Annotated in this window: 66 protein-coding genes and 4 pseudogenes (1 of these 70 only partly in view); 39 read left to right on the top strand and 31 right to left on the bottom strand. The window is 68.8% G+C overall.

The window, feature by feature from the left end:
- Positions 1–287, top strand: partial view of a glycosyltransferase family 2 protein gene (locus tag IE262_RS26055; protein WP_189877029.1) — the final stretch only. The gene continues 487 nt to the left of window position 1, outside the view; the window shows 287 of its 774 coding nt (coding positions 488–774); its start codon lies off the left edge, out of view; it ends in the stop codon at positions 285–287.
- A 701-nt stretch (positions 288–988) separates the two neighbouring features.
- Here IE262_RS26055 and IE262_RS26060 read toward each other — a convergent pair.
- The gene (locus tag IE262_RS26060; protein WP_189877031.1) at positions 989–1,960 is read right to left on the bottom strand and encodes a DUF6602 domain-containing protein; all 972 of its coding nucleotides are present in this window, start codon (positions 1,958–1,960) and stop codon (positions 989–991) included.
- A 497-nt stretch (positions 1,961–2,457) separates the two neighbouring features.
- Here IE262_RS26060 and IE262_RS26065 point away from each other — a divergent pair, with 497 nt between their 5' ends.
- Complete coding sequence (locus tag IE262_RS26065; RefSeq protein ID WP_189877032.1) at positions 2,458–2,775, top strand: hypothetical protein; 318 nt, start codon at positions 2,458–2,460, stop codon at positions 2,773–2,775.
- A 9-nt stretch (positions 2,776–2,784) separates the two neighbouring features.
- Here IE262_RS26065 and IE262_RS26070 read toward each other — a convergent pair whose 3' ends face one another.
- The 5 genes from IE262_RS26070 to IE262_RS39670 are packed head-to-tail and all read right to left on the bottom strand — an operon-like array spanning position 2,785 to position 6,103.
- Positions 2,785–3,330 (bottom strand): hypothetical protein, encoded by a 546-nt coding sequence (locus tag IE262_RS26070; RefSeq protein ID WP_189877034.1) that lies wholly within the window; start codon positions 3,328–3,330, stop codon positions 2,785–2,787.
- Entirely contained in the window at positions 3,327–4,037 is a 711-nt protein-coding gene (locus IE262_RS26075; RefSeq protein WP_189877036.1) for a hypothetical protein, read from the bottom strand. The genes IE262_RS26070 and IE262_RS26075 overlap by 4 nt, the downstream gene beginning before the upstream one ends.
- A 41-nt stretch (positions 4,038–4,078) precedes the next feature.
- Entirely contained in the window at positions 4,079–5,137 is a 1,059-nt protein-coding gene (locus IE262_RS26080) for a DUF8094 domain-containing protein (protein WP_189877167.1), read from the bottom strand.
- 15 nt (positions 5,138–5,152) lie between these two features.
- The gene (locus IE262_RS26085; protein ID WP_189877038.1) at positions 5,153–5,662 is read right to left on the bottom strand and encodes a hypothetical protein; all 510 of its coding nucleotides are present in this window, start codon (positions 5,660–5,662) and stop codon (positions 5,153–5,155) included.
- Positions 5,663–5,710: 48 nt separating this feature from the next.
- On the bottom strand, positions 5,711–6,103 hold the full coding sequence (locus tag IE262_RS39670; RefSeq protein WP_229877478.1) for a hypothetical protein: 393 nt from the start codon (positions 6,101–6,103) through the stop codon (positions 5,711–5,713).
- Positions 6,104–6,566: 463 nt separating this feature from the next.
- Between IE262_RS39670 and IE262_RS26095 the strand changes: the two genes are divergently transcribed.
- Positions 6,567–6,950, top strand: coding sequence for a hypothetical protein (locus IE262_RS26095; RefSeq protein ID WP_189877040.1), 384 nt, complete (start codon positions 6,567–6,569; stop codon positions 6,948–6,950).
- A gap of 40 nt (positions 6,951–6,990) precedes the next feature.
- Here the strand turns inward: IE262_RS26095 and IE262_RS26100 are convergent, their stop codons facing one another.
- From IE262_RS26100 to IE262_RS26140, 9 genes are all read right to left on the bottom strand, one after another.
- Positions 6,991–7,374, bottom strand: a complete 384-nt coding sequence (locus IE262_RS26100) for a hypothetical protein (RefSeq protein ID WP_189877042.1) — start codon at positions 7,372–7,374, stop codon at positions 6,991–6,993.
- Between the two features lie 213 nt (positions 7,375–7,587).
- A complete protein-coding gene (locus IE262_RS26105; protein ID WP_189877044.1) occupies positions 7,588–9,102 on the bottom strand; it encodes a putative type IV secretion/conjugal transfer ATPase in 1,515 nt (504 codons plus the stop codon).
- Between the two features lie 47 nt (positions 9,103–9,149).
- Positions 9,150–9,692 (bottom strand): hypothetical protein, encoded by a 543-nt coding sequence (locus IE262_RS26110; RefSeq protein WP_189877046.1) that lies wholly within the window; start codon positions 9,690–9,692, stop codon positions 9,150–9,152.
- Between the two features lie 25 nt (positions 9,693–9,717).
- Entirely contained in the window at positions 9,718–10,176 is a 459-nt protein-coding gene (locus IE262_RS26115) for a DUF6238 family protein (RefSeq protein WP_189877048.1), read from the bottom strand.
- A gap of 92 nt (positions 10,177–10,268) precedes the next feature.
- Positions 10,269–11,741 carry an SCO6880 family protein gene (locus tag IE262_RS26120; RefSeq protein ID WP_189877050.1) on the bottom strand — a complete coding sequence of 491 codons (1,473 nt, stop codon included), beginning with the start codon at positions 11,739–11,741 and terminating at the stop codon, positions 10,269–10,271.
- A gap of 87 nt (positions 11,742–11,828) precedes the next feature.
- Positions 11,829–13,196: an SCO6881 family protein gene (locus tag IE262_RS26125; RefSeq protein ID WP_189877052.1), complete on the bottom strand. Its 1,368-nt coding sequence runs from the start codon at positions 13,194–13,196 to the stop codon at positions 11,829–11,831.
- A 41-nt stretch (positions 13,197–13,237) separates the two neighbouring features.
- Complete coding sequence (locus tag IE262_RS26130) at positions 13,238–13,921, bottom strand: hypothetical protein (RefSeq protein WP_189877054.1); 684 nt, start codon at positions 13,919–13,921, stop codon at positions 13,238–13,240.
- A complete protein-coding gene (locus tag IE262_RS26135; protein ID WP_067033593.1) occupies positions 13,921–14,229 on the bottom strand; it encodes a DUF6112 family protein in 309 nt (102 codons plus the stop codon). Before IE262_RS26135 ends, IE262_RS26130 begins: the two co-directional genes overlap by 1 nt.
- 208 nt (positions 14,230–14,437) lie before the next feature.
- Positions 14,438–15,547 (bottom strand): C40 family peptidase, encoded by a 1,110-nt coding sequence (locus IE262_RS26140; protein WP_189877056.1) that lies wholly within the window; start codon positions 15,545–15,547, stop codon positions 14,438–14,440.
- A 520-nt stretch (positions 15,548–16,067) separates the two neighbouring features.
- Between IE262_RS26140 and IE262_RS26145 the strand changes: the two genes are divergently transcribed.
- The 23 genes and pseudogenes from IE262_RS26145 (at position 16,068) to IE262_RS26250 (ending at position 31,522) form a co-directional block, all read left to right on the top strand.
- Positions 16,068–16,823, top strand: coding sequence for a DNA-methyltransferase (locus IE262_RS26145; protein ID WP_189877058.1), 756 nt, complete (start codon positions 16,068–16,070; stop codon positions 16,821–16,823).
- Between the two features lie 207 nt (positions 16,824–17,030).
- Entirely contained in the window at positions 17,031–17,624 is a 594-nt protein-coding gene (locus IE262_RS26150; RefSeq protein ID WP_189877169.1) for a DUF4913 domain-containing protein, read from the top strand.
- Positions 17,621–18,112: a hypothetical protein gene (locus tag IE262_RS26155; RefSeq protein WP_189877060.1), complete on the top strand. Its 492-nt coding sequence runs from the start codon at positions 17,621–17,623 to the stop codon at positions 18,110–18,112. Before IE262_RS26150 ends, IE262_RS26155 begins: the two co-directional genes overlap by 4 nt.
- Entirely contained in the window at positions 18,109–18,744 is a 636-nt protein-coding gene (locus IE262_RS26160) for a DUF3631 domain-containing protein (protein WP_189877062.1), read from the top strand. Before IE262_RS26155 ends, IE262_RS26160 begins: the two co-directional genes overlap by 4 nt.
- A gap of 77 nt (positions 18,745–18,821) precedes the next feature.
- Entirely contained in the window at positions 18,822–19,247 is a 426-nt protein-coding gene (locus tag IE262_RS26165; RefSeq protein ID WP_229877479.1) for a GNAT family N-acetyltransferase, read from the top strand.
- On the top strand, positions 19,244–19,942 hold the full coding sequence (locus IE262_RS26170) for a hypothetical protein (RefSeq protein WP_189877066.1): 699 nt from the start codon (positions 19,244–19,246) through the stop codon (positions 19,940–19,942). The genes IE262_RS26165 and IE262_RS26170 overlap by 4 nt, the downstream gene beginning before the upstream one ends.
- 55 nt (positions 19,943–19,997) lie before the next feature.
- Positions 19,998–20,711 carry a hypothetical protein gene (locus IE262_RS26175; RefSeq protein WP_229877480.1) on the top strand — a complete coding sequence of 238 codons (714 nt, stop codon included), beginning with the start codon at positions 19,998–20,000 and terminating at the stop codon, positions 20,709–20,711.
- Positions 20,712–20,912: 201 nt separating this feature from the next.
- Positions 20,913–21,257 (top strand): SH3 domain-containing protein, encoded by a 345-nt coding sequence (locus IE262_RS26180; RefSeq protein ID WP_189877068.1) that lies wholly within the window; start codon positions 20,913–20,915, stop codon positions 21,255–21,257.
- Between the two features lie 110 nt (positions 21,258–21,367).
- Positions 21,368–21,835 (top strand): hypothetical protein, encoded by a 468-nt coding sequence (locus IE262_RS26185; protein ID WP_189877070.1) that lies wholly within the window; start codon positions 21,368–21,370, stop codon positions 21,833–21,835.
- Entirely contained in the window at positions 21,832–22,275 is a 444-nt protein-coding gene (locus tag IE262_RS26190) for a hypothetical protein (RefSeq protein WP_189877072.1), read from the top strand. The genes IE262_RS26185 and IE262_RS26190 overlap by 4 nt, the downstream gene beginning before the upstream one ends.
- A gap of 14 nt (positions 22,276–22,289) precedes the next feature.
- The gene (locus IE262_RS26195) at positions 22,290–22,730 is read left to right on the top strand and encodes a hypothetical protein (protein ID WP_189877074.1); all 441 of its coding nucleotides are present in this window, start codon (positions 22,290–22,292) and stop codon (positions 22,728–22,730) included.
- A gap of 30 nt (positions 22,731–22,760) precedes the next feature.
- Positions 22,761–23,639 carry a winged helix-turn-helix transcriptional regulator gene (locus IE262_RS26200; RefSeq protein WP_229877481.1) on the top strand — a complete coding sequence of 293 codons (879 nt, stop codon included), beginning with the start codon at positions 22,761–22,763 and terminating at the stop codon, positions 23,637–23,639.
- Positions 23,636–24,196 carry a hypothetical protein gene (locus IE262_RS39675; protein WP_229877482.1) on the top strand — a complete coding sequence of 187 codons (561 nt, stop codon included), beginning with the start codon at positions 23,636–23,638 and terminating at the stop codon, positions 24,194–24,196. Before IE262_RS26200 ends, IE262_RS39675 begins: the two co-directional genes overlap by 4 nt.
- Positions 24,193–25,434 carry an MFS transporter gene (locus IE262_RS26210; protein ID WP_229877483.1) on the top strand — a complete coding sequence of 414 codons (1,242 nt, stop codon included), beginning with the start codon at positions 24,193–24,195 and terminating at the stop codon, positions 25,432–25,434. Before IE262_RS39675 ends, IE262_RS26210 begins: the two co-directional genes overlap by 4 nt.
- 49 nt (positions 25,435–25,483) lie before the next feature.
- A pseudogene (locus IE262_RS26215) lies at positions 25,484–25,792 on the top strand (hypothetical protein); the annotation flags it as partial.
- A 122-nt stretch (positions 25,793–25,914) separates the two neighbouring features.
- Positions 25,915–27,147, top strand: coding sequence for an ATP-grasp domain-containing protein (locus IE262_RS26220; protein ID WP_189877177.1), 1,233 nt, complete (start codon positions 25,915–25,917; stop codon positions 27,145–27,147).
- A complete protein-coding gene (locus IE262_RS26225; RefSeq protein WP_189877077.1) occupies positions 27,144–27,776 on the top strand; it encodes an MFS transporter in 633 nt (210 codons plus the stop codon). The genes IE262_RS26220 and IE262_RS26225 overlap by 4 nt, the downstream gene beginning before the upstream one ends.
- Positions 27,773–28,399: pseudogene (locus IE262_RS26230) on the top strand (HAD family hydrolase); the annotation flags it as partial. The gene IE262_RS26225 and the pseudogene IE262_RS26230, both read left to right, overlap by 4 nt.
- A 98-nt stretch (positions 28,400–28,497) precedes the next feature.
- Positions 28,498–28,758, top strand: a pseudogene (locus IE262_RS40595) (DUF317 domain-containing protein); the annotation flags it as partial.
- A 9-nt stretch (positions 28,759–28,767) separates the two neighbouring features.
- Positions 28,768–29,370, top strand: coding sequence for an SPDY domain-containing protein (locus tag IE262_RS26235; RefSeq protein ID WP_373305145.1), 603 nt, complete (start codon positions 28,768–28,770; stop codon positions 29,368–29,370).
- Positions 29,371–29,411: 41 nt separating this feature from the next.
- Positions 29,412–29,906, top strand: a complete 495-nt coding sequence (locus IE262_RS26240; protein WP_189877080.1) for a hypothetical protein — start codon at positions 29,412–29,414, stop codon at positions 29,904–29,906.
- A 24-nt stretch (positions 29,907–29,930) separates the two neighbouring features.
- Positions 29,931–30,440 (top strand): hypothetical protein, encoded by a 510-nt coding sequence (locus tag IE262_RS26245; protein WP_189877082.1) that lies wholly within the window; start codon positions 29,931–29,933, stop codon positions 30,438–30,440.
- A 116-nt stretch (positions 30,441–30,556) separates the two neighbouring features.
- Entirely contained in the window at positions 30,557–31,522 is a 966-nt protein-coding gene (locus IE262_RS26250) for a SpaA isopeptide-forming pilin-related protein (RefSeq protein WP_229877484.1), read from the top strand.
- A 240-nt stretch (positions 31,523–31,762) separates the two neighbouring features.
- Here IE262_RS26250 and IE262_RS40230 read toward each other — a convergent pair whose 3' ends face one another.
- The 3 genes from IE262_RS40230 to IE262_RS40240 form a co-directional block, all read right to left on the bottom strand.
- The gene (locus tag IE262_RS40230) at positions 31,763–32,251 is read right to left on the bottom strand and encodes a sugar nucleotide-binding protein (RefSeq protein ID WP_268249582.1); all 489 of its coding nucleotides are present in this window, start codon (positions 32,249–32,251) and stop codon (positions 31,763–31,765) included.
- Entirely contained in the window at positions 32,164–32,616 is a 453-nt protein-coding gene (locus IE262_RS40235) for an NAD-dependent epimerase/dehydratase family protein (RefSeq protein WP_268249580.1), read from the bottom strand. Before IE262_RS40235 ends, IE262_RS40230 begins: the two co-directional genes overlap by 88 nt.
- A 62-nt stretch (positions 32,617–32,678) precedes the next feature.
- The gene (locus IE262_RS40240) at positions 32,679–33,236 is read right to left on the bottom strand and encodes a DUF6233 domain-containing protein (protein ID WP_268249583.1); all 558 of its coding nucleotides are present in this window, start codon (positions 33,234–33,236) and stop codon (positions 32,679–32,681) included.
- A 571-nt stretch (positions 33,237–33,807) separates the two neighbouring features.
- Between IE262_RS40240 and IE262_RS26270 the strand changes: the two genes are divergently transcribed.
- Complete coding sequence (locus IE262_RS26270; RefSeq protein WP_189877088.1) at positions 33,808–33,996, top strand: hypothetical protein; 189 nt, start codon at positions 33,808–33,810, stop codon at positions 33,994–33,996.
- Here the strand turns inward: IE262_RS26270 and IE262_RS26275 are convergent.
- The 3 genes from IE262_RS26275 to IE262_RS40600 form a co-directional block, all read right to left on the bottom strand.
- Entirely contained in the window at positions 33,979–34,932 is a 954-nt protein-coding gene (locus IE262_RS26275) for an IS481 family transposase (RefSeq protein ID WP_189877090.1), read from the bottom strand. The genes IE262_RS26270 and IE262_RS26275 overlap by 18 nt on opposite strands.
- A gap of 117 nt (positions 34,933–35,049) precedes the next feature.
- A complete protein-coding gene (locus IE262_RS26280; RefSeq protein ID WP_189877092.1) occupies positions 35,050–35,652 on the bottom strand; it encodes a transposase family protein in 603 nt (200 codons plus the stop codon).
- 198 nt (positions 35,653–35,850) lie between these two features.
- Complete coding sequence (locus IE262_RS40600) at positions 35,851–36,747, bottom strand: helix-turn-helix domain-containing protein (RefSeq protein ID WP_189877094.1); 897 nt, start codon at positions 36,745–36,747, stop codon at positions 35,851–35,853.
- 220 nt (positions 36,748–36,967) lie between these two features.
- Here IE262_RS40600 and IE262_RS26290 point away from each other — a divergent pair, with 220 nt between their 5' ends.
- From IE262_RS26290 to IE262_RS40610, 4 genes and pseudogenes are all read left to right on the top strand, one after another.
- Positions 36,968–37,399: a hypothetical protein gene (locus IE262_RS26290; protein WP_189877096.1), complete on the top strand. Its 432-nt coding sequence runs from the start codon at positions 36,968–36,970 to the stop codon at positions 37,397–37,399.
- Positions 37,400–37,445: 46 nt separating this feature from the next.
- Positions 37,446–38,003: a DUF2690 domain-containing protein gene (locus IE262_RS26295; protein ID WP_189877098.1), complete on the top strand. Its 558-nt coding sequence runs from the start codon at positions 37,446–37,448 to the stop codon at positions 38,001–38,003.
- A gap of 91 nt (positions 38,004–38,094) precedes the next feature.
- Positions 38,095–38,640 (top strand): transposase, encoded by a 546-nt coding sequence (locus IE262_RS40605; protein ID WP_373305139.1) that lies wholly within the window; start codon positions 38,095–38,097, stop codon positions 38,638–38,640.
- 108 nt (positions 38,641–38,748) lie between these two features.
- Positions 38,749–39,144 (top strand): annotated as a pseudogene (locus tag IE262_RS40610) (transposase); the annotation flags it as partial.
- 19 nt (positions 39,145–39,163) lie between these two features.
- Here IE262_RS40610 and IE262_RS26305 read toward each other — a convergent pair.
- The 4 genes from IE262_RS26305 to IE262_RS40760 all read right to left on the bottom strand — a co-directional run bounded on the left by IE262_RS26305 (position 39,164) and on the right by IE262_RS40760 (position 44,310).
- Entirely contained in the window at positions 39,164–39,484 is a 321-nt protein-coding gene (locus tag IE262_RS26305) for a hypothetical protein (RefSeq protein ID WP_189877100.1), read from the bottom strand.
- Positions 39,485–39,556: 72 nt separating this feature from the next.
- Positions 39,557–43,105 carry a tetratricopeptide repeat protein gene (locus tag IE262_RS26310; RefSeq protein WP_189877102.1) on the bottom strand — a complete coding sequence of 1,183 codons (3,549 nt, stop codon included), beginning with the start codon at positions 43,103–43,105 and terminating at the stop codon, positions 39,557–39,559.
- Positions 43,102–43,584 carry a hypothetical protein gene (locus IE262_RS26315; RefSeq protein ID WP_189877105.1) on the bottom strand — a complete coding sequence of 161 codons (483 nt, stop codon included), beginning with the start codon at positions 43,582–43,584 and terminating at the stop codon, positions 43,102–43,104. Before IE262_RS26315 ends, IE262_RS26310 begins: the two co-directional genes overlap by 4 nt.
- 489 nt (positions 43,585–44,073) lie before the next feature.
- Positions 44,074–44,310 carry a DUF8825 domain-containing protein gene (locus IE262_RS40760; protein WP_229877485.1) on the bottom strand — a complete coding sequence of 79 codons (237 nt, stop codon included), beginning with the start codon at positions 44,308–44,310 and terminating at the stop codon, positions 44,074–44,076.
- Positions 44,311–44,429: 119 nt separating this feature from the next.
- On the opposite strand from IE262_RS40760, the gene IE262_RS39685 reads away from it, so the two are divergent.
- Entirely contained in the window at positions 44,430–44,807 is a 378-nt protein-coding gene (locus IE262_RS39685; RefSeq protein ID WP_229877486.1) for an isochorismatase family protein, read from the top strand.
- Between the two features lie 113 nt (positions 44,808–44,920).
- Here the strand turns inward: IE262_RS39685 and IE262_RS39690 are convergent, their stop codons facing one another.
- Entirely contained in the window at positions 44,921–45,187 is a 267-nt protein-coding gene (locus IE262_RS39690) for a cysteine hydrolase family protein (RefSeq protein WP_229877487.1), read from the bottom strand.
- Positions 45,188–45,344: 157 nt separating this feature from the next.
- On the opposite strand from IE262_RS39690, the gene IE262_RS40245 reads away from it, so the two are divergent.
- A complete protein-coding gene (locus tag IE262_RS40245) occupies positions 45,345–45,470 on the top strand; it encodes a hypothetical protein (protein WP_268249581.1) in 126 nt (41 codons plus the stop codon).
- A gap of 394 nt (positions 45,471–45,864) precedes the next feature.
- On the top strand, positions 45,865–46,494 hold the full coding sequence (locus tag IE262_RS26335) for a transposase (RefSeq protein WP_229877488.1): 630 nt from the start codon (positions 45,865–45,867) through the stop codon (positions 46,492–46,494).
- Between the two features lie 176 nt (positions 46,495–46,670).
- On the opposite strand, the gene IE262_RS26340 is transcribed toward IE262_RS26335, so the two are convergent.
- The 5 genes from IE262_RS26340 to IE262_RS26360 all read right to left on the bottom strand — a co-directional run bounded on the left by IE262_RS26340 (position 46,671) and on the right by IE262_RS26360 (position 51,620).
- Entirely contained in the window at positions 46,671–47,918 is a 1,248-nt protein-coding gene (locus tag IE262_RS26340) for a pentapeptide repeat-containing protein (protein ID WP_189877107.1), read from the bottom strand.
- Positions 47,919–48,487: 569 nt separating this feature from the next.
- The gene (locus IE262_RS26345; protein WP_189877109.1) at positions 48,488–49,528 is read right to left on the bottom strand and encodes a hypothetical protein; all 1,041 of its coding nucleotides are present in this window, start codon (positions 49,526–49,528) and stop codon (positions 48,488–48,490) included.
- 274 nt (positions 49,529–49,802) lie between these two features.
- Positions 49,803–50,645: a hypothetical protein gene (locus IE262_RS26350; protein ID WP_189877111.1), complete on the bottom strand. Its 843-nt coding sequence runs from the start codon at positions 50,643–50,645 to the stop codon at positions 49,803–49,805.
- Positions 50,642–51,001 carry a PadR family transcriptional regulator gene (locus IE262_RS26355; RefSeq protein WP_189877113.1) on the bottom strand — a complete coding sequence of 120 codons (360 nt, stop codon included), beginning with the start codon at positions 50,999–51,001 and terminating at the stop codon, positions 50,642–50,644. Before IE262_RS26355 ends, IE262_RS26350 begins: the two co-directional genes overlap by 4 nt.
- A 181-nt stretch (positions 51,002–51,182) precedes the next feature.
- Positions 51,183–51,620 (bottom strand): GFA family protein, encoded by a 438-nt coding sequence (locus IE262_RS26360; RefSeq protein WP_189877115.1) that lies wholly within the window; start codon positions 51,618–51,620, stop codon positions 51,183–51,185.
- Positions 51,621–52,026: 406 nt separating this feature from the next.
- Here IE262_RS26360 and IE262_RS26365 point away from each other — a divergent pair, with 406 nt between their 5' ends.
- The 5 genes from IE262_RS26365 to IE262_RS26385 all read left to right on the top strand — a co-directional run bounded on the left by IE262_RS26365 (position 52,027) and on the right by IE262_RS26385 (position 54,962).
- Positions 52,027–52,380, top strand: coding sequence for an SPDY domain-containing protein (locus tag IE262_RS26365; RefSeq protein ID WP_373305140.1), 354 nt, complete (start codon positions 52,027–52,029; stop codon positions 52,378–52,380).
- Between the two features lie 123 nt (positions 52,381–52,503).
- Positions 52,504–52,788 (top strand): hypothetical protein, encoded by a 285-nt coding sequence (locus tag IE262_RS26370; RefSeq protein ID WP_189877117.1) that lies wholly within the window; start codon positions 52,504–52,506, stop codon positions 52,786–52,788.
- A gap of 78 nt (positions 52,789–52,866) precedes the next feature.
- Positions 52,867–53,553 (top strand): SPDY domain-containing protein, encoded by a 687-nt coding sequence (locus IE262_RS26375; protein WP_189877119.1) that lies wholly within the window; start codon positions 52,867–52,869, stop codon positions 53,551–53,553.
- A gap of 101 nt (positions 53,554–53,654) precedes the next feature.
- Entirely contained in the window at positions 53,655–54,080 is a 426-nt protein-coding gene (locus IE262_RS26380; RefSeq protein WP_189877121.1) for a hypothetical protein, read from the top strand.
- A 45-nt stretch (positions 54,081–54,125) separates the two neighbouring features.
- Positions 54,126–54,962 carry a hypothetical protein gene (locus IE262_RS26385; RefSeq protein ID WP_189877123.1) on the top strand — a complete coding sequence of 279 codons (837 nt, stop codon included), beginning with the start codon at positions 54,126–54,128 and terminating at the stop codon, positions 54,960–54,962.
- Positions 54,963–55,390 lie beyond the last annotated feature (428 nt).

The raw sequence follows: 55,390 nt of genomic DNA on the forward strand, positions 1-55,390 counted from the left end.
TGTACGACCGCAGGGTGGTCGGTACGAGGCTGATGCCGGACATGCCGAAGCGGCAGGACTACGCGCTCTGGCTGTCGATCATGCGGGATGGGACTCTCGCGCGGGCGCTGCTGGAGCCGTTGGCGGTGTACCGGGCGCAGCGGGCCGGGTCGCTCTCATCGAACAAGCTGTCGCTGGTCCAGTACAACTGGGCCCTGTACCGCCGGCACGAACAACTCGCGATGTTCCGGTCGGCTCGCGCGCTGGCCGGGTCGGCATGGCACTCGGTGCGGAAGTCACGCATCTAGCCCCCCGATCACGAGCTTGGGGCGACCGGCGTGTCCGCTCGGGGCGGGGCCCGGTCGGGCCCCGCCCCGAGGCCGCGTAATCGGCGGCTGGACCCGGGGGTCGGGACTCGGTGGGTCACCGGTGCCGTCTGTGACGGCGCCGCGTCGGCCAAACCGGAAGATCGCTAAAGGGCGACAACTGACAGTAGCCGAGTGTTGCCGTTGCTCATGATTACGCGGAAGTGCTCGTGAAACCGCGGAGCCTATAGCTCGGATTGTAGGGACCGCGACTTCGTGAGCACGGTCTCCTGCGGAAACGGCGAATTCCGCGCGGGATGAGCTCTGCTTGTGGCCGCCGATCATGAGCAGAACGTCCCGCTGGGATTCCCCCGGCGGTCGCTCTGAGTAGCGCCTGCCGTCTGCGGTCTTCCGGGCGTGAGGCAACAGCATGTCGTGGATGGTGCGTTATGGATGAGCTCTCCGTGGGTCTCGTGGGGCGGGGTGGTGCATTAATGGTCGCGACGGATCCCCGGTTTCGGTAACCGGGGATCCACGGTTATAGATGGCGATGCGTGCGCCAGGGGCGGGCCCAGGGATCGGACCATCCATCCGCCTTCGAGCCAGGTGCCGGCGCTGTGGGTGCCGCGGCCGTCGACCACGCGGGGTTGCTGCCTAGGCGGCGAGGCCCGATGTGGGATCCGGAGCAGTACATCGGAGTTCACTCAGCCGGGTCCGCGACGCCTTCCGCACGGGCCGAGGACCGGACACTCCTGACACCCGTGCGTGCAGGTGCCGGGATTGCCCACGACAGAGGGCGGAAAGATCTCCTCTCCCTCGCACAGGTCGTGGTGGCCCGTGCAGGACTCCAGGTGGAAGAACGTGCCGGGCACCCACCACAGGCGCATGAGAAAGGCGAGGTGGTTGTGCAGGGCGACCAGCGGGTGATGTGCTCGGGTGGCCTTGTTGCACATGAGGACCTCATTGCCTTCATGCGGCCAGGGAACGGGCCGTCCCGTGATCGGGTCACACCAGGAGAAATGTCCGAAGTTGTGAATGGTGACGAACTTGGGCCACTCCTCGGGCGGTCGTCCCGGAATCCCGAGAGTCTCGTTTCCCTTGCACCAATCGGTGATCCACTTACCTACGGTCTCCACGGTCTTCGAGGTTGTCCTGTAGGCAAAGATGCCGCCGGAGATGGGGACGTAGTGGGTCTGTCCGGTACCGGTCAGGAATCGAAGATGACGGTCGCCGAAGGTCTTACGCCGGGGAGCCGTCTGGACGAGGGCGATCTGCTTCATGGCCGAGACGGCCTCTTCACCGTTCAGCGTGCTCTTGACCTCGATGACAGTGAGGACTCCGGACGGGTCAACGTACGCCTGGTTGCTGCCCTTCACCACGTCGTGCGGGGTAACCCGCTTGTCAACGATCGCCACGTCCTGTTCGTGGAACCATCCTTCGCGTGTGCCGGTGCTGGCCATATCCTGGACTCCCGCGCGCTGGTGGATCTCCACGTTGTCCCGGACGTACTTTGAGATGAGTTGCTTCAGCGCGTACTCGCGCTCGACACCCTTATGGTCTTCCTTCGGGCGGTTCGCGCTGTTGTTGAAGGCGTCGTCCAGGTCGGCGGCGTCCTGCATGAACTGCTTGATGAAGACCGCCGCGTCCTTGGCGGAGTTGCCCTTCCCCGTGCTCATCTGACCCACCCTACCGACGGTGACTGACAGGAAGTCAGCGTCCGTTCACTCGGTGATCTTTGCCGAGAGCGTCCTGGAGCGCATTGCCAGCGGGAAGTCCGGTACGCGGCTGCGGCCACGTCCTCCGTCGGTGATCTTGGTGGGGGATGGCGCGGGCAGAGAATTCTCCGGAACAGGTAAACGGGGTGAGGGGAGTTGCGTCAGCGGCGGGGAGCGGTCCGGGCGGTGGGCGCCGCAGGGGCGGGGGTGATGGGCGAGTGCGTCGTGCGGGGCGGCAGGGTCGCTGGGACCGGGTGGCCGGGGCGCCACCGGTAGGTGCTGTTGCTGAACCGGGCTCTGGGGTCGGTGTCCCAGGCCACGACGGGACCGCGGTCCTCCGCGTCGAGCGGGATGACTTCGATGCCATGCGGGTGCAGGACGTACCCCCAGTCCAGGCCCCGGTGGGACTTCTCGGTGACGGTCCACGGCTCGGGCTCGGCGGCGCCGACGGTGATGACGTGGACGTTGTCGAGCTTCCTGCTGGGGTGTTCGTCGCGGCCGACGAGTTCGGCGCGCAGGGGTTCGGGGGCGCCGTCGAGGAGGTCGGTGCCCAGCTGGGACCAGCCGTCGGGCGCCTCGTCGATCAGGTGCCGGCACAGGGCGTCGAGGTCACCGCCGAAGTGGTACTGGTGGGCGCCGAGCAGCAGGGGGAGGTGGTGGCTGGGGTAGCCGTCCCAGTGGACGTAGACGCCGGCGTACCCGGTGTCGGTGGGCCGGGCGATGAAGGAACGGGTGGCCAGGAGTGCTCCAAGGACGTTCGGACGGTGGGTGGTTGACCCCGAATTTCAGGGGTGGCGGCGTACGGGCTGGGTGCCGGTGCTGTCGGCAGCCCGACGGTGCTGCTCGGCGACAGCAGGCGCTGACGCGGGCCCTGTGCCGGGCTGAGAGTCGGAGAGTGGGTTGGTGACGGCTGCCAGTGCCCGGTGCAGGCTGCGCAGCGCGGCGGCGTGGCCGAGTGTGATGCCCAGCTGGCTCTCGACGGGGACGGCGGTGCCGGGGAGCGGGGTAAGCCGGTGGGCGTCGGCGAGGCCGATCACAGCCGTGCTCAGGTGGGTTGCGGCACGGTTGCTGTGCGCGAGCGCTGTGGCCAGCTGGGCCAGGTAATCGCGTCCCGCGTCGCTCGTCGCGAGGGAGCCGTCGGCAGACTGGCGCAGGTCGGCGACGAGGCCGCCCGCCAGGTTGTACACGGCGACAAGCTGGTCCAGCACGGGCCCGAGGGCAGCGCGTGCCGGACCGGTCTGCGGCGGCACCAGGCTCGCGGCCGTCCTTGTGATGTGGCGCTGCCAGTAGGCCAGGCGAGCGTCGATGGCGGCATCGTCGGCAAGATTCATCGGCGCCTGCCCGGGTGCCGCTCGGCCCGTGGCGGCACGGACCGGTCTGCGGTTCGTGCCGGGCTGTGCGGGGGACGGACGGCCACGGTGAAGTCGAGGCTCTCCAGGCGTGCGACGCTGCGGTGGAGCTGGCGTGCGGCCTGCTCGGGCGGGAGGTCCTGCGGCAGGTGGCATTCGCCCGTGGCGGGGTCGAGCAGGAAGCCGCCGTACGCGAGGAGGTGGATGAGGGCGCGGCCGTAGGTGCAGGTGATGCGCGGGCGGGCCTCTGCGTCGAACCGGATCTCCACCAGCAGGCGGCCGGGACTCGCGCGGCGCCACGCCGGCATGGCCGCGAGACGGTAGTCGATCAGGAAGCGGCGTTGTACGGCGGCTGCGGCGCGGGCGGGATACGCGGGAACGGCGATGCCGCGCGGGGCATCGGCAAGGCCCTGGACGTGTTCGTGGCTGGTGCCGGCGGGCAGCATCGGCAGCACCAGGTACTGGACCGGGCGGTGGGGGCGGGGCATGACGTACAGCTGGAGTCCGTGCGGGGAAGTGAGCACGCATCGCTGCACGTAGGCGGCTTCGAAGGCGGTGTACGCCAGGGGGCCGCTGTCCCAGATGCGGTTGCTGGCGGCGTCCTGGGCGATGAGCGTGGTCGCCGGACCGGGCTGCCACCGGCCGGGCAGGCGGTCGGCGAGCGCGGTGGCGAACTCGGTTACATGCAAGGGTAGTTCCTCGTCCACAGGTCTTCTCGGGGCTGCGGTGGTCACATGGAGGTGGACAGGCCCTCTGCGGCGGTTCGGCGGCAGGTGTATCCGATCAGCTGCGACTTCCCCGGCGTGGTGGGGACGGTGGCCACATCGGAGCAGGTGAACGTGTAGGTGAAGGACGGGCTCGGGGTGGTGCCGAGCCAGGCGCGGTCTTCCTTGTCCGGCACGATCTGCAGCCCGGAGTGGGCGACGGCGTCGCGCTGGGTGTGGGTGTGCGCGAGGACCACGAGTGCACTGCCGTCGGCTGTCTTGAGCGCGTAGCTGTCGGGGAACTCGGTGACGGCGGAGGAGAACTCGGTGGTGCCGCGGCTGCCGAACTTGTGGATCGTCTCGTCGTGGACCTTGATCTGCCGCTTCGATGTCTTCGTCGTGGCGAAGACCTTTCTTCCGGTCAGGTCGCCGCCGGTTGAGAAGTTGTCGATCACGGCGGCACGCAGTACGTCGGCCGGGGCGGCGACGGCCTTGGTGGAGGTCGCGTCGATGGCGGTGGCGTAGCCGTCCGCGTCGAGAGCGATCTTCGGGACCTGCTTCTTATCGTCGAGGTCGGCGGCGGCGACCATCTCCCACCGCTGCGTCTCGGGCTGCTCGGCCATGATCAGGACGCGGGCGCACTTGTTGTTCTTGCCGCTGTAGGTGACGGCGGCGAACCATTTGGGCTGGCCAGCGGTGAAACGGGGGATGTAGACGTTGGTGGAGGCAAGGTTGTACGACCACGGCTTGTACTTCTCGCGGCCGGTCTTGGGCAGGCCCTCGTCCTGCTTGTAGTCCGCGACCGACATCGCGTACAGCGGGCCGTCCTCGATGGTGTCGAGGAGCTTGCGGTTGTTGTCGGCGTTGGCCTCGTTGTTGATCTTGGAGTAGTGGGCGAGCTGGGCGAGGGCCTCCTTCTTCGTCAGCGCCGGCTCGGCGGTCGGCGTGGCGGAGGCGGTGCGGGTGGCCGTGGCGGGGGTGCCGACGTCGGGGTTTCCGGAGATGGCGCAGGCGGATGCGGTCAGCGCGATGGATACGGCGGTGAGCAGGAGGGCTGTGCGGCGCGCGGAGGTGTGCAGGGGAATGAGAGCTCCGGGGGATTAGCGGGTGCGGGATGCGGTGGCGGATGCCGTCGGCGAGGGCGGCGCGGTCATGGCCGGTGTCGCGCGGGTGTCGGCGGCGGCACGCAGGTGCTTGGCGGCGCGGGCGAGGCAGGTGCGGCTCTCGCCGAGCCGGTCCACGAGACCCTGGTGCGCGGAGGCGATCGCCCGGGTGCGGGCGGGACCAGGGGCTTGGTGGGTGAGGTCGGCGATCAGGCCGAGGTGGTGGACGGCGGCGCCGAGGGCGGCGAGCGCGGCGCCGGTGGGCTCGGCAGCTTGGGCGAGCGCCAGCGTGGTGCGGCGCACGGTAGCCGTGACCCGGGTGGGGTAGCGGGCGGTGGCTCGGTGGCGGAAGGCGCTCTCCCCGGCCAGGTAGCCCAGTAGGCGGGCCAGGTGGCGGACTTCGTCGTCCAGGATTTCGCTCAGCCCCGGATCGGGTTGGATCTGGTCGGGGAGCGGGAGGTGGTCGGCCACGGTGTTGAGCCGGTCGGCTACGTCGTGCAGCAGCATCCGCTGGTCAGGATCGGACAGCGGTAACTCCAGGATGGGTGGGGGCGTCTACCGTCGTGCTGAGGGCGGAGTGCCTGCCGTCGGCTGAGTGCCGAGCGCTGCTGAGGGCGGGCGGGCCGGTGGGCCTGCGGAGGCGGGGGTGGCGTGGCGGAAGTTGACGCCGATGCCTTGGGCGGTGAGCAGCCGGACGGCGCTCTGGATGAGCAGGGCGCGGTCGCTGGTGTTGTAGGTGGCGGGCAGGACGAACGCCGCCTCGTGCGGGCTGTACTGGAAACGGCCGCCGTACAGCACCATGCGGGCGTCTTCGGGCACCGACCTATACGGCGCTCCCACCACGCCGTCCGGGTACCACACCAGCGTGAGGTCCTCGCCAACCTCTGGTGCGGCGGGCCGGTGCGGAGGCTCGGGCTGGACGCGGGCGTTGTGGTGGACCGCGTCCATGGCCCGGTGGTAGCGGGGCAGCACGCGGCGTGCGACCGCGGCGGCGGCACGGACTGGGTCGTTAGGTACGGCGATGCCGTTCGCTCGTCCACGTAGCGGAAGTGGTGCGGCTTGAACCCCTCAGGCTCGAGTGGGGCGACCAGGTATTGGTGGGGGTAACGGGGGCGTTCGGTGACGCAGATCTGTTCGCCGTCTGGCCCGTGGAGGAGTGCGACGGGGGCATCGGGGAAGTCCAGGAGGGCCGAGTGGGCGGTACCGCAGTCCCAGACCCGGTCGGCGACCGGCCGGTGGTCTTGGGGAGCGGGGAAGCCTTCGTACTTGCGGTATCACTGCCCAGGCAAGTGCTGGGCGAGGGCGGTGGCGAAGGCGGACAGGTCGGTGCGGGATGCGGTCATGGGTTCCTGAGGCGCTGTCAGCGGGTGCGGCCGGAGGACGGACCGGCGGGCGGGGGCGCCGATGCCGAATGGCTGGGCGTGCTGTGGGCGGTGGCGTAGTAGTCGGCTACGGCCTCCTGCCAGCTCCGGCGCCGGGGGACGGCGAGGGCCTGCATGCGTTCGACGGCGACGTGCAGGTCTTCTCCGAGCCGGCGCAGCGTGAGCGCGGCCGATTGGAGGTCGTGGTACAGCTCGAAGCCGTCCTGGCGTTCGGATGCCTTGGCCGTCTTGGCTGCCGCTTCGAGGAAGCCTTCGAGTCCTTGGAGGAGTCCCTCGGTCGGCTCCAGGACCTGGTCGAGGAGCTGGGCGGCTTCGTCGTACGAGCGCGCTGCGTTCAGCCGGTCGGTGAGATCACGTACGGCCTGGGCCGCGGAGTCAGGGCGGCAGGGGTGTCGGGTTGGGGTGGCCGGTGAGTTTCTCCGGTTTCAGCGGCGGTCGGCGATGATGCTTCCGTCAGCGCCGTGGCCCACCCGGACCGGGCTGCTGCCCGGGCGGTGGCGGAGCCGGTGGCGTGTCGTGGACTGCGCGGGCCTGCTGGGTGAGCGCGTCGAGGTCCGGGGGCGGGTCGTAGTGGGCGCGCAGGATCTGCAGGTCGGCGTCGGCGGCCATGGCCAGGGCGGTCTTGATCCGGCTGGCGGCATCCCTCAGCAGCTTGGGCGGGGAGCCGGGGGCGGCGCCGCGGTTCTGCCGACGCCATTGCGCGGCTGCGGCCAGGTAGTCGACGACCGTGTTGAGGAGGGGTTCAGCGGCATCCAGCAGGGCATTGGTGACCGCGCTGAACTCGGCAGGAGTCTCGGCTGCTGCCAGCGCCGTCAGGTACGGGTCCAGGTCCGGCACGGGCAACGGCTCGTCGGGCAACGCGTGTTCGGCGCGAAAGCCTTCGGCGTCTCGCTTCGCCCAGAGGTACAGGTCATCCGTGGTGGCGGACCGTGTGTGGTAGGCGTGGATCTGTTCGGCGGTCCGACCGACGTTGTCGTACAGCTCGAAGTCGGGGTGCTGCAGTGCGGCCTTCTTTCGTTCAGTGTGGGCTTGGTGGCGCCTTGTGGCGGCTTACTGCATACGGGCGTCTGTATCGAACAACGCCAGTTCGTGCGGGTGGAGTTGATGTTGAACGATGAAGCTCCGGCCCGCGACGCGCCACAGTCCGCGCCCGCGGTTGAGGTGGGCGATGGCCTCGGTCTCCACGCTGGTCAGGCCCAGCAGGGCGGCTGCGGCGTGGAGTTGGTCGGTTTCCTGGCGGTAGATGATGCGGGTGGAGCAGTCGGCCAGGAGACCCTCGGCGAGCGCACGACCCTGGGAGCCGGCGTCGCCGGCGGTGAGCAGGTCGGACAGCCGGTGGATCACCATCAGGTTGGCGATGCCCAGGCCGCGGCTCAGCTTCCACTGGGACTGCATGCGCTGGAGGAGCCCGGGGTGGCGCATCAGGCGCCAGGCTTCGTCGTAGACGATCCAGCGCCTGCCGCCGTGCGGGTCGGTGAGGGCGGATTCCATCCAGGCGCTCGCGCAGGTCATGGCGAGGACGAGGGCGGTGTCGTCGCCGGAGCCGCCGAGCCGGGACAGGTCGATGGTCAGCATCGGCGAGCTGGGGTCGAAGGCGACGGTGGAGGGGGCGTCGAACATGCCGGCCAGGTCGCCGTGGACGAGTCGGCGCATGGCGTGGGCGAGGTCGCGGGCGGCCTCACCGAGCCGTCCGGACATAGTCCCGGCGGCGGCGTCGAGCTGGTCGGGGTTGTTTAGGGTGGCGGCGATATCACCCAGCAGGGGTGTGCGGTGGATGGTGGCGGCCTGGGCGACGACCGCGTCGAGGGCGACGTCGAGCGCGGTGTGCTCCATCGGCAGCAGGTCGCGGCCCAGGACGGTGCGGGCGAGGGAGCCGAGCAGGAGCAGTCGGCGTTTGCGGATCTCGCTCGCCCAGTCGGCCTCCGGCACGCCGGCTGGTCGCGGGGCGGCGTCCAGAGGGTTGAGTTTGCCGGGCAGTCCGGGGCCGAGGGCGATGGAGGTGCCGCCGAGCGCGGAGGCGACGGGGGTCCATTCGCCCTTGGGGTCGCAGGGCACGTAGACGCGGTAGCCGTGGGCGATGGAGCGCAGGGCGAAGGACTTGGCCAGCGCGCTCTTGCCCTGGCCGATCACTCCGGCGAGCAGGACGTTGGGGTTGGTGAATCCTTCGAGGCGCCCGTACAACGAGAACGGGTCGAAGGTGAACGATGCCTCGGCGTGGACGTCACGGCCGATGTAGATGCCCTCGGCGCCCAGGCCGCCTTCGGCGAGGAAGGGATACGCCCCGCTGGCGGTGGCGGTGGTCATGCGGTGCTGCGCCAGCCTCAGCCGTCCGCCGCGGGCGGAGGCGGGTCCGGGACGGCCGCGGGGCGGGTACAGCGGCGGCGGCATCTGGGGCTCGACAGCCTCGTGGCCGTCCGGGTGGGCGGTAGCTTCGGCGCGGGCCTTGGCGGCGGCTTCGGCGAGTTGACGGCGTGCGGCTTTGCGGCTGGCCCGGTCGGTGCCGTGCGGGGTGAACAGGGGGGAGGCCGAGGCGCGACGGGCTCGGCGCGCGGGCCGGTGGGTCATGGCGGAGCGGCTTTCACGTGACGGCGTCTGGGTGCGGGGGGTGTGGCTCAGACGGCCGGTGAGGCGCTGAACAGGTGCTTCCAGTAGCCCCTGCCGTCGTTGTTCCAGTCGAGGTGCAGTTCGCCGTCGGCCAGTCCGCGGCTGGAGCCGATCGTGTAGCTGAGGACCGGCGTGGTGTAGCTGTTGTTGTAGTTGGCGTTGGAGTCGCTGTTTTCCAGCCGCGACTCGATGCCGTGGTAGTTCGCCGACTTCTTCACCGGGTCGGTGCCCGCCTGCGACTTCTTGATCTGGAGCTTGAAGTACGCGCCGTCGAATATGGAGCTGTCATCGACGTAGCCGTACGCCGGACCGTCCCAGCTGATCTTGGCGTAGGTGTAGACGGTGGAGCCTGAGCGCTTCGCGCACAGGCGGACCGTGACGTCCCAGTTGTCGGCCCACGGGCCCGAGTACGCCGGGTCGTCGATCGACTTGGTGCTGGTGGTGCACCGGTAGTCGGCTGCGGCGGCGGGGGAGGCGGTCGCGAGCGCGGCGCTGCCGGCGAGGGCGGCGATGATGGCGGCGGTGGAGGTGGTGCGCTTCAGCTTGTGCATGCAGTGCCCTTTCGTGGAGCGGGGGTTACTGGCTGCAGGTGGTGGCGTGGCCGTGCAGCGGGGTGGTGAGGTCGGTGGGGGTGGTCTTGCGGCGGATCGCGTGGGATGCCGCCAGGTGCCGCTGGCAGATCGTCAGCACCAGTGGGCCCTGCGGCAGATGCTCGGGCCGGCACTCCTCGGCCGCGGAGCCTTCTCCGTCGTCGGCGGGCACGGTGTGGAAGGCGTCGTGGACGGCGGCGGTGGCCTGCCACAACCGCAGGTGAGCGGCGGCCAGATGACGTCCGGCGGCCGGGTGAGGGGGCCGGGTGCTGTCGGTGAGCTGGTCGAGCAGCTGGTGGGCGGCGGTGAGGTGGGCGTGCAGCGTGTCCAGATGCAGCCGGTCGGCAGGGGCGCCGTGCGAGGTGTGGGCGCGCGTGTGGTGGCGCAGGCCGACGGTAGCGGCACGGAGGTAGGGGTGTGCGTCAGTGGTGCGGGGTGCGTTCAAAGGGGTCCTTGGTGCCGCAGAACGGCACGTTCATCGCGGGCGGGAGCGGGGCCCGGGAGCGAGGTGATCGTCATCAGCAACGGGGTGGGGTGTCACAGCGCCGTGCGGGCGAGCGGTAGGGCGGCAAGGGTGAATGCGTCGGGCTGCTGGTAGTACAGCCGTCGCAGGTCGACCTGGGCGGTGACGGCGGCGGTCTCGATCTGCGCGCACGCGGCGTCGAGGGCGGCGTCGGTGTCGGCGCTGACGGTGAGCAGCCCGGTTAGAGCGACGTCGGCATGGCCGGCGATCAACTGCCGCTCACGGACCTTGACGTCCGCATACTCGACGGAGTCGGCCTCGGAATCCACTTGTCCGCGGCGGGCGCGTTCGTTGGCGTCGGCGATGATGGCAGCCTTCTTGCGCTGGACGTCGCGCAGCGCGGACTCGAGTCCCTGGGGCACGTATATAAGGGACAGGCTGCGGCGCACCCCGGCGGTGAACATCAGCCCGTGCAGGAAGCCGGGGGTGGTCTCGGTGCGGGGCCAGTTCTCGATCCAGTAGGTGGCGTGGCGGGCGCTGCCGGTGCCGAGGCGGTCGTACTCCTCGACCTGGACGACGGGCCCGGCCGCAGCAGGCTCGGCCTCGGCCCGCCCGGTCGGCGACCACTGCTGGAGGGCGGAGAGGGCGTGGGGGTCGTAGGCGGTGCGGATGACCGCGGCGATCTCCCGTGCGTCGAGCCAGCCGGTCACCATCAGTCCCGCGCTGCGTGCGGCGAGCGCGATGGCCGAGGTGGTCTGCTCCATGACCGTGAATGCGCCCGGTAGTCCGCCGCCGGCTTGGCTGATGAGGCGCTTGGCGGCTTTGAGGTCCAGGGAGATGGCGAGGTATGCCTCGTGTGGGGCGGCGGCCGGGCCGGCGGAGGCGACCAGTTCGGAGTAGATCTGTCCGGCGACGGGGGTGTCGGAGTGGCCGTGCTGGGCCCAGTGGCGGGCGAGGGTGTCGCCGGAGTCAGGGACGGTGCGTTCCAGGACCTGCACGGTGGCGACGTGTGAGGTGCGGGCGATGCCGGCCAGAGCCCTGCCCCAGCCCGTCACGTTCGAGTTCTGCGCGGCGGGGTCGAGCAGGGCGAACGCGCGGGAGGAGACCCGGGCGATGGCGGTGAGGGTCTGGTGGTGTGGGTCGTGGATAGCGGCAGCCTGGTTGACGGAGTCGCCCGGGGTGACGACCTTCAACGAGGCAGCGGTGCCCGGCAGGTGCAGCACGCCGTCCTGGCGGGGCCGGGAGACCGGGCGGGCCAGCCACAGCGTCTGGCCGGTGCGGCGGCGGTGGGCGTAGCGGGCGACGATCGGAGCCCAGTTGATCAGGGATTGGCCGTTGCGGCGGATGGCGACCAGGGCGGCGACGATCGCCCACAGAGGGGTCAGCGTGATCGCGCCGAGCAGCCCGGTGGTCACCACCGTGATGAGCAGCAGGGCCAACGCGGCAGAGACGAGTAGGAGTTGGGGGAGGGAGAGGCCGAGGAGGATGCCGCGCCTGGAGCGGTGCGGGAATTTGACCGTGAGCGGGGAGACGGAGAGTTCAGACAAGAGCCGGTTTCCGGTGAGGCGCGGGGCGGGGCCGGGACGGCATGCCAACACGCGGAGTGCGGGGCGCCGTCCCGGCGGGGGGATGGGTCACAGGCCGGTGGGCGGAGGCGGCGGTGTGCCGGTTGTGGCCGTACTCGTGGAGTTCGGGGCCGGCGGAGAGCCCTGCGGCGGCGGGGCGGAGGCGTTGGTGGGGGGTGCGGACATGAACCCGCTGCCCTGACCGGTGGATCCGCCACCGGACCCGCCGGGCCCGGGCGTGCCGCCGAGGTGGCCGCTGGTGTCGTCGCGCGGGCTGGTCGGCGCGGGCTGCACCGCCTTCTCCAGGCCGCTCTTGATTCCCTGGCCTCCGGACGACGGCGTTGTGGAGCTGCTGCCGCCTTCTTTGCCGGTGTCTGGCGTGGGGGTGGTGGCGATGTCGCCGGGGAAGCCGCCCGGCACGGCATCCGGGCCCTGAGGAGCGGCACCCGCTCCGGCCGCCGCACCACCTGTTCCGGCGGTGGCGATCGCGGCGGCGGCCTTGCGTCCGGCGCGTTCGGCGTGCTGGCGGGCGATCTGCGCGCCCGCGCCGCCGGAGCGGTGCAGCGTCTCGGCGTCCGAGCCTTCGGAGGCGGCCCAGTGCACGAACTTGAACGTCGCGTACGGGCACAACAGCACCAGGGCCATGATGACGATGCCGGCCATGACGTCGGCGAGGGCGGCTATGCCGTCCTTGGCCTCGGTCTTGCCCATCGCCGCGATACCGAGCACGAAGATCACGGTCATCAGGAGCTTGGAGACGACCAGGGTGGCGGTGGCCTCGATCCAGCCCTTGCGCCAGCGTCGCGCGACCTCCCAGCCGCCGCCGGCTCCGGCGAAGACGGCGAGGGTGACCATGACGAGGATGCCGACCTTGCGGACCATCATGACGCACCAGTAGAGGAAGGCGCCGATGGCGGCGCCGACGCCGACGAAGACCGTGACCAGCCAGCCCAGGCCGGACAGGGAGGCGATCTGGCCCACCTTGACGATGCGCCGCACCGCCGTGGCGATGTCCAGGTTGGCGGCTTTGAACAGGCCGTCTGAGAGGGCGTCGACGACTTCGATGGCGACGGTGGTGAAAGCGATCGCCGTGAAGGCGAACAGGACGCCGGTGGCGGTGCCGGTGAACGCCTGGGTGAGGGCCTGCCCGTCGCGGCGGATCGCGGCACGCACGAGCTGGGCGCAGAAGGTGGCGACGAGGACGATCAGGCCGATCGGCAGGATCATCTCGTAGTTGTCGCGGAACCAGCCGGCGTTCAGGTCGACCTTGGTGGTGGTGTTGACCGCCTCGGCGGCCAGGTCGGCAGCGGCTGCCGCGAGTTCGCCGGCGCTCTTGGCCATCCAGTTGCCGATGGCCTCGCCGGGGTTGGAAGCGAAGTCGACCGCATCGCCGACGGCGCAGAGTTTGTCCGCGAGGGGGAGGTCACAGAAGCCCAAAGGGAAGTCACCCCTCCTTTCTCAGGTGGGCTCGGGGCACGTCAGGGCACGACGCGGGGAGCGATGGAGACCAGGGAGCAGTTCGCGTTGGGGCGGCACTGCACAGCGAGGGTGATCGAGCGGTCCTCGGCGCCGGCACCGCCCTGCTTCCAGGCGATCTGTTGATTGCCGGTGACGGTGACGGCGTAGATATACGCTTCGGTAATCGCGTCAGGGTCGTCGGCCAGGGCCTGCTTGAACGCCGAGGGGTAGTGGGCCTCGGACACGGTGACGGTGGCGTACTGGTCCTGGTCGGCCATCCGCGACCACAGCACCGGATCCGGCACCTGCGCGGCGATCGACGCCCAGTCGGCGTACTTGGTCTCCGCCGTCAGCCACGCCTTCATCCCGGCGAGCTGCTCACTGCGGCTGGTGGACCGGGTGTCGTATGACCACACCATCGCGGCGGCTGACTTGGCGAACGCGACCGGGTCCGCGAGCGGCGGAGGCTTGGCCACCGAACCGGCCCCGGCCGACGCCGTCGGACCGGCGGACGCCGAGGCTGTGCTGCTTGCTCCGGTCGGAGTGCGGGTGTGGCTGGCGCTGTTGCTGGTGCGCCCGGTGAGCAGGGCCACGGTGACGGCGAGGGCGAGCAGCACGGTGAGGCCGAGCGCGATGACCGTGATGCGCTGTCGGGTGGACCAGCCGAGGCCGTAGCCGGACAGGGAGGGAAATCGTTTCGGCATCAGTGGACTTGCGACCCCAGGGCGGAGAAGAACGCGACGATGCCGTTGGCAGCGCCGAGGCCGAGGGCGGCGCCGGCCGAGACGACGGCGCCCTTCTTGCCGTTGGCCTCGGCCTGGTGGCCGCCGGTGTGGTGGCCCCAGGCCCACACGCCGAGCGAGACGGCGAGCGCGCCGACCACGGCGACGATTGCGAACAGATTGATCGAGTTAACGACGTTCTTCAGCACGGCCAGGCCAGGCAGGCCACCGCCCGAGGGCGTGATGCCGGGGTCGTAGGCCAGGTACTGCACGGTGTCGAGCAGATGCAAAGGTGCTCCTAGCGCGCGCCGAAGCGACGCGCGAATGACAAGAGAAGGGGGGAGGGAAGCGGACAAGCGGCTCGGTCCTGCCGATGGGCCGTCTCCAGGGGAGTGAGGGAGAGGCTCAGGGGCGGCACCCCGCCCATGCGCCGGGGCCAGTCGTGCCGGTGCTGCGCTGGTGAGGCGAGCATGCGGGGCTGCGCGCCCCAGCCTGCAGTCAGATGACGCGGCGGGCGGCGAGGATGTCCCAGTCCGCCAGCGGCGTGATTCGAACAGGCTTGCCGGTGCGGGGTGCCTCGATTGCGAGACCTGAGCCGATATACATGCCGACGTGCTCGGGGCGGTCGCCCGTGCCGCGGGAGAAGATCAGGTCGCCGGGCTTCAGCGCTTTGGGGGAGACGGCCTTGCCCTCGTTGACCTGCGTGTACGTGGTGCGGGTGAGCGTGATGCCGGCGTGTACGTACGCCTGCTGGGTCAGAGAGCTGCAGTCGCAGCGGCCCATCGGGTCCGGGCCGTGCGGCGCGGTGCAGGTGCCGCCCCACTGGTACATCGTGCCGAGCTGCGCCGTCGCCCACTCGATCGCCTTGCGCGCCTTCGGATCGGCGTCCTTGGGGATCGAGTAGCCCTTGGGCACGGAGCCTTCGGGGATGGTGCCGTACCCGGAGCCGTCCTCGATCGCCGTGCAGGACGCGGTGCTGGAGGTGGTGTCCGTGTCCGTGCTGGAGGCGTCCGGGAAGGTGGGGGCGATCGCCTTTTGCAGGGCGGTCGCCAGGGGTTCCCACTGCGCGTAGGCGTCCGGGTAGGCGGAGTGCTGCACGGCTTGGGCGGCCTGGGTGACGGTCATTTGCTGCCAGCCGTCCACCGCGAGCAGGTGCTTGTAGAACTGTGTGGAGGCATAGACGGGGTCGTGAATCTCTTCGGCGGTGCCCCAGCCCTGGCTCGGGCGCTGCTGGAACAGGCCGAGCGAGTCGCGGTCGCCGGAGCTGAGGTTGCGAAGCCGTGATTCCTGCATCGCGGTGGCGAGCGCGATGATCTGGCCCTTCTTCGGCACGTTCAGGCTGATCCCGGTGGCCACGATGGTGCGGGCGTTGGGGATCTGCTCCTCGGGCAGGGACAGGCCCTCGACGTGGACGTCCTTGGCGGACGCGCCGTTGAGGATCTTGGTGACCTGCTCGACGACGGCGTCGGTGTCGACGTCGCCCATGCAAGCGAAGGACGAGTAGGTGGTCTGCGCGGCCTCGCTGGAGCTGGCCATCAGCATGGCCGTGCCGGCGAGGAGGAAGGGGGAGAGGACGAAGACGCCGATGCCGGCGGCTATGCCCTTCAATCCGGCTGGCCTTCCGGCGGACGGCTATGGTCCGGCGGCGGGCCGCCTGTGGGCAGGGGAAGGTAGAGCGATGTCAACGGGGTCCTTGGAAGCGAAGCCCTGGCCGCGCCTACGCAGGAGTGGGGCGGGCGGCCGGACTGGGCGAATCGGGATGCCTGCGCAACAGGGCGAGTTGCACCTCACGCCGTTGCGGGGTGTTGGATCAGGTGTGCCGGGACAGGGGGAACCTCCACGAGGGCTGGGGAGGGGAGTGGGCCAACGGCGGTCTCCGCCGGGCAGTCCCTAAACAGTAAGGGCGGATCCCCGGTTGTCGAAATCGTTCGTGATCAAGGCTTGATTCCGGGGATTTTGGCGGCGATAGCGCTCAACCGGGGATCGTGCCCTACAGTTTTGCTCCCTCCCCCTCGTACCCCCCTTCCGTCGGCGGGCCTTGTCATGCCCGAATGCCGACGACGGGATCACGGCTGCGTGGGCCGGAGGCATTCCCTTCCTCCTCACCGACCCGAACTGGGGTACCTCTTTGCCGTTTTCCCTGCACCAGGGCGACGCGCTCAGCGTTCTCGCCGAACTGCCGGACAACTGCGTCGACTCCGTCATTACCGACCCGCCCTACAACTCCGGCGGCCGAACCGCGAAGGAGCGCACAAGCCGCAGCGCCAAGCAGAAGTACACATCCGTCGATGCCGGCCACGACCTTCCCGACTTCACGGGTGAGAACATGGATCAGCGCAGCTACGGGTTCTGGCTGACGCAGATCATGACCGAGGCCCACCGGCTGACCAAGACCGGCGGCACGGCGCTGCTGTTCACCGACTGGCGTCAGCTGCCGATCACCACGGACGCGATCCAGGCGGCCGGCTGGCTGTGGCGTGGCGTGCTGGCCTGGCACAAGCCGCAGGCCCGGCCGCAAAAGGGCCGCTTCACCCAGAACTGCGAGTTCATCGTCTGGGCGTCCAAGGGTGCCATCGACGGCTCCCGCAACCCGGTCTACCTGCCGGGCCTCTACAGCGCCTCGCAGCCGTCCGGCAAGGCCCGCCAGCACATCACACAGAAGCCCGTCTCGGTCATGCGTGAGCTGGTGCAAATCGCTCCGCCGGGCGGCACCGTGCTCGACTTCACCTGCGGCTCCGGCTCGACCGGCGTGGCCGCACTGCTGGAGGGCCGCGATTTCATCGGCGTCGAGAAGACCCGCCATTACGCGGAAATCGCCGCCGACCGGCTCACCGAGACCCTCCAGCAGACCCTGACCCAGGACGACCTCACCCTGACGTCCTGACCGCCGCTTCTGATGCCCGCGGCAGCCCGCCGAATGCTGCCCAGGTGTCTTTATCCCTCACCCGCGGAGGCGTTGTAGCACGCAAGTCCCGGTTACCGAAACCCGGGATCGTCCGGATGGTTGGAGCCGAAATCCCACCCATCGGCTGCGCCCTCAAGGAGACCCCCTTTCGTGCCTGAATCCATAAACACGCCCGACGACGGGGAAATGGAACCGGTCCGGCTGCCGGAATCCGATCTGGAGAGCATCGAGGCGAAGGTCCGCAAGCTGCTCGATCAGTCGGAACAGCAGGCCCGGCAGCTCGACAGCCTGTCCTCCGCACCCGCCCCTTCACCCTTCGCTGCCTATGGCATGCCGGGATTCGCGGGCATGCCCCTGCCGCCCGCTCCGCCGGAGCCGCGACCGATCCTGGAACTGGACGGCGAGGAGTACGAGGACGAACTCGACGCCCTCACGGACTGGGTGAATGGCTACTTCGTCCGGTATGGCTCGGAGGTCACCACCGCGGCGCCCTGGTGCGAGCAGTGGCAGGAGCACGAGGACGTCGTGGCCTGGCTGCACTCCCTGTGGCTGGCCTACCAGCACCACAGGGAACCCGAGGCCAGCCTGTCGGGCATGTTCGTGTGGCACCGCGATTTCCTCACGCACGCCATCGCCACCGTACGGGCGCCAGGCGGGCCGCTGTCGGCGTGCATGACGGACCCGGACCGGCCCGCCCACCGCCTGCTGCCCGGCCCGAAGCCCTCCTCCCGCTCCTCCAGGGAGCCGGAGGAGGACGTCCCTCCAGGCCAGGCCGCATGACCGGCGGCCCCGAGACACGGCCGGCCTTCGGCCTGTCCTTCGACCCCCGTGCCCTGACCGACCTGCTCCAGGCCCCGGAAGACATCCGCGATCTGGCACTCGCCCAGCTCCAGGATGTCGTCAACGCCCGGCTGTTCGGAAGCAAGCTCGAACGCGACCTCGTCGGCTGCCGAAAGCTGTACGTCGATCACCGCAACGAGTGGCGCATCGTCTACGCCCAGCGACCGGCGCCCGCGAACTCCACGCACCGGACCGAGATCCACGTGGTGGCCGTCCGCCCGCGCGCCAAGCACGACGTGTACGACACCGCCCGCGACCGCCTCGGCGTCGCCCGGCGTCCAACGGGCGCGCGGACGCATGCCGCCCGCACCCGCTCCCCCCAGCTGGACGCGCCCCAGCCGATTCCCAAGCCGGGCCCGCCGCCGTACGCGGTGCCCGGCCTTCCCAGCCCAGCACCCACAACCCCACTGAAGGGCCCCATTCGTTGACGCAGTTCCCCACTCTGATCGACCAGGTCGCCACCGCCATTCTGGCGCCCGAAGCAGCGACCGAGAACCCGCACCACCGCGCCATCCTCGACGTGTTCACCGAGGTCCAGGACCTTGACCGGCAGCTCGTTGCCCTGTCCCGCGACAAGCTGCCCGACGGCGTCAGCGCCGCCGAGCAGTTGGAGAAGCTCACCGACCTCCTCGTCGAACGCATGGCTGCGGGCGCCGAGCTCAACGCGCTGCTCTCCACCTCGTGTTGCTGCGCCGTCGAACCCGAGGACGACGACGAAGACGACGCGCAGGATGTGCAGGACGAGGCGGAGGATGAGGACGCCGACTTCCTGTCCTGCCCGAGCCGGCCGAAGACGATCGTCCACGCCTGCCTCGACGTCTTCGTCGTCGTCGGTGACCCGGACACCGTGGCCTCCGCCGATCTCGTCCTGTGCCTGCGCGACCTGCCGGGCGACGCCGAGGGCCGCTGGCCGTACGCCGACCTCACCCAGGGCCGTCTCGCCGAGCTCCTGGCTCCCTACGGGGTCCGCACCCGCGACACCACCGGCCACGACGGCCGCCGCTACAAGGCTTACCGGCGTACCGATCTGCTGGACGCACGGGCGGGCTGCTCCTGCTGACGCACCCTGCTCTCGCGCGCACGCAACGGGTGACGGCCCGGGACTGGCACCTGGTCGATGCCTTCCATCAACGCTGCTTGAAGGAAAGCCTGCTGCTCAGGTGGGGCCGCACACGCTTCCTTCACCGCGACCTTTCGCGGCTGCTCACCCATACGGAGTGCTGGATCGGGCTCGACGCAGATGAGGAACCAGTCGGCCTCGTCTGCATAGGCCCCGTAAGCCGCCAGGAGGGCGTCGTCGACCTCGGACTGCAGGTCGCCGACGCCCGCCAGCGCCAGGGCATCGGCACGGCACTGGCCCGGCATGCGGCCGACACGGCACGCGGCCGAGGTGCTCACACCCTGACCGCGTACACCCAGGCGTCCCACACGGCCGTGATCCGGATCCTCGACCGCCTGGGCCCCACCCGGCACGTCCGCGACGGCCCGTACGTCGAAGTCCATGTAGCCCTCGATCGAAACTCCCCGGGCCGTCCCGGCTCGCACCAGGTGGCTACCGGATGACCTTTGCACCCCCTTCCGCGTCGACGACGCGGGTGGTGACGTCCCTCGATCACCGCATCGAGGCAGCAGTGGGCCGCAGCATCGAGCAACTGTGGCAGCACCGCGAGCGTGACCTGCTGGACGATGCCCAGACCCGGCTGGCCGATGCCCACCGCGAGCTGGTCACAGCCGAGCGAGCGGTGGCCTTCCACCGCCTCCTGCTCGCCCGGCTGGCCTCGGGCGAGTTCCCGGTCGATCAGGCCCTGTGCGCGCGCCTTGACCGTACGGTCGGCCAACTGGCGCAAGCCGTCGGCGAACGTGACGCCCAGCAGGCGAAGGCCCAGGCCGCGCTGGAACCAGTCGAGACGGCCGCTCGTACCCAGCATCCAGGGCCGGTGGAGGACTTGTCTGCGCCGGATCACGCAGCCCTGCTCGCCATCGCCCAGGGCGCCAAACTGCGCGAACACCTGCTGACCCAGCGCCTGTCAGTCGTGGCCGCCTCCGGCATCAGGATCGCCTACCACCAGTTCCAGCGGTTCGAGACGGCCGGGCTCGTCGTACGCGACGACTCCCACCCGCTGCACGCCGGGCAGCCCGTCACCCTCACTGAGGCCGGCCGCGCACTCCTCGCCGCGCCGCGACCGCATGGGCCCCAGCCCTTGCCGCCTGTGCGGCGGGCTGGAGCCTGGCCGGCTGCGTCCGCCCCTCGGCGCTGAACGCCTCAACGGCCCAGTCGCGCAGTTCCTGCCTGCCTTCGATCCGAAAGCATCGATGCCCACGTCCACCCCCGACTTCCGCCTCGACGGCTACGAGGCCGTCAACGACCGCGTTGACGAGCAGTTCTGGCAGCACATCGCCAGCGAGCACGACATGCTCACCGTCCTGGCCGAGCACCACACCAGCGACGACCAGCACAGCTTCTACGTCCTGCACAACGGGGCCGTCACCTGGGGGATCCCCGGCGAGCCCCAGATCGTCGCCCTGCACCTCAAGCGCCACACCGTCGCGCGCACCTTCCGCTTCGCCCACGCCGAGCTGCCCCTGCCGGCCATGGCCCAGTCCTGGCTGATCGCCCGCGGCTGCCCCGAGGAGAAGATCCTCCTGCCACAGGGCATGGGTACCCTGCCCGCTGACGACGCCACCAGGGCACTGGAGGAGCGGCTGCGCGGCGACGGCAACCGCTTCGCCCTCCTGACCAGCTACACCCACGACAGCGAGCCCGTCCAGACCACCGTGCTCCTGCGCGCCCTCGCCGAGCGGGCGCCCGTGCCGTTCCGAGTGCTGCTGGAAGAGGCCGACACCAACACCTTCACGCACACGCTGCGCGAGGGCGGCTTCGCCACCTTAGAGGCCGCCACCGCCTGGTGGGAGGCGCACTGGGGCGGCCAGGACATCCCGCTGCCCGCCCCCGCACCATCCGCCCGCCGTACCACGCTGCTCGCGGCTCCGGCACGCCCCACGCCGCCGCGCGGCCCGAGCCGCTGAGCCCGGTACGAGAACTTCCCCCGGTGTCACGCCATTTCGCGCCGGAACGGATGCCCTTCTGCGCAGGCGAGTGCGGAATATAGCAACACATCCCCGGTTACCGAAACCGGGGATTCTTCGGACTCTTGAACTCGGCCCGCACCGCCTCGGCTCGGGCCTGTTCCCGCATTTCTCACTCCCCGCTATGGAGTCCAATTCCCCATGCGCTCAACCCGAATAGCCGTCTCCGCCGCCCTTCTCGGCGCCCTCGCTCTGCCCTTGGTCTCCGCGACTGCTGCGAGCGCCGTACCCGCCCAGGTGCCTGCCTCGATGGGCAACCCGTCCTGCACCGGCCCGGGACCGTGGGTGATCGGCACCAAGGCAGTCACCATCCGCTCCAGGGCGTCCGCCAAGTCCACCGCCGTCGGGATTTTGTACCGGGGCCACAAGTTCACCGTGCACAAGACCAGCGGAAAGTGGCGCTACATCACCGATAGGACGACCGGCGTCAAGGGCTGGGTCTCCGCCACCTACGTCTACCGCTCCGTCGGCATGTGCCTGGACTAGCCAGAAAGCTGCCCCGGCCAAGTCCCTTCTGAATCGCCGTCATTTGTAAGGCGGTTGGGTCGTGATTTTTCGGCCCTGTTTTCTCGAATGCCCATGGAAAGGAGCTTGCTGTGCCCGATGCCGACGACCTGCTGGGCGTTCTCACCGAGCAGATAGAGACCCGCTTCCAGATGCCGATCGCCGAACTGCGCCAAGCCGTAGCCGCCGCTCCCGAGACCAGCCCGGAAGCCACCACGATCGTGCGCTGGCACGGCCTGCTCACCGAGGCCCAGCAGGTACTGGACCAGGCCGAAGACGTCCTTGCCGAAGCCCTCGCCCAGCACATGGACGCCGTGCCCGACGATGAATTCGTCGAGTTGCCCGAGCACATCATGCAATTGGCGCGCACGGTGAACGTCGCGCACACCGTGCGCGAGGGACGTGCCATGACGGTGCGCCACCTCCTCAACCCTCAGGCGATCGGGAATCGCACCGCCGTGTGGCGCTCCCCGGCGGCGCGCCGGGGCCCGGCCCTGCCGACCGCCGAACCGTCGCTACCCGCCGCCGGCCAGGCTCGCGAACGCGGGGCGGTCCGATGAGCGTGATCGAGAAGACCTCGACTCAGGACCACCTGCTGGAGGAAGCGTTCGGAGCCCCGGTCCGGGAGCTATATGCGCAGGCGACAGGGCCCGAAGCCTCCGCGGCCCTGGTGCGCGCGCTGGAGCTGCGCAGCTTCCTGGTGGTGGCCGAGGAGCAGGTGGCCCGGGTACGGGACCGGGTCCACGCCGCCACCGCCGCTGACCGGGACATGAACGAGCTGTCCGCCGACAATCTGCGCTTCGACGCCCAGTGGCTGGAGGCCGCCCTGTCCGGGCGCAACGGCTACGTCGCGGCCCTCGGCGAGCTCCTGCGGGTGATGCCCGAGCCGGGCCAACGCCCCGGTCGGCCAGTCCGGTTCGCCCAACAGAAGATCACGGCCGTTGCCTCGCCCGCCCCACCGCCCCCGCGCGCCGGGGCGGTGCGAGCCCACCGCCCCTGAAAGTCCCGCCAACGTTGCCCCAGCCCCCTGCCAGCGACTCGCAGAAGATCGCCGGGCGCATCGAGAACCTCTACGCCAAGCCCCTGGCCGCCCTCGAAGCCCTCGCCGAGGCCCATCCCGACGGAAGCATGCTTGCCGCCCTGATCGGCAGCTTCACCGACCTGCAGTTCGCCGAGCGCAACATCGCCTTCCAGCTGCAGCGGCTACGTGAACTGGCCCACCCGGAGCGGCAGATCGGCCCCCTTGAGGCCGTTCACATCCTCGACTGCGCCCGCCGACTTGCCGACTCCGTCGCCACCCGCGACGCCCACACCAAGACCCTGAATGGCGTCCTGGCCAGCCTTCACCGCGTCCCCGCCCCGGACCCGGAGCCCGAGCCGGGCCCGGCCGCTTGCACCGCACTCGTTCCTGCTCCCGCGCCCGCTCCTGCGCGTGCTGCCGCTCGTACCCGCTGACCTTCCCGCCCCCTCTTGAGGAGTTCCCCCTTGGCCGCCACCGGTCTGCCCCGCACCGATCTCGCACGCGTCACCGAGGCCCTGGAGATGCTCGCCCCGCGCTGGAGCGTGTGGACGCTGATGACGCTCGCCGAACAGCCGCTGCGCTACAAGGAGATCCAGTCCCAGCTGTCGTGGCTGCACTCAGGCCAGCTGAACCCGAGGCTGCGCAGGCTCACCGACGCGGGCCTGATCGAGCGCACAGAACACGCCCGCAATCACGTCACGTACGGCCTGACGGCACGTGCCGCCGAGCTGCTGCCCGTCCTGGCCGTCATCGCCGCCTGGGGGGACGAACACCTGGAGAAGGAGTTCGTGCGCAACGCGCGCACAGGAGCGACGGAGCCCGAGCGGATCGCCGCGGCCCAGAACGCCGAGGACACCATTGCCCTGATCAGCCCGCGGCACGCCACCGCGATCCTGTGGGCGTTGAAGGCGCGCGGGCCGGCGAGTGCGAAGGCTCTGGCCGTCGAGGCCATGCCCACCTACGGGCTTCCCGCCGTCTACCTGCCGCTGGACCGGCTGGTCGGCAACGGCCTGGTCGTCAACCGCTCCACGGCCGTGGGCGCCGGCGAGTATCAGCTCACCGCCACCAGCCGGGCCCTCGCGCCCGTCTTCCAGAGCCTCTCGGCCTGGGCGGCCGGACACCCGCTCGACACCGCTGGCGCCCATCCGCTGTGGGGGCAGACACCCGCCTCCGCCCGGACCCGGTCCGGTCCGTGGCTGACCACGCAGACCCGTCTCCCGGCCCCCGCAGGCCCCGCCGCCCCATCGGCCACTGCTCCGGCGTGGCGGGCCGGCGACCTCTTCTCCCACCAGACACCTGCCCGTCCCCTCCAGGTCTCCCCGGCAGGAGGCCCGCGCCGGTGACCAGCACTCCGATGCTCAACCACCCGCACACCGGCCGGGTGGTCAGCGCACTGTCCCTGCCGGCCCTGATCCGGCTGGTCAGCGAGATCGACGACAACGGCCCCATCAGCCACCGACGCGGCAGCCTGCAGAGTGCCTTCGGCGACCTCACCGTCAACCAGCTGCGCTACGCCATTGATGTCGCCCGCGACCTCGGCCTGGTGCACGCCGACCCCCAGGCACCGACCCGCTACCGGCTGAGCGAAGCGGGCGAGGACCTGGCCGGCGTGTACGACGTGGCGGCCCGCTGGGCCCGCACCCACCAATACCCGAGCCCCACCAGCGACTTCGTCACCCGCGTCCAGCACACCCTCAAGCTCCTCACCCAGCCGACGGCAGTCCTACGCGACGCCGACCGGACCGGCCACTGCGTGTCCGACACCGACGCCGACGTGGCCTTGATACCCGAGGCTGCTAAAGCGGCGCTGGCCGAGTGGCTCCAGACGCATCCCCACATCCTGCGCTCGACCGTGCCCCCCTCAGCTCACGCGGCGCAGGACCTGGAGTGCGCTGCGTGAGAGCCCGTGTCGGACCCAGGCACGCACGCCGAACGGTCCCCACCCTGTTGCGCGGCATCTACCTGCCGCGCAGCATGGATGCCGCCGCTTCCGCCATGACGACGTACGGCATACCCCTGCTGGTCCTGGCCACCACGAACTCCGCCGCCCTGACCGGGCTGGCGTTCGCACTGGAGTGGATTCCCCGCCTGGCGGCGTTCGCGCTGGCCGGATCCCTGGTCGACCGACACGGCACCACCCGTGTCTTCCGCCTCGCCTCAGCGGCGCGAGCACTCGTGGTGGTGACCGCCGCGCTCGTCCTGCCGAATCAGAACGATCCCGTCGCCGCCATCGTCACCGTTCTGCTACTCGCCGCCGGCACCGGCGCGCTCACCGAGTTCTCCTACGTCGCCGCCGAGACCGCGGGTGCCGTGGCCAGCCGCGAAGCCGGCGTGCGTGCCCACCGTGTGCAGGCGGTCCTGCTCGGCATCGACCAGACGGCGACGTTGGGCGGCCCCGCGCTCGCCGGACTGCTGCTCCACTTCACGGGCGCCACCGGAATGCTGACTGCGATCGCCTGTTTCTCCCTCCTCTGCTGTGCCCTCGTTCCGTGCCGGAGACTGCGCGAACAGGCTCGCGAGGCAGTCAGCGTCCGGAAGGGGCTGCGCACAGGCTGGTCGACACTTCGGTCGTTGCCCGCACTCAGCTGGCTGGTGACCGGCCTGACCCTGTCCAATCTGGCGGTCGGACTCCTGCAGGCCGCCGCCCCGGTGATCGTGGTCAAGCAACTCGGGCACACCAGCGCCGACGTGGGCCTCATCTGGTCTGCCGCCGCCCTCGCCTCCCTCGCAGCGATCGCCGTCTGCCGCAAAACCATCGACCGCTACGGCCTGTGGCCGGTGGGCGCCGTCTCCGCGGCGATCGCTGCCACTGCATGCTTGACCATCTCCCTCACCCACGCCTACAGCGCCTATCTCGCACTCACCGCTGTCCTCATGGCCGGCGAAGGCGGCCTGACCGTGGTGCTGCGCACCCTGCGCACCCACCTCATCCCGCCGGAAGTGTTCGGCGCCACTCTCTCGCTGACCATCCTGCTGCTCCTGCTGCCCTTCCCCCTCGCCGGAATCCTCGTCGCCGCCGTACCGCCCTCGCTGCTCGGCCACGCGATCACCGGCTGCGCGGTCCTGCAGGCCCTCGGTCTCGCCGTCACCTTCGTGCGCCTGCGCACCCTCCCCGGCCTGCGCACCTCCTTCGCCTGAACCCTCGGCCGGCCGCTGCCGACCGCTCGTCCTCACGGAGACCGCCCCGATGCCCACGCCCCACGCCTGCGCCCACCAGACCCCCGGGCCGGTAACCCGTCCGTCGCACCGTGCGGGATCGAGGCCCACGATCACGGACCGCTTCCTCGCCTTTGACGCCCAGCACCCATACGTCTACCGGGCGTTGGAACGCCTGACAGCCCAGCGGCTGGCCTCCGGAGCCACCCGCATCGGGCTCAAGGCCCTCTTCGAAGACCTGCGCTGGCAGCTGCCCGAGGGCATCCGCGGCCTCAACAACAACTTCACCGCCCTGTACGCACGGAAGCTGATCGCCGATCACCCCCACTGGGCGACGTCGACGAACGCCCTGACCCGCCCGGGAGCCCAGCTCTCGACCGTCTTCTCTCTTCCCCCTGTTTGGAGCCCTGCTTGCCCTCTCGTACCGGTAACCCGGTCGTCCTGATCGTTGCCGCCGCGGACATGGAGGCCGAGGCGTACCGCGGCTTTTGCCTACGGAACATCGCCGCTCACTACGACGTGGTCTTGATCACCAGCGTCGAACCGACGTGGGAGCGCGCCTTCATCACCGACTGGGAAGTCGCCGACCCCACGGACCAGGCCGCCCTGACCACGGCCGGCCAGGCGTTGGCCGCTCGCCACCAGCTGGCCGGGATTACGACCTGGACCGAGTGGTACCTCGTTCCCGTCGCGCGCCTCGCCCGCCGGCTCGGCCTGCCGGCCAACCCTCCCGAGGTGATGCAGGGCTGCCGCAACAAGGCCACCGCACGCGCTCTCTTCGCCCGCCACGGCGTTCCCTCGGCCGCATCCGCCCGGGGCCGCACCGTTGAGGAGGCCGCGCAGGCCGCAGCACGGATCAGCTACCCGGTGGTCCTCAAACCCGCCGCGCATGCAGCCAGCATCGGCGTGATCCGCGTCAACACTCCCGGCGAACTGCCCTCCGCGTACGCGATCGCCGCCCAGGCGGCAGGACGTGGCGTGGAGAGCAACGAGGTCCTGGTCGAGGAGTACCTCGACGGGGACGAGGTGAGCGTCGAGTGCGCCACCTTCCAGGGCCAGACCACGGTCGTCGCCGTCACCCGCAAGACCGTCGGCCTGGAGCCCTACTTCGAGGAACTCGCCCACACGGTGGACGCGGCCGACCCGCTGCTGGCCACCGTGGCCCCGGCCGCCGAAGCCGCGATCGCCGCGCTGGGCATCACAGACGGGATCAGCCACGTCGAAATGCGCCTGGTCGACGGCCGCTCGCGGCTGATCGAGGTCAACGCGCGCCTCGCCGGCGACCTGATCGGCCACCTCGTTCACCTCGCCACCGGCGTCGACCTCGCCCGTGCCGCCGCCGACATCGCCTGCTCACGTGCCCCCGACCTGACCCCCACCCGCCGCGAGGCTGCCGCCATCCGGTTCATCTACCCCGCCTACTCGGGCCTGCTCACCGCCTGCCGACTCACCGACGGCTTTGCCGAGCAGGCCGAGGGACTGGAGCAGGTCCGCTTCCAGCGGCAGGTGGGCGAGCATCTGGTGCTGCCGCAGGACGGCGGCGATCTGTTCACCGCCCGAATCGGGTTCCTGATGACCACCGGGTCGACCGCCGCCGTCGCTCAGGCGCGCGGCCAGGAGGCGTACCGCCACCTGAATGTTCAGATCATCCCCGCTGAGCAGATGGATGAGGCTGGAGAGGGTCTCGCCGCGTGAGCGACACCGTGGCGACCGAGCTGGTGCGCAGCCGCCGTCTGCTGATCGGGTACTTCGCCGGTCTCGGTGCCCTGATGGCCGTGTGGGGCGCGCGCATGCCCGCCGTCCAAAAGAGTGCTGGCTTGAGCACCGCCGAGCTCCCTCTGGTCCTGCTGGCCGCCGCCCTCGGCATGGTCGCCGTCCACCTGCACAGCCTCGACGCGACGACCGCGACCAGCGCGGCAGCGTTCGCCCTCTACAGCGCAGTCATGGCCGCCGGACGACTCGTCGGCGACCGGCTCACCACCCGCTACGGCGCCCCCGCCCTCGTGCGCACCGGCGCCGCCCTGGCCGCACTCGGCCTCGCCACCGGCCTGGCCAGCTCCACCATCGCCTTCGCACTTGCCGGGTGGACGGCCTTCGGCCTGGGCCTGTCGGTCACGATCCCCAGTCTGATCACCGCCGCCGGCGCCGGCGGCCCCCGCGCGGTCGCCACCGTCGCGGTCACCGGCTACGTCGGCCTGCTCGCCGGACCCGCCCTCATCGGCGCCCTCGCCACCACCACCCTGTCGATGGCGCTGCTGCCCGCCCTCCTCGCAGCCGCAGTCGCCGCCCTGTCCCGCAAAGCCGTGGAGACCCCCGCCCCTTGACCAGCACTTCCCTTACGCAGACCCGCGCGGACGCCGTGATCATCGACTACAACGGTGTTCTGGGCCGACAGCCCACCTCCGCCATGTGGACCCGCCTCGCCGACCTCGCCGAGTGGCCCAGCGGGCAAGTGGCCTCCTTCCAGGACGCCTTCTGGGCACCCCGGGAGGCGTACGACGCCGGAGAACTCAGCGATCTCGCCTACTGGGCCAAGGTCCTCGGTCACCACCCCGGCGCACGGTGGCTGCGCACCCTGCGCACAGCCGACACCGCCATGTGGATCCGCACCGACGACCGCGTCCTCGACATCCTGCGCCGCGCCCGCGCCGCGGGGCTGCCCATGGTGCTGCTCTCCAACGCCCCGCACTTCCTGAGCGATGCCCTTGATGCCACCGACTGGCGGCGCGAGCTGATGACCGACGCCCTGTACTCGGCCCGCCTGGGCCTGTGCAAGCCCGACCCGGTCGCCTACGAACACGCCCTCGCGGCCACCGGCATCGCCGATCCCGGACGCGTGCTGTTCGTCGACGATCGCGACGACAACTGCCAGGCCGCCGCCGAGCTGGGCCTGCGCACCCTGCACTACACCGGCCAACCATCCGACATGGCCGAGCGTTGCTTTCCGCCGGCCCGGCCTCCATGCGCCCGCCAGCAGCTCCGCGCGGCACGAGCCGCTGATCTCGTTTTCCCTTGCTCGACACCACCGCTGACCCCAGGACCCTTGTGCCCGATACCGAAGAGATCGACGGCGACGTCTTCGTCTCTCCCCGCTACCTCGCCGGCAGCACCGCCATCGGCGACCCCGCGCTCGAGCCGCTCCTCGCGCTCGGCTTCGACCTGCGTAACGATGACCTCGGCAACGCCTACGTCACCGCGCCCGACCACCGCATCCGACTCGGGTTCCTGCCCGAGGGAGACGACGACGGACTGTGGCGGATCAACGCCTACCGCGACCGCTTCGGCCCGCCCGCATGGGGCGTGAGCTTCAACGACATGGCACCCACCGAGTTCGTCACCGCCTTTACCACCGCCCTCGCCCAGGCATACACAGCCGGCCCTGACGTCTATCTCGCCCCGCCCGACCTGAAGGACCCTGAGCTCGGCGCCTTCGACGCTGTTGTCCCGTTGATCAAGAACGGCTGGCAGTTCCAGCACCCGCGCTGGGGCGTGATGGAACTGAAGCCCCTCGACGGGATGGCCACCTGCGAATACACCACCGGCCGCCTCGACCCGGAGAAGGAACTGACCACCCTTCAGGCCCGCTGGCACTTGTGGGGAGGGCCGAAGAGCGGCCACGCCCGCTGGTACGCCACCGCCTCCACCCACACGCCGACCGCCCTGGTCAAGGCCATCACTCAGAGCGTGGCCGACCCGGCACCGCTGCCGCGCTGGAAGGATGGCATGCTGCCCTGGCTGCGCGAGTCCGCACAGCTCACCCCCGTCACGCCACCCGCACCGCCGGTTCCCACGCCCCTCGACGTCCAGCGCGCCGCCGCCCGCCGCCCGCCGGCCCTTGGGACCCGCAGCGTTCCGCGCTGGAGCACCACCACGGAAGTCACGGCTCCCACCTCAGCCCGTACCAGCCCACGCCGCTGAACCGGCCTCTCCTGCCCCGCACGTCATAAGGCAACCCGTAAGTGTCCCTGCACGCCCAGCAGTTCTTCACCAAGCACCTCACGCTCCCGTTCACCGAGAGCACCGTCGTCGGCAACACCTACTACGCCACCCCGCTGCCCAACTCCGTACTGCGGCTGCGGATCGACTTCTCGCGCACCATCCGCGAAAACGAGTACGACGGTCTGCGTCTTGCCGTCGTCCACCCCGAGAAGGGGGACGTCGACGCCGTGGTCCTCACTTTCGAAGAGCACGACACCTTCGCACGGCGCGACGCCGCACGTGAAGTCCAACCCGGCCACAGCGGCTACGCCCGCATCCTCGACCTGCGCCACCACAACCGCCAGCCGCCGTGGAGCGGTGCGGACGTCGGCCAACTGCGGGCCGCGATCGAGCAGTACACGCAGGTCTGGTTCCCCGGAGCCTGGACGACCACCGCGCGCTCCCGGCCGGCGGCCCGTACGGCGCGCAACATCCCCACAGCCCCGGCCAGCCCCACAGCAACCCGAACACGCTGACCTGCTCCCCGAACACGGAGACCCATGCCCCCGCCCCGCTGGCTGTCCCTCCGGCGACGGCCGCAACCCGAGGCCACCCGCACCGTCGAACCCGATTCCCGTACCCCGCCGGGACCGCAGGGCCCATGGCTCGCGGACCCGGACTTCTCCGCCCGGCTGCATTCCGCCACGCTGACCCTGCTCGACTTGGTCGAGGACGTCATGCACGACGACTTCACGATGACCGAGGCCATCGACGGCTTCCGCTACCACGCCGCTGACCTTCTCAACATTCCCGACCAGTACGGCATACTCGTCGAAGCCGAGGCAGCCGCCCAGATCGTCCAAGCCGCCGGCCTGCCCGCCGGCCCGCTCTTCGGCCCCACCATCGCCCAGTGCCTGGCCCGCATCGAGACACTGTCCATCGAAGACCAGGAAAAGCTCGTACGAGCAGCGGCCCGCCGCTACGCGACCACCACGCCGTCACGCCGCCCGGCACGAACACGTCAAGTACCGGCTGCCCCAGCGGTCCAGCCTCGGCGCCTTACCCGCTGACCGGCCTCACCCTTCAACCGACGGGCAGCCCCGCCCGCGTCCTACTCAGGAGAGTCCCCTTCTTGCACACCCGCTCTGCCCGCCGTCTTCCTGCCGCAGCCGTCAGCCTCGCCGCCGTGGCCGGCACTGTGTCCCTGGCTCCGACCGCCGCGGCACAGACCTCCGAGCCGACCCCGTCCACCTCCATTGTCCCGCTGAGCGCGGCTGAGACAGGCGGGGTCACCATCCTGAAGAAAGATCCCGGAGGAGACGCCCTCCCCGGTGCTTCGTTCACCCTGTTTGACTCCGAAGGCCAGCAGGCCGCCAGCGGCGAGACCAACGCCGACGGCCAACTGGCCTTCGAAGACCTCCCGCCGGGGGTCTACCGGCTCAAGGAGGTCTCCAGCGGCAGCCCGCTGCATGACGTCGTCGACGATCAGGACGTCATTGTCACCCCCGGCGCGGACACGCCGCTGATGATCACCGACCCCTTCAAGCCCGCCACGGTCACCCTGAAGGCCAGGGACAGCAAGAGCGGCAAGCTGCTGCCCGGATCCACTGTCAACATCGGCACCGGTGACACCACCGTTCTCACGCTCACCACCGGCGCAGGCGGCACCGCCTCCGCGAAGCTGCCAGTCAACAGCCGTACCGGCACCACCTTCTGGGTCAAGCAGACCAAGGCACCGGCCGGATACGAGCTCTACGAGCCCTCGAAGAGCTTCACCGCCAAGCCCGGCAGCCCGGTCACCGTAACCGTCACCAACGCCAAGACCACCAGCACAACACTGGCGCCCAGCTCCTCCGAGAGGCCGTCCGACAGGCCGACCACCGACGAGTCCACGTCGGACAAGCCGAACCCGGACCAGGGTGATAGCACGCCCCCGTCGTCCACGTTGCCGTCCGACACCGCGGTCGTCGCCAAGACTGCGACGAGCACTGCGGCCCCCGCCCGCAAGGGCACGCTCGCCCACACCGGCGCTGAGGCCACCCCACGGCTGCTCGGCGGCGCCGGCATCCTCCTCGCCGCCGGAGGAGGCGCCGTCTTCGTGGCACGGCGCCGCCGAGTCGACGACGACAGCGACGGCCCTTCCCCGGGCTGACACAACCTGCGAGCAGCTGCCATAAACCCCCGGAGTTCTCGCGATTCCGGGGGTTTCGCGTTTCCGATAAACGGGCTATCTGGTGGACGTCGCAGCACGGGCCAGAAGCCATTTGAGGATCACCGCTCGGTAGACGGCCGTTGCGTGGTCGAGGAGTTGCTCCTCATGCCGCTTCTGAAGGTTCGGCATGCCGCGAACGTCGAGATCGGAGACAGACAGGCCGCGGATTCTGCACAGACTTCACTCGCGTGAGCCGTGGATGCCGCGGCCGTCTCGCCGAAGGAACTCGCGGGCACCCCGCAGCTTGGTCCGCAAACGCTCCTGTGTGGCGCAGCCGTCGAGGCGAACATCGAGGGGGCCCGGCAGCGGCGTGTCGGCACGTCGCCCAGCAGGAAGCCGCGCGGCGTCCAGTCCATCGCGCCGGGCAATCAGCAGGCCGAGGTCGTACCGGCTGAGGGCGTCCGGTCCGGCTAGGTGGAACACGCCAGCCGCGTCGGACAACGCGAGCTCCAACAAGGCGGCGGCCAAGTCCTCGACGTGCACCGGGCAGCGGATGTCGTCGGTAAACAGGACGCCGTCACGTGTGCCAGCCGCAAGGGCGTGTACGGCGCGCTCGTGCACCGACCGGCCGTGCCCGATGATCAGTGAGGTGCGTGCCACGGTGGCGCTTGGCACGAGGAGTCGCACGGCCGTCTCGGCAGCGGCCTTCGCTGCGCCGTACGGGGTGATCGGGTCCGGAACGCATGTCTCGTCGTAGTGGACGCGAGCCGGAGAACACGGCGTCGCATGGAGACATGCACCAGGCGGCACCCTTGCTCCGAGGCGGCCATCGCCACGCGGACCGCGCCGTCTGCGGTGACCGCCCAGTCGGACTTGCCGCTCGATGCGTTGATGACGACCGGAGCAGCCACGTCGCTGATCACCCTGGCGACCCGCGCGGGGTCTCGGACGTCGAGGGCATGCCACGTGGCCTGCAGGGCGGCGTCGGAGCGGGTGGTGGCGAACGTCGCGGCGGTCTCGTGTCCCGCCGCCGTGGCCAGGCGGACCAACTCGGTACCAAGGAAACCGCTGCCGCCTATGATCAGAACCCTCATAGATCGACATGTTATGGGGCGGCGCAGCAGCCTCGGTGCCGTGTCCCGTTATCGCCGTCGGGTTACCCGTAGCCCTTGCCCAACTCCAAGGCGGGAATGAGTATTTCGGCTGCCGCGCACTCGTGGCACGCTGTGGCGCCGGGCCGCATCAGCGCGTCGAGCGCCTCCATCGCGCCCAGTTCCTTGCCCCCGTCCGTCGCGCTGCGGCACACGGAGTCGTGAACGACCATGCCTCCACGACCTGTGGATCGGGCTGCGCCACCCAACCCAGAAGGCTTCGGCGGCGGAAGAGCCGCAAGGCCCCGATGCGTCGGGACCACCGACAAGTCCACACCCTCGATGGGCCGGAGCTGCTTATCCGTGACCCACACCGAGTACTCGGCAGCCTCCACGCCCTCCTCCGTTGCTACCCACGAGGGCACGCCAATGCGATACCTCCAAGGGTGCAGCCCGGTCGTCTGCAACCTCTCATAGAGGCGGACTCGCACGGTCTGTTCTCTGGGCGCCTGCTGCCGTTCGACAAGACCCGGATCTTCCCCTACGCCTACCGGCACACCTACGCCCAGCGGTACGCGGATGCTGGCGTGGCCCCGGATGCGCTCAAAGAGCTCATGGACCATACGGACCTCAAGGTCACGCAGAACTACTACCGGGTCAGCCAGGAGCGGCGCCGTGAGGCCGTGGACCGAGTGGTCGCCCTGCAGTTCGACCGAAACGGCAACCGGGTCTGGCGCAAGGCCCAGTCGCTGCTGGACTCTGAGCACGTCAGGCGCGCGAACGGCGAGGTCAGCGTCCCGTACGGCGTGTGCCAGGAGCCGTCGAATGTCGCGGCCTGCGGCCAGAGCTGCCCCATCCGGTTCCGCTGTGTGGGCTGCGACCACTTCCGCACCGACGTCTCCTACCTGCCCGATCTTCAGGCATACCTCGCCGACCTGCTGCGCAGCCGCGAGCGGCTGATGTCCACCTTCGACGCGGACGGCTGGGCACGCAGCGAGGCCATGCCCTCGGATGAGGAAATCCGCCGGGTGCGACGTCTGATCGCCCGGTCAAGGCCGACCTCGGCGACCTCAGCGTGGAAGAACAGGCACAGATCGAGGAAGCCGTCGCCGTGGTCCGCCGCGGCCGGACCGTACTGCTCGGCATGCCCCGGATCGGCCAGCCCCTTCCCGACGTCTGTCCCCGGAGGACGGCATGAGCACGATGCACCAAGGCCGCCAAGACGGCACCGACCGCCGACGCCAGCGGGTGACCAACGCACTCAAGGCCGCCGCCCAGATCGGTGGGCCCATCAGCGTCTCCGGCATCGCCCGACAAGCCGGGGTGGACCGCACCTTCCTCTACCGCCACCGGGACCTGCTCGCCCTAGGTGTATTGCCCTGAGAGGTTCGGAACGCGGCTGGCGGGTGGTTGGCCTTTGAGCGCGGTGTGTCCGCGGTGGTGATTGTAGGTGTGCAGCCAGCCGGGGAATGCCTCGCGTCGTTCCTGTTCTGACCGGTAGGGCTTGGCGTAGGCCCACTCGTCGAGCAGAGTGCGGTTGAACCGTTCGACCTTGCCGTTCGTCTGCGGCCGGTAGGCGCGTGTGCGCTTGTGCGTGATGCCGGCCGCGGCCAGGGCATCGCGCCACAGGCGGGACTTGTAGCAGGAGCCGTTGTCGGTCAGGACGCGTTCGACGGTGATGCCGCAGGAGGTGAAGAACGCCTGTGCCCGCCCCCAGAAGGCGACGGCGGTCTCCTTCTTCTCGTCCGGGTGGATCTCGCTGTAGGCCAGGCGGGAGTGGTCGTCGACGGCGGTGTGGATGTAGCTGTAGCCGACGCCGGAGCGGGTCTTGCGGCCCGCTTGACGGCCGAGGACCTTGTGGCCGCCGCCGTTGGGGATGTTGCCGAGCTTCTTGATGTCGACGTGCACCAGCTCGCCGGGCCTGTCGCGTTCGTAGCGGCGTATGACCCGGCCGGTGGCCCGGTCCAGGTGCGTGAGGCGGGCCAGGCCGTAGCGGGTCAGCACGCGGTGCACCGTCGAGGGCACCAGCCGCAGCAGACCCGCGATGCGGGCCGGTCCCCACCGGCGCAGCACGCGCACCTTGATGATGCGCCGCTCGGTACGCGTCGGAATCCGCCGTGGGCCGGCGTGCGGGCGGCTGGAGCGGTCGGCCATGCCCGCCTCGCCGTGCTGCCGGTAGCGGTCGGCCCATCGCTTGGCGGTGCTCACGGAGACCTGGAAGCGTTCCGCGGCCCGCCGCAGGGGCCAGTCGTCCTCGACGACGCAGCGGGCAAGACGCAGACGGCCGGTCTCGGTCAGCGGTGCGTTACGGTGCGGCATGAGGGCCTTTCCGGTCGCCGGTGCAGAGATCGCAATCCACACCGAGCCAGAAGGCCCTCACCCATTTCAAGATCACACGTCAGTGATCGCTGTCACCAACCTCCGTGGACAGAACACCTAGGGCCTGTGTGATGTCGTGATCACTCGGCTGCTTGCAGGAGATCTCCGAGCCAGATCATCAAGGCGCGGAGTCGGGTCGGTGGCCCGTCCACAGCGCGGCTTGCCCCGGCGGGTCTCATCGATGCCCAGTACGTCGACCTCGGGCAGCGGGGCGTCGACGACCTCGCGTGCCGATGTGCGGAAGGCGCCCATCACCGTCGGCCAGGACAGATGCAGGTCGCGGGCGGCCTGGATGACCGTGGAGCCGGCATCGGGCACGCGGCGGCCGACCGCTACCCGCAGTCGCACGGTGATCCGCGCGCCGGCCGGTATCTGCGGGATCTGCTCGGTGAACGACCGGCGCGGGCAGCCGGGCTCCCGGCACCACCAGCGGCGCTTGTGCCAGCGGAAATCCAGCCCGCTCTCGCCGTACGGCAGATCGCGGGGCCGAGTCGTCGCGGAGCCCTTCACCCGCGTGGCGAACACCCCGCACTCGGGGCAGGCCCGCGCCTGCTCATCGGCGGTGATCAGGTGCACCCGGCGGGTGCCGTCCTCCAGCCGCTCCACCCGCGCGACGGCCAGGCCGTCCAGGCCGAGCAGCAACGTCGTATCGTTGTCCAAGCCCGTGGTTTCTGAATGATCGTTCTGCGTCGAGAACAGAAATGATCACTCATGGCCACGGGCATCCTGCTGTCAGGACCACCCCACTGCCCCTGCCCTCACGCAGTGTGACAGCCAGTCAGTCCACTCGGGACGACGCACCGCTCAAGTTCGAAGATCCGGCAAACGCCGGGGCCCTGCCGCGAGGGAAGTGCCGGGTCAGCCCCCCGAGGATGAGCTTGGTGATGCCACCGCAGTGGAGCCTTGCGGAGTGCACGTGGCCTGCTTCCCGGCTCTACTCGTCAGCGTGGCGCATGCCCGGGCTCTGGACGGGTCCGCCGCAGGCGTCATGGGGCTGAACGCGTCGACGCCGAAGCTGACCCGGCCGGTCTGAGGTGCTCCGTCGATCCCGTCCACGTGAACCTGATCACCGACCTTTGCCTGGAGTATGCGGCCCCAGGCGGCCTGGCACCTGGAGCTGTAGCGCAGCTCGATCAGTGTGTTGGATAGCCAGATGCTGGCTGCGGTGCGGGCGTCGTCTCCGCATCCCGCGAGCCGGGGGTCCTTTCCTTCGCACGTCTTGTGGCGGCATTCTGCCAACGACGTCGACTTTGGAGTTGCCAAGCCTGAAGGGCCGGCAGCTGGTTTCGCGCCGTCGCTCTTCTTGCTTCCTAAGTCCTCATTCCCGGCGTGAGTGACGGCCACGACCAACAGCACCACGCACATGAGAAGGGCGGCGCTTGCTGCGCCAAAGATGAGGTGCCACCGGGATAATCGCCGGTCGCGCGAAGGGGGCTCCGTTGCGCCGGTCACCTCGGCGGTCTGTGTTTTTTCTCTCCCGCCTCCGCGTGCTTGAGCGTGTGCCGCCCGCCGCCACAGTTCGAGCAGCGGAGCGACATGTTCGGGGCCGGCCACCTCCGCCATCGCGAGCACCGCCTGGCGTGGTGGAAACTTCTTTCCGTTGAGGTATCGCTCCCAAGCCGACTTGCTGTAGGCCGTCTGTGACGCGAGGGCGATGAGAGTCAGTTCCGTGACGTCTTTCAGGCTTCGCAACTCCTGGACCAAGTGCACTACCTCAGGTTCAAGATCACTTGGCAGCGTCTTCCAACGTGTCATGTCCCCAACTTTCCCAGGCGGGCCTGCGTCTCGCCAGCCTGCGGCGGGTGCGGTCCCCCAAGTTCCCCGTTCTCTGCCACGACCTGCCCTTGGGGGTGCCGTATCCCGCACTGTGAGGTGCAGCCCGGCGCGGTGGACCAGGCAGCCGGGGCCGACGGCCGGTGCCAGAAGCACGCGAGTCGGCCATGTCCGGGAAACGAAAGCCAGCAAGGAGGAAACGGTGAGTAAATTGGCCAGATGGTCCGGTGTCGCGCTCGCGGTAGTGATTCCGTTCGTAGCGACGGCAACGCCGGCTCACGCCGCCAACATGGGGCAGGGCATTTCCAGGGGGGAGACCCTCAGAAAGGGCGACTACCTACACAAAGAGTTCTCGGGATATGCCGTCGAACTCATCATGCAGAACGACGGAAACCTGGTTCTGAAGGCGACGAACGGTCACGTGTGCTGGGCGGCAGGGACAAACCCTGGTGGGAGCCGTGCCGTGTACCAGAAGGACGGCAACTTCGTCATCTACAACAGCAGCGGCCGAGCACTGTGGGCGAGCAATACGGTCGGCGAGACATGGGAGACCGGAACGTCCGTGAACATAGGCGTGCGTGGCGGGCTGTATGCGGGCTACAAGAAGGTTTCCGGCGACTGCTCTTGGCGTTGATTTGAAACAAGTGTCAGGAACAACAGAAGGGACAGGAAGGGAACACATGAATTCGATTGCCGAGCGGCAGCCGTGGATTCGGTGGGCGTGCGCGGTCGCCGCGGCCACGGCGCTGATGGTGACCGCTGGGCCGGCCGACGCCTCGCCTGCAACAGCGCAACCCGCGAAGGCCGAAACGCCCCGCTTGTCAACAGTTTCGACGATAGCAGCTGGGGCCGGCTGCGGCTCCGACTGCAATGAAACCGACCCCAGCGAACCAGTGTGGAGCAGCCGACTCGGACGGACTGTGACCTGCGCCAACGACGCCATCACTGCGCACCAGGTCGCCCTCAAGGAAGGGATCACCCTCCAGCTCCGTTACAGTCCGCTCTGTCGCACCGTCTGGGCCCGGTTTTGGGGCGGCAACCCCGGCTGGACATACGTGGTGTCGGTGTACTCAGATTCCTGGAACATTTCGTACCATGGGATGACCGAAGTTCCGGCCCCCGGCGGGACCTGGCGCAACTGGTCTGATCAGATGGACGACGCTGGCATCACGGCCAAGGCGTGCATCGGTTACGACTGGAACCGGCTCAACAACGTCGGATGCACCGGCTTCTACTGAGTAACAGCCACGATCAGGTCACAGGTGCGAGCCCGTGCCGCTGGAGCCTGTCGCCATCGTGGTTAGGACCTGTGTGATGTCGTGATCAATCTTGCCGATCCGGGTCCGTCTGGAAGGCGGATCCGGTAGTAAGACGATCGTGACGCGCAGGCAACTCACCGATGAGCAGTGGAAGTTGATCGAGCCGTTCCTGCCGATAGGCGAGTACGGCCCGTACCCCGAGCGGCTGCGGGATCAGTTTGAAGGGGTGATCTGGCGGTTCAGGACCGGCGCGCAGTGGCGTGAGATGCCGGGCGAGTTCGGGCCCTGGCCGACCGTCTACGGAGGCTTCCGGGTCTGGCGGAACGCCGGTGTTTTCACCGCCCTGCTGGAGGGCCTGATCGCCGAAGCCGCCCGCCAGGGCAAGACGGACTTGTCCCTGGTCAGCGTGGACTCCACGACCGTCCGTGCTCACCACGACGCCGCCGGGCTGATCGTCGGCAAGGACGTCATGGAGGCTCTCGAGGAAGCCTCCGCCGAGCAGGAAGAGGTCCGGCAAAAAGGGGTAGCGAGGCGGAACAGAACGGGCGGGACGCAGGAAACGAGCCTGAGCGGACCGAACGCCGACGCGTCCGCCGCCGACGCAGACTCAGCCTGAAGGAAGCCCTGCTCGGCAGGTCCCGCGGCGGACTGACCAGCAAGGTCCACCTCGCTGCCGACCGCTAGCGCCGGCCTCTGTCATTCGTCCTGACAGCCGGGCAGGCCGCGGACAGCCCCTCAGTTCGTCCCCGTGTTGAAGAAGATCCGGGTCCGTCTGCCGGTCGGCCGGTCCCTCACCCGGCCGGGCGCGGTCGCCGCGGACAAGACATCATCCCGCGCCAACCGCGCCCACCTGCGCAAACGCCGCATCAGAGCGGTCATCCCGGAGAAGAAGGACCAGGTGGCCAACCGCAAGAAGAAGGGCAGCCGGGGCGGTCGTCCCGTCGCCTTCGACGCCGGTCTTTACCGTGATCGCAACACGGTCGAGCGACTGATCAACCGGCTGAAGGACTGGCGCGGCATCGCCACACGTTTCGACAAGACGCCCGAGAGCTACCTCGCCGCCCTCGAACTCCGCGCCTCGATGATCTGGCACGGAGATCTCCTGCAAGCAGCCGAGTGATCACGACATCACACAGGCCCTAGTCCACGCCGCCGAACTCGAACCCGCCGATCAGGACCTGGCGGGCGCCACCCCGGTCAGCCGTGCCTCGCTCCAGGCCGAGCTCGCCAACGCCCAAGCCCGCAACACCCGGCTCGTCACGCGTATCCAGCAACTGGAGAAGCGCCTGTCCGAGGCACTGGGAGAGCAGGTCTGGCGCGAGTCCGGCCTGGGTGCCCCCGCCGACATCGACGAACTCCAACACAAGATCACCCGCCTGGAACAGCACAACGTCGACCTGACGGCCTCCTTGCAAGAGCGCGAGGCCGAGCTGGAAGCCGCCCGAGAAGCCAACCGCCACCTGACCCGGGCCCTCAACCAGCGCGAATGAACGAATCGAGCCACGGCGCTCCCGCGTGACACGCGGGGCGGTTCACATCCTGCCGTCCCATTTTTGTCGGATGGCCGTGGCTTCTTCGGCCGCAGTCAGTGCCTCATCCCGCCGTCCAACCTTTGACAGACAAACACTGAGGTTGTGCAGAGTATCTGCGAGTTCGGGTTCGTAGACAGAAGGTTGAGCTTTGGCTAGCCGCCGCCACACGGCTATGGCTTCTTCGGCCGCAGTCAGTGCCTCATCCCGCCGTCCCATCTCCACGAGGTAAATACTGAGGTTGTGGAGCGCAACGGCGAAGTCGGGTTCGTTGTCGGCAGGATTAGCCCTTGCCAGCCGTCGCCGGATGGTCACAGCTTCTTCGGTTGTCGTCAGTGCTTTGTCTAGCCGTCCCACATCCCATAGAAGAGCGCCCAGGTCGGTAAGCATGGAGGCGAGGCCAGGTTCATGGTAGGTGGGGTTGACCCTCGCCAGCGATCGCCACATGACGACGACTTCCTCGGCCATGGCCGCCGCCTCCTGCGTCCGACCCTCACGCTCCAGAGCAGCGCATTGGCCGGTCATGAAGCGGACCACGTCGAGTTCGATGCCGAGCCCACGCCGGCCGGTGATGTCGCCCAGCGGCCGAGTTTCGCCGGCGGCAGCTTGCCTTTCCTCCTCCAGCAAGGCCATCTCCGCCCAAGCGTTGCTTATATCCCTCGCCATGTCGGCTGGGCTGAGCTCCAGGGTCCCGGATTGGTCCTCGCCCAGCCGTCGCCGGATGGCGCTGGCTTCCTCGGCAGCGGCCAGCGCTTCCCGTTCTCGCCCTGTCTCGGCCAGAGAGTCGCTGAGGTCGGTCAGAGCCTCGGCAAGGTACCTCTCCGAGGTGTCGGGGTCGGCTCCCAGCCAGCGATGCATGGCGACGGCCTCCTCAGCCGCGTCCACAGCCTCCTCCAAGAACCCCATCTCCGGCAGGGAGTAACCGAGGTTCCTCAGAAGGTTGGCGAGTTGGAAGTCAGAGTCCGCGATGTCATGGCCCCGCCGCCGGATGCTGGCAGCTTCCTTGGCAGTGTTCAGAGCCTCTTCCAACCGCCCTGTCACCGCCAAGGCACTGCCAAGCTCGGTGAGCGCTCTAGCTAGGTCGGGTTCGTGGGCTTCGGGAATCTGGGAAGCCAGCCGTCGCAAGACGGTGACAGCTTCCTCAAATACGGCTAGCGCCTCGTCCAACCGCCTGAAATGCGCCAGGTGGTTACCGAGATCCATCAGCGATATGCCGAGATCGAGTTCGTAGGCTGCGGGAATCTGGGAAGCCAGCCGTCGTAACACGGTGACGGCTTCCTCAGATGCCGCCAGCGCCTCGCTGTGCCGCCCAACAGACTCCAGCTCCACGCTGAGGTTGGCCAGTGAAGAAGCAAGGGCAGGACTGTGGACGGCAGGGTGATCGTGGGCCAGTCGCCGCAGCAGTGTCACGGCTTCCTGCACCACAGCCAATGCTTCACCACGCCGAGAATTAGCACTGAGACTCGCGCCGAGGCTGATTAGCGATGTGGCGAGGGCGGGTTCGTTGTCGGCGGGGCTGGCCTTCGCTAGCGGCCGCAGGATGGATACGGCTTCTTCGCAGGCGGCCAAAGCTTCCCGGCTCCGCCCCGCCGCGCTCAATTCGGCGCCGAGGTTGTTCAGAGCGTGGGCGAAACCGATTGTGAGAACGGGCAGGTCGCGTGTTGCGATGCGCCAATGCCGACGATCCCGCTGCATCCGCAGCAAAAGCGCGACGACTTCTTCGCTGGCGGCCAGGGCTTCCTGCCTTCTCCCCACCTGCGACAGGCTTGCCCCGAGGGCGATCAAACACTGGGCGAGATATCCCTCATAGGCAGCAGGGTCGGATCGGGCGAGTGGTCGGCATAGTGCGACGGCCTGCTGGGAGGCGGTCAGTGCTTCCACGTAGCGTCCAGCGTGGGTGAGGCTGAAGCTGAGGTGGTAGTGGATGTTTACGCGTTCGGCTGGGTCGTCGGTATGGGCGAGACGGTGCTTGGCGAGGCGCGAAGCGACCGCAGCAATGCCGACGTCGAGGTCGGTGTGAAGACCGTCGGGGAAGTGGGACTCGATGGCTTCCAGGAGGCTGGGGTCAATGTCGTCCAGAGCGGCCAGTGCAGTCAGCGCGGCACTGCCAGCAGCGACGGCGAGCCGGGGATTGGCGCGCAGTAGGGGGTAGAGGTGCTGGGGGCCAAGGTGGGGCCAGCGTTCGATGGCCGTGGCCAGGAGGGTGACAGCCCGAGGGGTCCAGGAGGGCGGGATGCGGGTGTTGCGTCGGCGCTGCAGCCATCCAAAGCCCTGTCTGGCCTCCTGAAGCCGCGGATCGGTCAGCAGGGCGGTGGTGGTGGGGGCCGCCCAGGTTTGGGCGGGGTAGTCGGCCTGGTGTCCGGGGAGGGTGAGGGCGAGGAAGTCTTCGGCGAGGCGATCGGGGTACAGCGGTTCCAGAACCGTGGTGCGGGTGGGGTCGGCGGGCGGGTAGCAGACGGCGTGGTCCGCGAGGATCCGCTCCGGGGCGGGGCCGAGCCGCAGGGTCTTGAGGACTGCGGTACCCGTTGAGGATTCGAGAGAGCCGGTGAGAGCGGCGGTGAACACCGTCTGGTTCATCACCTGCGGCGGGGTGCGGTAGGTGCGCTCGCCGGGGCGGATTTCATGGGTTTCGTCGCCGTACAGGTGCACCCAGTGCAGATGTTCGCGGTCCAGGAGATAGATGGTCAGGCCCGCCATGTCGTCGGGCGGGCGGCGGCCTGTGGCGTGGGCGTCGACAGCGACCAATGCGGCGATGTGCACGGCCAAGGTGAGGCCAAAGTCCGGGCGCTCCAGCGACCCGGGCGGAGTGATGCCCGCCGGAGAGGTGAGGCCGTAGCGGACGGCGAAGCTGTCGCGGGCGGCGCGGAACATCTGTGCGCGTGGCCCGGCCTCTTGTGATGGCAGGGGGGAGAGTAACTGGGCGGAAGTTCCCGCTTGGTGGTTGGCCAAGGCGGCGCGTACCGCAGGCCACGAGTCGTCAGTGCGCCCCAGCAGCAGGATGCGTGTCCGTACTGTGGTCTGGTGCAGCAGGGCGTTGCTGAGCAGCCAGGTCAGATGGGTCAGGGGCCAACGGTCAGCGTAGTCGACGACCAGGAGCAGACCGCAAGCATCGTTAAGGCGCAGGTCCTGGCTGCCCGGCGGGGGCAGAACGGTGCCGGGGCCATGGGTGGCGTTGACCACCTTCCAACCCGCTGCGACTGACCGGGCCGCCAGCTGTGCAACAAGGCGGGTCTTGCCCTGCCCGCCCGGGCCAGACAGCCAGCGGACGGCCAGCCGGGGCCCCTCATCACGCCACCGGTGAAGCGCGGCGAGCTCCGCTTCACGGCCGGTGAAGGCGACCACCTCATGGCGGGCGTTGAGCATCCGGCTCGGCAGCTCCCGTAGCCACTGTGGATCGGTCTGCGGGGCGGGGCGCCAGTTCTCCAGCAGATACAACGGTGTCCCGTCGCCAAAGACATGGATGTCAGCACCGATCACTCCGTACGCGAAACCGCCCTCGGCACGCACCTCCTGCCGGAAGGCGGGCGATGCGTTGGCTCCGCCGGCGGTCACGGCTGTTCTCCGCCGCCTTCCTGCGGATCGGAGGAAGGCGAGGCAGGACGCATCTGGCCAGGGACCGCGTAGTAGTGGACGTTGACGCTGCTGTTGGGACCTACGGCACCGAAAGCGGTGCCGTAGTTGCGGGCGATGACGGTCTGCCGCAAGGACTCCTGAGTCTTGGGTAGCGCTGCCCGGACCTCGTCCACCAGCGCGTGCAGGTCCTCCGCAGCGTCGGGATACTGGCGCAGGAGGGCTGCCAGCCGCCGTCTCCACGCCTGGACCAGGTCCCGGCGCGCGCCATCGGCATCATCGTCCTGGACCACCAGGGCTGCATCCTCATCCAGCTGCGCCTCGATGGCCAAGTGCCGGCCGCTGCGGCGGAAGAGATTGGCCACGCTGGTGCGGGTGGTTTGCCAGGCATCGGTGGCCATCGCCGCCACCACGGTTGTCGCGCCGGTTAACGCCAGAGCCGTTGCCGTTTCCTCCAACACGGGTCCCCTCCTCAGGAATGCCAGGCCCAACATGATTCCCCCAGGATGAGCCGGAAAACCGAATCCATGTGGCCCTGCGGCGGCCAGATCACCGTCTGTGGAACACAACAGGGCGGCGAGAACCCAGCCGCCTCCCATAGGCCCGCGCGAGCTGCTGGCCCTGGCCCCGCTCGACGGTGCCCCCAGACGCTCGTCGACGTGCTCCGCATTGTCCATCTACCTCGTTCCACGCATGATGCCCGCCGTGGCCAAGCAGTCACGATCTACCCATCGCCTTCTGATCGCGCTGCCGGCCCCTCACCCGAATCAGCGATGGCACCACACATGTGGCACCGGCTACGGTAGGCGGGCCCGGTGCTGAGCTGCTCAGATACCGTCCTCATAGCCTCGCGCCACACGGTCTCCCCCAGAGAACTTCTGTCCGTCCGGCATGACCAGCATGATCAGGACGAATGGCTTCCTCGGGGTGGCGGTCACAGCGGCCTGCTCTTACACGGGCTCATTCTCCAGCGTCCGTGCCTGGCGGCGCAGTTCCATCCAGGCGGCTGGAGAGGACCGAGGGGCTGACCAATACCGGTGCCATACGACTCGGGAGGACAGAAGCAGAAGCCGTCGACGCAGAGCCGTGGTTCCCGCGGTGGGAGGCAACGTGGCGAGCGCCTCATACGTTCGGTACGAGTCACGCTGTGCCTGCAGTAGGTCATGGGGGTAGGGCGCGGACTCCATGACCCCATTCAAGCATGCGTTCGATTTGCGCCTCACCTCTCACGGAACCCCTGCGCCTACCTGTGTGACTGAGCGCTGCTGCTCGGGCACTCTCCGCTTCGGTTGGGGGGTCTCCGGGCATGACACGTAGCCGAGAGGCGAAGTCGGCCTGCTGGTCGGTCACGGAGGGCAGGCTCGTCTCAGTCACGGGCCAGCCGACCGGGGGATGTATGCGGACCGACTCCAAGATCCACGCCTGGTGGATCGAACCCCGGGAGTATGCGCGGCAAGAGGAGAGGCGCGGCAGGCGGCACGCGTACGAGAGCGTCGACCCGGTGCGCGCTGCGCTGATCATGATCGACATGGTGTCCTTCTTCGTCGAGGCGAATCCGTACGTCCGCGGCGTCGTGCCCAACATCAACCGCATAGCTGATGCACTGCGCACAGATGGAGGCCCGGTCGCCTGGGTGCTGCCAGCTAACGAGGCACCGCTCGGGGGTGTGAGCAGCGATTTCTAGGGACCGACAGTCAGCGAGACGTTCGCGGCGACAGGAGGCGAAGGTTCACTGCGCTCGCGCCTGTGGCACGCCCTCGACGCCCGACAAGGCGACCTCGTGGTGGAGAAGACCGCCTACAGCGCATTCTTCCCCGGACGCTCGCCGCTACCGGGGCTGCTGGCGGAGCGCCGTATCGTGAGTGTGCCCGTGATGAGGACGGTGTTGTCGCCGAATGACCGGTAGATCGTGTGCAGCGCAGCGTTGTGGTCCTGGTCGCGCCGGGCCGCATTGGCGTCGGCGACCATCAGCACGCGCTGGCCCGTGGTGGCCGCGTCCCGGGCTGAGGATTCGCAGCGGACGTACGGACTACGGACGAGGTGCTGGGCTTGATCGGACGGCACCTGAACTGACTCGTCGGACCGCAGGGGTGCCGTGATTCGCCGTCGCCTCCATCTCAGCCGCTGCGAGGGCCGGGAAACGGCCGTAATGCAGCTACTGGTGGAGCGGGTTGGGGGCGAGGGTTACGGTCATCCGCGGCGCGGCTGACTCGCGGAAGCTGTGCCCGACAGGCTCCAGGCCGCTCTGCTCATTGAAACCGAACGCGAAGGTTGGCTCGGCGAGCTTGAAGGCTTGCAAAGCAGCCTGGCCCACGCCAAGGAGAAGCTCGCCCAACTCGATGCGTAGATCTCTCGGCAGCAGCAGTCCGTCGACCTGGGATTTCCCACCTTCCGAGAGATTGTTGCTCGTACCACGGCGGTGGCCACACTGCCGGAGCCTTCGTGACCTGGACGGTTGTCCTCCGGCGTTGACTCAAGGACGCTGACACCGAACGAAGGCCAGAACGCGGCTCATCAGGCAAACCTCATGCGCGCTGATGAACTGCACCACCACGTCCTAGCCGACGGGGCGCGCTCCAGTTAACCCTGGGTATTCAGCGATATTGGGTGATCTGGCGCCCCGATAGCAGAAAGGTGCCGTTGACCTGCGAGGATGCGAGTGTCTAGGTCGTATCCGCTGCAGAGAGCAAGGCACCTTTCTGGTGGTCGAGAGTACAGGGTGGGACCGTCGGCTGTTCGTCGTGGCTGACGGGAAGGGGCTGGTCGGGCATGCCGGGGCGGTGCTGCTGCGGCGGTGCACGGACCGCACGGGACTGACGAGTGTGCTGGCCGGTGTGCTGCCGTTCAGCACAGCAACCGGCTGGCGGGAACGCGCCGGGGTACTGGTGCACCTCGCGGTCGCGATCGTACTGGGGCGGCGAACTTCTCGGAGGCTGAGCAAGACCGGCTGGCGCTACTGCATCACCGCGACCAACGTTCGCCACATGTGGGGTGTCGCCGGCTCGGGCCACGCCCAGTTCCTGGACGTGCTGCACCGCTCCCATGCGTCCGTGGAAGACCGGGTCCGCACCAACAAGGCGATGGGGCCGGACAACCTGCCCTCGCAATCGTGGGAGGTCAACCGCGGCTGGATACTCGCCGCGAACATCGCCGCTGATCTCGACGCGTGGCTGCGACTGCTGTCCCTGCACGACATCGATGACCTGGCCGACGCCGAGCCGGACACCATGCGCTTCCGCCTCTACCACCTGCCCGCCCGCCTCGACGACCACGCCCGCCGCTGCTACCTGCGCATCGAGCGGACCTGGCCCTGGGCCACCGCGTTCACCACCTGCTGGCACCGCCTGACCGCCCTGCCCGCCATCGCCTGACGCCCAGACCAACAGCCCGACGAGACAAGGAAAGGAGCGACCTGCACGACCTCCGGGTGCCGTGGAACCCCGGCGCAGCCGCAGCGACAAGCGAAGGCCCCCGCCCGCGATCACGCGGAACAAACAGGGCGAACCGGCGACCCGGCCATGCACTCACGACCGCTGACGAATCGAGGTTAACGTCTCTCTGGCTGAGTCAAACTCGCACAATACTCCATATCCTTGGCTGAAATTTCTGGAGCCTTAAACCACGACTCCTCAACCCCTTTGAGGTTCGCCCCCTCGAAGTTCGTGCCACGCACTTTCAGCCCAAACCCCAATCGCGCGCCACCGAAGTCGGCGCTCAACGGCCTAGAACAAGACAAATCGGAAGATGCGAGAACACTGTTCCTGAAATCGGCCCCCCACAAAAAGACATCCCTCATTTTTACATCCGAAAGCCAGGCGTTTGAGAAATTAGCATAAGCGAGTGTTGAGCCACTGATGTCTGCCCCCTCAAGGACGGCGGCGCTGAAGTTGACAGAAGTCTTGGTCTTGGGATCCTCAAAGGGTGCATCGATCTCGGACGCCTGCATTGTGACTTGCTGCAGATTGGCTCGACCCATGCGCGCTCCGCTAAAATCTGCGCCATCCAACTGAGCAGCCGTGAAATTTGCCCGCTCGAGATGTGCGCCCCGCAGGTCTACAGCCCGCAAATCTAGAACGAAACCTTCTGGGTCGTTTTTCACGTCTCGGCGGCCAATAACAGTTGCCGCTGCTTGCACATCAGTAGCCGGACGACGCTTAGGATCAGGCATATCTCCGCGCCCGTCCGCAATCTTAGGAACCGAGGGTCGCTGAGACATCGTTAACTGACGAGGTGCAGGAGCATGCTCTCGAATAAAGGCCGACAGAACCTCCATGATGGCACCTTGGTCTCTTGGCGAGTCCTGCGCGATGCGCTCCAGCGCATAAATCCCACCAAGGCGCACATCGAGCTTCTCGTCACCAAGTTGACCTACCGCTGACGTGAAACGGTCAGTCACTTGGCCCTGTTCAGTGATTTCAACCGTATCGCGTGTCGCCTGTGTCGCTTGTGCTGTATAGACGAGCGCTCCCAGGGCCGCGAGCGAAGCAATACCCGTCACGGTTGTCTGAGCCCACTGAGCCGCCGCTTGCCCGCGCAAGCTTCCGGATCCGGCTGCCGAATGGTTCGGCGTCGAACTGGGAGGATCCGTAGGCAACGAGGACGTCGGTGGATCTGCTTGCGAATTCGGATTCTCATCCTCTGCAGGTGTATCGTCGGCCTGCTGTCGGGCTTGGTCGTCTACGGAAGGTACATTCTGGTTCTGACCTGTTCCGCCAATAGATGCCTCGTCGGACTGCTGACCGGATGCTTGTTCAGGTGTACGGGCCGTCGGAAGGTTCGGGTCCGCAGTCTCCATAGGTGCCTCCTCGGCGCGTTGGAAGAATGCTCGATCAGTTGGCGAAATGATCGCTGCACAGGATACAGAAGCTCGTCATCCACCATGGCTTCATCGCTCGCACACGGGACCTGCAGCCCTGCCTGACACGCTGTCGTGCCGTGTGTTACGACATGGCACTCCGTCAGGAACCGCGGGCCCGTGGGGTTGACGCCCGTGACCTGAGTACGGGGACAGCCTCGTAGTTCGGAGAAAGCGCGGGCAAGAGCCGCGGTGGAGGGTCGGGCCAGGTGGAATACCAGGTCGGTTCCCCTCCGGAGTCGGTCCAGGTCAATTTTTCCCGGCGGAACCCGACCCACGCCACCGCCGGGCCGCCGGCGATGAGCGTGCAGCGCTTACAAGAACAGAGTTCCCTGTCAAGTCTTTGTGTTTAGGTCCAAGTTCTCGTTGTAGGTGACCTCTGGAGTGGGTCAGCCGCCGCGCCACTCGGGAGGATGGATGCCCTGCTTTCCTTTAACGCGTGACTCATCCCGTTTAAGGAAGGCAGGGCAGGGCCAGGTTGGTTCGGAGGGGGCCGGCCGTGCGGCATCCTAATCGAAGATGCCGAGCACGCGTCCGCGGATCTTGCGTTGCTCGAGCTTGAGGTGTGACAGGCGAAGTTCACCGATGGCAGTCGTTCTGGCGAGTTTGCGGGTCTCCCAGAACGTCTTCATCCACTCCGGATGGGTGACTTCCCAGAGATAGATGGCGAGGTTTTCCCGGAGGAGTTTGGTGAGCTTCTTGCCGTTGAGGATGCGTTCGCGGACGTCGATGTTCTGGCGGGGGCCGAGGCACTGGACGGCGGTGAGGAGGTCCTCGCTGTCCAGATGGTCCGGCGGGATCTCTCCGGCCTCTTGGAGGGCGCCTGCGAGCTCTCGGACCTGCTGGGGTGCGGGAAGGACCTTGGCGGAGTGGAGGGCCAGCATGGCGGCCACTGAGTCGGTGTTGGTGGGACGCATGACACGGCCTTCGAAACGGACCCGCTGCGCCCATTCGACGGCTTCGATCTGCCGTTGCTGTCCGGTGAGCTCGGCGATGTTCTCGTCCGCCAGGGCGGCGGCGCCGGCGGGCGTGCCAGGGCGGGTGTTGCCGTGGTAGTGAGTCCAGGAGGGGTTTCCTGCGCCCCAGGACAGCGCACGCGTGGTGATCATAGTCTGCCAGAGGCGGGCAACGAGCAGGGCGTCCTCGCGCGGGTCGTTGTCGCCGCGCTCGGGAGACATGCCGTGCATGCCGCCGCCCGGCCGCAGTCCGGGGGCGGAAGACGGCTGGTCCGGCTTGGCGCGCGGGTCGCGGAGGTTGGCCTTGGCCAGCGCGGCCAGGCCGCAGCCGGTGGGGTAGCGCTTGCCGCGGATGCGATGGGCGAAGGCGAGCGTGTCGACGGTCCGCTTGAGCAGGGAGTCCGGGACTTCGGTGACCATGGCGGCCGCGCGGAGGTCGGCGGTGAGGATGCCGTGGCCGATGACGAGCTGCTTTCCGCGCAGGGCATTGATCAGGCGGCTGGCGGGGCGGGGTCCTTCGATCAGCTCCTGTCCAGTGACGCGGAGTTCGGCCCCGTTCCATTCGGCGTGGACGAGCCCGGCTCGGCCGATCACCCACCCCTCCGGCGGTGCGGGGGCAACCCCGCGTCCGTGAGCACGAGAGCCGCGATCGAAGTCGACGTCGCAGAAAGTCAGTGCCAGTGGGCGCGACCGTACCTGTCCCTGCCGATGCTGGCGGCGGCGCCGTGATGCCTTGCCCAAGGAGTGCCCCTTTCCTCCAGAAGATGTGACGCAGTGCGGTCGCATCGTGACAGTAGCCACTGACAGTGCTGTCTGACCTGGGGGAACGTCTCAGAGGCCCCGCGTCGGGGCCCCCGTCTTCGACGGATCAGCGCCGCGGACGGCGGCGGGGCCTGACCACGAAGGCGCAGCCGCCGAAGGTGATGTCAACGACACGCACCAACTCGTCACGGCCTCGGTTCGTGTCCGTGATGTGCAGTACCCCTCCCTGGGCGAGTGCTCGCCTGATCGGCCTGACCGATCCGGAGGGAACCCTGACGACCCCGAGGGACCAGTCCTCCCGCCGCAACGAGGCGGCCATCATGCGGGAATCCAGCCTTCGCAAGGTCCTCGTGGAGAAGGGATAGGTCAGCGAGATCAACAGGGGAATCGCTATGCCGACCACGATGAAGCCGGTGATTCCGGTGGCCTGTGCGGCGCCCGAGACCATCCAGAGTGCGAGCCCGAGAATGCCCAGGGCGGAGTTCCGCTGCCGCCGGCGGCGGGCTGCAGTGGACCCCCAGCGCCGCCGGTCGGGATAGTAGCGATCGCCGCGGTAGTAGCCGCCCGATCGCCGGATCCGAGCGCGACGGAAGTAGGCGCGAACGAGTTGACCTGCCCGGTTCCGTTGCTCTCTCAGGGCATCCGTCGACGCGGCCGTGGCGCCCGAGGTGTCCGACGATCCGGCGCGGGGACGATGGATGGCCCTCAGGGTCCAGGTGGAGCGCAGGGCGATCCAGGACGCGAAGAACACCTTCAGCAGTTTCCCGGGCCGTTCATCCAGAAGAGCGGTCCACTCGGCCTCGTAGCGCTCGGCGGCCTCAGGATTCCGTAGCTGGCGTGCGGCGAACCGCAGGATCCGGCGCGCGAGCCAGGGTGAGACCTCGGTGAACTCCCCGATGGCCAGGCTGAGAGCGGTGGGGATGAGCAGGTTGGTTAAAGCCTCGTTCACCAGGCGCCCGCCCATCGGGTCAGGACGCCTAACGCCAGCTTGGGGCGGGACGGTGGCGCGCCCGCCGGAGTCGGCAGCTGGCCGCGGCGTTCGATAACGACGCTGCGGGCCTGCTCGGCGCCGGTCGGGGTCAGGAAGTAGAAGCGGCGGCGGGGACGGCCCTCGGTGGGGTTTTCCGTCTCCCAGTGGCTGTCGAGCCAGCCCGCCTCCTCGAGGCGGGCCAGGATCGGATAGATGGAGCCGGTCGGTTTGCCGGCGGCCTTGGCGACCGCGAAGCCGTGGAGCTCTTCGCGGGACACCAGGAACGCTTCGAGAACGTCGAGCGTGGCCGACGTGATGCGAAATGGGGTCCTCACATCCCTAACTCTATATATGAAGAAGAAGCCTCGGGGTGGAACACGAGAGTCCTCAAGTGAAGGTTGGGGGAAGGGAGTTGATCTGCTGCTGGCGCTGTGATGCGGGGCTGCCGGTGTCGTCTGGGATGCCGACCGGGACCATCGAGGGTGGCGGTGAAGTCGCCGACCAGCGGACGGGCGGTCAACCGGCTGCGCTGCGCTCAGTCTCCGGCATCGGGGGCAGCCAGTGCACGGCGTTGTCGCGGAAGGACGCGTGGATGGGGACAAGGTCTGTGCCGCTGGTGTCGTCAAGGGCGGTGACGTTGATGCCGATCTCCGGGGTGTTGCTGTCGATCGCCGCGACGCGGCTGCCGCAAGTCGGGCAGAAGCCGCGCTTCGCCTCGCCTTCGAAGGTCTCGTACCAGGTCGGCTCGCTCTCGCCGGTCCAGGCGACCGTGGCGAAGCCCACCCACCACATCACGGGGGTGCCGCCGAGCTTCTGGCAATGCTCGCAGGCACAGGTGTGGGGGAAGACAGCCGGACCCCGGGTGGTGAAGCGGATGCGGCCGCACAGGCAGCCGCCGGTACGGCCCTCAGCAGCTTCGGCTCCCTGAGCGTCGGCCGCAGCTGTGGCGTTCATCAGGTGATCTCCCAGGCGCGATGGGCAAGTTGGGCCCATCAGTGTGCCATCCCTTCCATGATCGCCAAGACGCTGTTTGGCGGCTCTGGCGTGGCCCCGGCCGCGTGCGCCAATTGCGGAGGCGTCACGGGCCGGGCGACAAGGTGGGCTGGCCGGCCAGGAAGCGGTCCATGGCCGTACGGATGCGGGAACGTTCGTCCTCGTGCTGCTAATTCATGCGATGGCCTCCTCGACGGCGGTCGCCCAGAGGCTGGGGCACGAGGCTGCCTACCGGTGCGGATCGCCCGTTGATTCGCCAGTTCGCCTGCGGCAGACGGGAAAGATCGCGGAAAGACTGGCCAACGCTTCGGGGGCATGTCAACGTAGACGCCTTCCCGGAAAATACCAGGTCAGAGAGGTGATGCCGGTGGCCGTTCAGGTTGCCCAGCCCGGATTCGCCACGACCGTCGAGGCCCTGCGGCTGCGCTCCTGGAAAATCGGTCCAGGCCAGCCGACGCTGGTAACCGATCAGTTCACCGACGCTGACTTCAAGCTGGTCGTGGACGACCGCGCCGATGTCCATGTGAACAGCAAGGACGGCAGGTTCTACCTCGGCTGGTTCCCGATGGGGCGTCCTGGCACCGACGGTGAGGGGTGGGTGATCGCAGTCACCGGCACCGCGAAGACCCGCGGGTATCGGATGTCGTTCGACACAGAGACCCCGGCGGACATCGTTGCTGCCGCCGTGGCCCAGGTCTTGGCCACCGCCCAGCGCCTGTGATTGGCATGGCGGCCGACAGGTGCACCACTGGGTCGTACAACACCGCATGCCCTGCTCAGCTTGACTCCAGCACACCGTGTCCGCTACCGCGAGGAGAACGCTGTGGATCCGTACCTTCCCGAGATGACCGTCGGCGACCTCATCAGCCTTCTGTCTGCCTGCGACGGTGAAGCGCCGGCCCGGCTCGCCATCAACCCGTTCTTTCCCATGGCCCACCGTATCGGCGGGGTGATCGCTTCGCAGGACGAGAACGGCAACCCGCTGGTCTTCATTGCCGAAGCCAAGGACGCCGAACAGATCGGCCACCTGCAGCCGAACGTCGCCGTCCAGCTCACCTGGCACGAGCCAGCCGAGGCTCCCGCACGCCGTCGGCGCACGGCGACGCCGCCGAGCGACGGCGGCAGCTGAAACACCCACGACCTTTCGGAGGCGCCCCTGCACCCGCACCACCCCTACGACCCTACCCACCCTGACTCGCCGGACCCGGTGTACTGGGTCACCCCGCGCCATCTGGCCGGTGACGACGGCGCTCTCGCCGAGCGGATCGGCGACCTGTTGACCGGTATGGGCTGGCGCCTGTGGCCCACCTCCCGGCAGACCCTGCTGTACGTGAGTCCGGATGAGCTGCGCGGAGCCGAGTGGATCCTCGCCAGCTACCCCTTCGAACTCGGCGGCCTGCCTGTGGCCTGGCAACTGTCCGCTCGCCCGCACTCCGCCAGCGCCCTGACCGAGTGGAACGCCTACTTCACCACCGGCGTCCCCCACGAGGCACTCGCCGACCTCCTCATTGCGCTCGACACCCGCGATGTGCCCGACATGGGTTTCGGCGAGCCGGAGGCGGTCTTGGCCGCACTCGTCGCCCAGGGCTGGATGAGGGACGTGGACCGCCCCACGACCACCGCCACGGACCCCGGCTTCGCCTCCAGCGTGTCGCTGGAGGAACTGCCCCCGCTCATCCAGGACGCCGACCCGCGCCCCGACCTGGTGGGCTGGCAGGCATGGGCGGAACTCGTCCTCGGCGCCCCGTACCTGTGGTGCGCCAGCTTCAGCGCCAGCGTCCCGCACGACCTGGTCGCGGTCTTCGCCGCCTCGCTCGCTTCCCCGGTCCCTGTGCCCCGGCGCACCCTGCCCGAAGGCGGGCAGGAGCGGCTCACCGTCGTGCGCCGCGACTGACGACACCTCCCCACGCCGACCGTGCGCCTGTAGCCGGGGCGGTCGCTCCCTATGGAAAGGACATCGACCTGTCGGTTTCACCCCTGTCCGCGGGCCGACTCGTGCTCGCCGACGCCATCACGGCGGCCGGGCCGGGTCGGCACTACTTGCACGTCGTGCGGCCGCTGGTCGCGCGGGAAGCGCTCGCGGAAGTCCTTTATCTGGGCGGCAACCGGCTCGCTCTCGGTCCGGTGAGCGCGGAGCGCTTCGACCGCCTGACCCGCTTGGTGGACCGGGCCGTGACGGATGCGAGCAACCGGTGCGGATCGTCGGTCCTGTCGTTGGTGTCCGACTCACCCACCGGATCGGGCCTGGTCCGGACGGTGACCCGCTACATCATCGAAGACAGGCAGTGCACCGAGGCCGGAGCGCTGAACGAGCGCGAGTACGGCGCCTGCGCGGTCGCACTCGCTCGCGCCGAGGCCGATAGAGCTGCCGAGGACGCCCGCATGCTCGCGACCCTGCCCAGCCGTTTCGACGCCCTCTGACGGCCCATCTCGTCACCCACCCAATGCCCATCCTTGGAGCTCTGTTTGACCCTGTACCTGCTCCGGCTCTCCATCTCTCCCACGAACGGGACCGCGCACCACGGTGTCGTTATCGGCACCGAGCCACTGACCGTGTGCGCCACACACTCAACTGATCTCGCGCCGATTGCGGAGAACACGGCGCACTCCCTGTGCCAGGGCTGTACACGCGCCTGGCTCATCCTCACCACTCAGCCGCACCCCGGCGGCGAGCCGGATCTCCGGCCCGCTGTCGGCACCGGCAAGAGCGCCACCGCTCATCGGCCAATACCGGGCTATCTGATGGGCTATTGCGGCAAGCCGCTCGACGTGCGCCCGACTTCAGCCCGGCGAGTGTGCGCGAACTGCACGGTTCTCGCGGCGGCCCTGGACCGCTTCCACCGCCTGGCGGGCGAGGTGAGTGTTTCCTCTGATGGATCCTGCCCGCGCAACGAGGACGTCCTGTGGGCACCCAACGGCCGCAGCAATCTCGTCACCGGGCACCGCCATCACGCCGCCTCCGGCAACGGTCTGTGCGGCACGCCGCTGTCCGGCCCGAACCCCGACGCCACTAACGAATGCGCCCCCTGCCGCCGCGCGTGGAGGAGCGAGCGCGACCGGAGGGCCACCGCCCTTCCCCGGATGAGGTCGCGCGCCCGCTGGTGGCACCAACGCCGGGAAGTGGATACCTTCCACGGCCGCGCTGCGGACCTCAACTTCGGCGACTCCTATACGTTGTCCGGCTGCCCGGACCAGCACCACGTCCTGACCATGAGCCACCCCCCGTTATGTTCTTCGCGGTCCTGCAAGAGGGCCGCTGGCTTCCGGGCCCGGCATGACTTTTGCCCCCTGTCGAACGGATGACCTGGGGGGTGGTGTCAGTGCGCCGTGAGGCGCTGCAATTCGTGCGGAGGTGAGAGACCGTCGCCGTCGTCCCTGTCGCAGCAGGGTGATGAAGCTGGGGGCAGCCTGATCCGGGAGGTGCCGGTGAGGGTGAGAGCGGCCCTGACAAAGCCGGGACGGGCCAGAACTGCCAGATGGCCTGGGTTCGGCGAGCGTGATGGAGAGGAGTACGAGAGGAACCAGCGTTTACGTCTCTCAACCCCCCGCCGGCTCAAACCTGTGCAGATATGGGCCGGGTGCGGTGCGTCTTCGAACCGGGTGACTGGAGCGGGGAACTCCTGGGCGGGCTTTGACATGCCCGTCGGGAGGCCACGGTGAAGTGCTGCGGGGTAGCCGTGGCGATGCCGCAGGGACAGAGCTGGGCTCCTACTCCGTCGAGCGAATTGCAG

This window comes from Streptomyces bluensis (genome assembly GCF_014650715.1).
GTDB lineage: Bacteria > Actinomycetota > Actinomycetes > Streptomycetales > Streptomycetaceae > Streptomyces > Streptomyces bluensis.

What these genes read in the sequence shown, in the direction of transcription:
- IE262_RS26060 (WP_189877031.1), bottom strand. Translation starts at nt 1,960, where the DNA reads ATGAGCACGGGGAAGGGCAACTCCGCCAAGGACGCGGCGGTCTTCATC.
- IE262_RS26070 (WP_189877034.1), bottom strand. Translation starts at nt 3,330, where the DNA reads ATGAATCTTGCCGACGATGCCGCCATCGACGCTCGCCTGGCCTACTGG.
- IE262_RS26085 (WP_189877038.1), bottom strand. Translation starts at nt 5,662, where the DNA reads ATGCTGCTGCACGACGTAGCCGACCGGCTCAACACCGTGGCCGACCAC.
- IE262_RS39670 (WP_229877478.1), bottom strand. Translation starts at nt 6,103, where the DNA reads ATGGACGCGGTCCACCACAACGCCCGCGTCCAGCCCGAGCCTCCGCAC.
- IE262_RS26095 (WP_189877040.1), top strand. Translation starts at nt 6,567, where the DNA reads ATGGCTGGGCGTGCTGTGGGCGGTGGCGTAGTAGTCGGCTACGGCCTC.
- IE262_RS26105 (WP_189877044.1), bottom strand. Translation starts at nt 9,102, where the DNA reads ATGACCCACCGGCCCGCGCGCCGAGCCCGTCGCGCCTCGGCCTCCCCC.
- IE262_RS26110 (WP_189877046.1), bottom strand. Translation starts at nt 9,692, where the DNA reads ATGCACAAGCTGAAGCGCACCACCTCCACCGCCGCCATCATCGCCGCC.
- IE262_RS26130 (WP_189877054.1), bottom strand. Translation starts at nt 13,921, where the DNA reads ATGCCGAAACGATTTCCCTCCCTGTCCGGCTACGGCCTCGGCTGGTCC.
- IE262_RS26150 (WP_189877169.1), top strand. Translation starts at nt 17,031, where the DNA reads ATGGAACCGGTCCGGCTGCCGGAATCCGATCTGGAGAGCATCGAGGCG.
- IE262_RS26155 (WP_189877060.1), top strand. Translation starts at nt 17,621, where the DNA reads ATGACCGGCGGCCCCGAGACACGGCCGGCCTTCGGCCTGTCCTTCGAC.
- IE262_RS26170 (WP_189877066.1), top strand. Translation starts at nt 19,244, where the DNA reads ATGACCTTTGCACCCCCTTCCGCGTCGACGACGCGGGTGGTGACGTCC.
- IE262_RS26175 (WP_229877480.1), top strand. Translation starts at nt 19,998, where the DNA reads ATGCCCACGTCCACCCCCGACTTCCGCCTCGACGGCTACGAGGCCGTC.
- IE262_RS26180 (WP_189877068.1), top strand. Translation starts at nt 20,913, where the DNA reads ATGCGCTCAACCCGAATAGCCGTCTCCGCCGCCCTTCTCGGCGCCCTC.
- IE262_RS26190 (WP_189877072.1), top strand. Translation starts at nt 21,832, where the DNA reads ATGAGCGTGATCGAGAAGACCTCGACTCAGGACCACCTGCTGGAGGAA.
- IE262_RS26220 (WP_189877177.1), top strand. Translation starts at nt 25,915, where the DNA reads ATGGAGGCCGAGGCGTACCGCGGCTTTTGCCTACGGAACATCGCCGCT.
- IE262_RS26235 (WP_373305145.1), top strand. Translation starts at nt 28,768, where the DNA reads ATGGCACCCACCGAGTTCGTCACCGCCTTTACCACCGCCCTCGCCCAG.
- IE262_RS26245 (WP_189877082.1), top strand. Translation starts at nt 29,931, where the DNA reads ATGCCCCCGCCCCGCTGGCTGTCCCTCCGGCGACGGCCGCAACCCGAG.
- IE262_RS40235 (WP_268249580.1), bottom strand. Translation starts at nt 32,616, where the DNA reads ATGAGGGTTCTGATCATAGGCGGCAGCGGTTTCCTTGGTACCGAGTTG.
- IE262_RS40240 (WP_268249583.1), bottom strand. Translation starts at nt 33,236, where the DNA reads ATGGTCCATGAGCTCTTTGAGCGCATCCGGGGCCACGCCAGCATCCGC.
- IE262_RS26270 (WP_189877088.1), top strand. Translation starts at nt 33,808, where the DNA reads ATGAGCACGATGCACCAAGGCCGCCAAGACGGCACCGACCGCCGACGC.
- IE262_RS26275 (WP_189877090.1), bottom strand. Translation starts at nt 34,932, where the DNA reads ATGCCGCACCGTAACGCACCGCTGACCGAGACCGGCCGTCTGCGTCTT.
- IE262_RS40600 (WP_189877094.1), bottom strand. Translation starts at nt 36,747, where the DNA reads ATGACACGTTGGAAGACGCTGCCAAGTGATCTTGAACCTGAGGTAGTG.
- IE262_RS26295 (WP_189877098.1), top strand. Translation starts at nt 37,446, where the DNA reads ATGAATTCGATTGCCGAGCGGCAGCCGTGGATTCGGTGGGCGTGCGCG.
- IE262_RS40760 (WP_229877485.1), bottom strand. Translation starts at nt 44,310, where the DNA reads ATGGAGTCCGCGCCCTACCCCCATGACCTACTGCAGGCACAGCGTGAC.
- IE262_RS39685 (WP_229877486.1), top strand. Translation starts at nt 44,430, where the DNA reads ATGACACGTAGCCGAGAGGCGAAGTCGGCCTGCTGGTCGGTCACGGAG.
- IE262_RS26340 (WP_189877107.1), bottom strand. Translation starts at nt 47,918, where the DNA reads ATGGAGACTGCGGACCCGAACCTTCCGACGGCCCGTACACCTGAACAA.
- IE262_RS26360 (WP_189877115.1), bottom strand. Translation starts at nt 51,620, where the DNA reads ATGAACGCCACAGCTGCGGCCGACGCTCAGGGAGCCGAAGCTGCTGAG.
- IE262_RS26370 (WP_189877117.1), top strand. Translation starts at nt 52,504, where the DNA reads ATGACCGTCGGCGACCTCATCAGCCTTCTGTCTGCCTGCGACGGTGAA.